General features: G+C 62.1%; 44 protein-coding genes and 1 riboswitch. Of the genes, 12 read left to right on the plus strand and 32 right to left on the minus strand.

Translation table 11 applies throughout. The features are described 5' to 3' along the window. Positions 1-239: 239 nt before the first annotated feature. Together B7O88_RS06980 and B7O88_RS06985 are read right to left on the minus strand one after the other, a co-directional pair. Entirely contained in the window at positions 240-1565 is a 1326-nt protein-coding gene (locus B7O88_RS06980) for an NAD(P)/FAD-dependent oxidoreductase (protein WP_088274606.1), read from the minus strand. Positions 1566-1670: 105 nt separating this feature from the next. Continuing rightward, positions 1671-1847 carry a DUF3094 family protein gene (locus B7O88_RS06985; RefSeq protein ID WP_088274608.1) on the minus strand — a complete coding sequence of 59 codons (177 nt, stop codon included), beginning with the start codon at positions 1845-1847 and terminating at the stop codon, positions 1671-1673. A 147-nt stretch (positions 1848-1994) separates the two neighbouring features. Here B7O88_RS06985 and B7O88_RS06990 point away from each other — a divergent pair, with 147 nt between their 5' ends. Together B7O88_RS06990 and B7O88_RS06995 are read left to right on the plus strand one after the other, a co-directional pair. Further along, positions 1995-2678 (plus strand): energy-coupling factor ABC transporter permease, encoded by a 684-nt coding sequence (locus B7O88_RS06990; protein WP_088274609.1) that lies wholly within the window; start codon positions 1995-1997, stop codon positions 2676-2678. Between the two features lie 62 nt (positions 2679-2740). Next, entirely contained in the window at positions 2741-2956 is a 216-nt protein-coding gene (locus B7O88_RS06995) for a hypothetical protein (protein WP_088274611.1), read from the plus strand. A gap of 31 nt (positions 2957-2987) precedes the next feature. Here B7O88_RS06995 and B7O88_RS07000 read toward each other — a convergent pair whose 3' ends face one another. Continuing rightward, the gene (locus tag B7O88_RS07000; protein WP_228245402.1) at positions 2988-3689 is read right to left on the minus strand and encodes an SIMPL domain-containing protein; all 702 of its coding nucleotides are present in this window, start codon (positions 3687-3689) and stop codon (positions 2988-2990) included. A 152-nt stretch (positions 3690-3841) separates the two neighbouring features. Between B7O88_RS07000 and B7O88_RS07005 the strand changes: the two genes are divergently transcribed. Further along, a complete protein-coding gene (locus tag B7O88_RS07005; RefSeq protein WP_088274615.1) occupies positions 3842-5110 on the plus strand; it encodes an ATP-binding protein in 1269 nt (422 codons plus the stop codon). Beyond that, positions 5110-5664, plus strand: a complete 555-nt coding sequence (locus B7O88_RS07010; protein WP_088274616.1) for a response regulator transcription factor — start codon at positions 5110-5112, stop codon at positions 5662-5664. The genes B7O88_RS07005 and B7O88_RS07010 overlap by 1 nt, the downstream gene beginning before the upstream one ends. 215 nt (positions 5665-5879) lie before the next feature. Here B7O88_RS07010 and B7O88_RS07015 read toward each other — a convergent pair whose 3' ends face one another. After that, positions 5880-6737, minus strand: a complete 858-nt coding sequence (locus B7O88_RS07015) for a Tim44 domain-containing protein (protein ID WP_088274618.1) — start codon at positions 6735-6737, stop codon at positions 5880-5882. Positions 6738-6848: 111 nt separating this feature from the next. Between B7O88_RS07015 and B7O88_RS07020 the strand changes: the two genes are divergently transcribed. Beyond that, complete coding sequence (locus tag B7O88_RS07020; RefSeq protein ID WP_088274620.1) at positions 6849-7880, plus strand: Leu/Phe/Val dehydrogenase; 1032 nt, start codon at positions 6849-6851, stop codon at positions 7878-7880. Here B7O88_RS07020 and B7O88_RS07025 read toward each other — a convergent pair whose 3' ends face one another. The 4 genes from B7O88_RS07025 to B7O88_RS07040 all read right to left on the minus strand — a co-directional run bounded on the left by B7O88_RS07025 (position 7881) and on the right by B7O88_RS07040 (position 11897). After that, the gene (locus B7O88_RS07025) at positions 7881-8699 is read right to left on the minus strand and encodes an SDR family oxidoreductase (RefSeq protein WP_088274622.1); all 819 of its coding nucleotides are present in this window, start codon (positions 8697-8699) and stop codon (positions 7881-7883) included. A 12-nt stretch (positions 8700-8711) separates the two neighbouring features. After that, a complete protein-coding gene (locus B7O88_RS07030; RefSeq protein ID WP_088274624.1) occupies positions 8712-9182 on the minus strand; it encodes a hypothetical protein in 471 nt (156 codons plus the stop codon). A 34-nt stretch (positions 9183-9216) separates the two neighbouring features. Next, positions 9217-10014, minus strand: coding sequence for a TatD family hydrolase (locus tag B7O88_RS07035; RefSeq protein ID WP_088274626.1), 798 nt, complete (start codon positions 10012-10014; stop codon positions 9217-9219). Between the two features lie 296 nt (positions 10015-10310). Continuing rightward, entirely contained in the window at positions 10311-11897 is a 1587-nt protein-coding gene (locus tag B7O88_RS07040; protein WP_088274628.1) for a peptide chain release factor 3, read from the minus strand. A gap of 186 nt (positions 11898-12083) precedes the next feature. Between B7O88_RS07040 and B7O88_RS07045 the strand changes: the two genes are divergently transcribed. Further along, positions 12084-12911: a helix-turn-helix transcriptional regulator gene (locus B7O88_RS07045; RefSeq protein WP_088274630.1), complete on the plus strand. Its 828-nt coding sequence runs from the start codon at positions 12084-12086 to the stop codon at positions 12909-12911. Here B7O88_RS07045 and B7O88_RS07050 read toward each other — a convergent pair. The 16 genes from B7O88_RS07050 to B7O88_RS07125 form a co-directional block, all read right to left on the minus strand. After that, positions 12908-13933: an asparaginase gene (locus tag B7O88_RS07050; RefSeq protein ID WP_088274632.1), complete on the minus strand. Its 1026-nt coding sequence runs from the start codon at positions 13931-13933 to the stop codon at positions 12908-12910. The two genes, B7O88_RS07045 and B7O88_RS07050, sit on opposite strands and share 4 nt — an antisense overlap. Then, positions 13930-15333, minus strand: coding sequence for an aspartate ammonia-lyase (locus B7O88_RS07055; protein WP_088274634.1), 1404 nt, complete (start codon positions 15331-15333; stop codon positions 13930-13932). Before B7O88_RS07055 ends, B7O88_RS07050 begins: the two co-directional genes overlap by 4 nt. A gap of 54 nt (positions 15334-15387) precedes the next feature. Further along, on the minus strand, positions 15388-16818 hold the full coding sequence (locus tag B7O88_RS07060) for an alanine/glycine:cation symporter family protein (protein ID WP_088274636.1): 1431 nt from the start codon (positions 16816-16818) through the stop codon (positions 15388-15390). A gap of 148 nt (positions 16819-16966) precedes the next feature. Further along, entirely contained in the window at positions 16967-20581 is a 3615-nt protein-coding gene (gene uca, locus B7O88_RS07065) for an urea carboxylase (protein WP_088274638.1), read from the minus strand. Between the two features lie 111 nt (positions 20582-20692). Next, positions 20693-21331: an urea amidolyase associated protein UAAP2 gene (locus B7O88_RS07070; RefSeq protein WP_088274640.1), complete on the minus strand. Its 639-nt coding sequence runs from the start codon at positions 21329-21331 to the stop codon at positions 20693-20695. A gap of 11 nt (positions 21332-21342) precedes the next feature. Beyond that, positions 21343-22059, minus strand: a complete 717-nt coding sequence (locus B7O88_RS07075; RefSeq protein WP_088274642.1) for an urea amidolyase associated protein UAAP1 — start codon at positions 22057-22059, stop codon at positions 21343-21345. A gap of 26 nt (positions 22060-22085) precedes the next feature. Further along, positions 22086-22868 (minus strand): ABC transporter ATP-binding protein, encoded by a 783-nt coding sequence (locus B7O88_RS07080; protein WP_088274644.1) that lies wholly within the window; start codon positions 22866-22868, stop codon positions 22086-22088. Beyond that, positions 22868-23686, minus strand: a complete 819-nt coding sequence (locus tag B7O88_RS07085; protein ID WP_088274645.1) for an ABC transporter permease — start codon at positions 23684-23686, stop codon at positions 22868-22870. Before B7O88_RS07085 ends, B7O88_RS07080 begins: the two co-directional genes overlap by 1 nt. A gap of 46 nt (positions 23687-23732) precedes the next feature. Then, a complete protein-coding gene (locus B7O88_RS07090) occupies positions 23733-24776 on the minus strand; it encodes a putative urea ABC transporter substrate-binding protein (RefSeq protein WP_088274647.1) in 1044 nt (347 codons plus the stop codon). Between the two features lie 53 nt (positions 24777-24829). Beyond that, positions 24830-24930, minus strand: a riboswitch (guanidine-I (ykkC/yxkD leader). A 235-nt stretch (positions 24931-25165) separates the two neighbouring features. Next, positions 25166-26281 carry an alpha-hydroxy acid oxidase gene (locus B7O88_RS07095; RefSeq protein ID WP_088274649.1) on the minus strand — a complete coding sequence of 372 codons (1116 nt, stop codon included), beginning with the start codon at positions 26279-26281 and terminating at the stop codon, positions 25166-25168. Between the two features lie 13 nt (positions 26282-26294). Further along, positions 26295-26978 (minus strand): Fe2+-dependent dioxygenase, encoded by a 684-nt coding sequence (locus B7O88_RS07100; RefSeq protein WP_088274651.1) that lies wholly within the window; start codon positions 26976-26978, stop codon positions 26295-26297. 72 nt (positions 26979-27050) lie between these two features. Beyond that, on the minus strand, positions 27051-29297 hold the full coding sequence (locus B7O88_RS07105) for a TonB-dependent receptor (RefSeq protein WP_088274653.1): 2247 nt from the start codon (positions 29295-29297) through the stop codon (positions 27051-27053). Between the two features lie 147 nt (positions 29298-29444). Further along, positions 29445-30194 (minus strand): energy transducer TonB, encoded by a 750-nt coding sequence (locus tag B7O88_RS07110; protein WP_088274655.1) that lies wholly within the window; start codon positions 30192-30194, stop codon positions 29445-29447. Then, positions 30191-30619 (minus strand): ExbD/TolR family protein, encoded by a 429-nt coding sequence (locus B7O88_RS07115; RefSeq protein ID WP_088274657.1) that lies wholly within the window; start codon positions 30617-30619, stop codon positions 30191-30193. Before B7O88_RS07115 ends, B7O88_RS07110 begins: the two co-directional genes overlap by 4 nt. After that, the gene (locus B7O88_RS07120; protein WP_088274659.1) at positions 30616-31011 is read right to left on the minus strand and encodes an ExbD/TolR family protein; all 396 of its coding nucleotides are present in this window, start codon (positions 31009-31011) and stop codon (positions 30616-30618) included. The genes B7O88_RS07115 and B7O88_RS07120 overlap by 4 nt, the downstream gene beginning before the upstream one ends. Further along, positions 31001-31837, minus strand: a complete 837-nt coding sequence (locus B7O88_RS07125; protein ID WP_200818432.1) for a MotA/TolQ/ExbB proton channel family protein — start codon at positions 31835-31837, stop codon at positions 31001-31003. Before B7O88_RS07125 ends, B7O88_RS07120 begins: the two co-directional genes overlap by 11 nt. A 489-nt stretch (positions 31838-32326) precedes the next feature. On the opposite strand from B7O88_RS07125, the gene B7O88_RS07130 reads away from it, so the two are divergent. Together B7O88_RS07130 and B7O88_RS07135 are read left to right on the plus strand one after the other, a co-directional pair. After that, positions 32327-33490 carry a type III PLP-dependent enzyme gene (locus B7O88_RS07130; RefSeq protein WP_088274661.1) on the plus strand — a complete coding sequence of 388 codons (1164 nt, stop codon included), beginning with the start codon at positions 32327-32329 and terminating at the stop codon, positions 33488-33490. Between the two features lie 208 nt (positions 33491-33698). Next, a complete protein-coding gene (locus B7O88_RS07135; RefSeq protein WP_088274663.1) occupies positions 33699-34448 on the plus strand; it encodes a hypothetical protein in 750 nt (249 codons plus the stop codon). Between the two features lie 12 nt (positions 34449-34460). Here B7O88_RS07135 and B7O88_RS07140 read toward each other — a convergent pair whose 3' ends face one another. From B7O88_RS07140 to B7O88_RS07175, 8 genes are all read right to left on the minus strand, one after another. Further along, positions 34461-35225, minus strand: coding sequence for an HNH endonuclease (locus tag B7O88_RS07140; RefSeq protein WP_088274665.1), 765 nt, complete (start codon positions 35223-35225; stop codon positions 34461-34463). Between the two features lie 153 nt (positions 35226-35378). Next, positions 35379-36284: an SDR family oxidoreductase gene (locus tag B7O88_RS07145; protein ID WP_088274667.1), complete on the minus strand. Its 906-nt coding sequence runs from the start codon at positions 36282-36284 to the stop codon at positions 35379-35381. Positions 36285-36614: 330 nt separating this feature from the next. Next, entirely contained in the window at positions 36615-37310 is a 696-nt protein-coding gene (urtE, locus tag B7O88_RS07150) for an urea ABC transporter ATP-binding subunit UrtE (RefSeq protein WP_088274669.1), read from the minus strand. 2 nt (positions 37311-37312) lie between these two features. Next, positions 37313-38149 (minus strand): urea ABC transporter ATP-binding protein UrtD, encoded by an 837-nt coding sequence (gene urtD / locus B7O88_RS07155; protein ID WP_088274671.1) that lies wholly within the window; start codon positions 38147-38149, stop codon positions 37313-37315. Beyond that, on the minus strand, positions 38146-39258 hold the full coding sequence (urtC, locus tag B7O88_RS07160; RefSeq protein WP_412779065.1) for an urea ABC transporter permease subunit UrtC: 1113 nt from the start codon (positions 39256-39258) through the stop codon (positions 38146-38148). The genes urtD and urtC overlap by 4 nt, the downstream gene beginning before the upstream one ends. A gap of 31 nt (positions 39259-39289) precedes the next feature. Then, positions 39290-40936 (minus strand): urea ABC transporter permease subunit UrtB, encoded by a 1647-nt coding sequence (gene urtB / locus B7O88_RS07165; protein ID WP_088274898.1) that lies wholly within the window; start codon positions 40934-40936, stop codon positions 39290-39292. A 102-nt stretch (positions 40937-41038) separates the two neighbouring features. Continuing rightward, entirely contained in the window at positions 41039-42337 is a 1299-nt protein-coding gene (gene urtA / locus B7O88_RS07170) for an urea ABC transporter substrate-binding protein (RefSeq protein ID WP_088274675.1), read from the minus strand. Positions 42338-42701: 364 nt separating this feature from the next. After that, positions 42702-43883 (minus strand): acetyl-CoA C-acyltransferase, encoded by a 1182-nt coding sequence (locus B7O88_RS07175; RefSeq protein WP_088274677.1) that lies wholly within the window; start codon positions 43881-43883, stop codon positions 42702-42704. 237 nt (positions 43884-44120) lie between these two features. Here B7O88_RS07175 and B7O88_RS07180 point away from each other — a divergent pair, with 237 nt between their 5' ends. From B7O88_RS07180 to B7O88_RS07195, 4 genes are all read left to right on the plus strand, one after another. Beyond that, positions 44121-45806 (plus strand): fatty acid--CoA ligase, encoded by a 1686-nt coding sequence (locus tag B7O88_RS07180; RefSeq protein WP_088274679.1) that lies wholly within the window; start codon positions 44121-44123, stop codon positions 45804-45806. 453 nt (positions 45807-46259) lie between these two features. Continuing rightward, complete coding sequence (locus tag B7O88_RS07185) at positions 46260-47621, plus strand: DUF1329 domain-containing protein (protein WP_088274899.1); 1362 nt, start codon at positions 46260-46262, stop codon at positions 47619-47621. Positions 47622-47796: 175 nt separating this feature from the next. After that, entirely contained in the window at positions 47797-48438 is a 642-nt protein-coding gene (locus B7O88_RS07190; RefSeq protein ID WP_088274681.1) for an MBL fold metallo-hydrolase, read from the plus strand. A gap of 68 nt (positions 48439-48506) precedes the next feature. Further along, the gene (locus tag B7O88_RS07195) at positions 48507-49160 is read left to right on the plus strand and encodes an OmpA family protein (RefSeq protein ID WP_088274683.1); all 654 of its coding nucleotides are present in this window, start codon (positions 48507-48509) and stop codon (positions 49158-49160) included. The last annotated feature ends 120 nt before the right edge of the window (positions 49161-49280 follow it).

Genomic DNA, 49280 nt, shown 5'->3' on the forward strand with positions numbered 1-49280 from the left:
GCCGACGGGGAGTCGCAGAACTCGGGGCTGCGCCCCTCAAACATGCTGCGACTCTTTTTCCCGCCGGCCCTGCGCTACTCGCCCGCGTAAACGGGACGAACCCCGGTGCCCACTCCATCATTCGGCTATTTGGTTAACGGCTTTGGTCTCTTGCCTGTCGCGCCACCCAGTCGATAGTTCGCGACGCACCAAAACAAAACCCCGCACGTGGCGGGGTTTGTTGGTGGCCTCAGAGGCGCTCAGTGCAGCTTCAGGCGCGGTTCGGTCGGTCGGCCGAACTGGTCGCTCAACATCAGCATCAACGTACGTGGAACGCCGTACAGGGCCATCTGGTGCATGCGATAGAGGGACACGTAGAACATCCTTGCCAGACGCCCCTCCAGCATCACGTTACCGGTCAGGTTGCCCATCAGGTTGCCGACGGCGCTGAAGCTCGACAGCGAGATCAGCGAGCCGTAGTCGCGGTAGGTGTATTCGCTCTGCGGCTTGCCTTCCAGCAGGCGGCAGAGGTTTTTTGCCAGCAGGCTGGCCTGCTGGTGGGCGGCCTGCGCGCGTGGTGGAACAAACTTGCCGGGCTCGTCAGTGGGGCAGGCGGCGCAGTCGCCGAAGGCATAGATGCGCTCTTCGCCGTTGACCTTGAGGGTGCGGTCCACTTCCAGCTGGTTGATCCGGTTGGTCGGCATGCCGAGGGTTGCCAGAAATGCCGGCGCACGAATGCCGGCAGCCCAGACCTTCAGGCTGGCGGGAATCTCTTCGCCGTTACCGAGTACCAGTCGGTCTGCCTTGACCTCCTTGACCGGTGATCCGGTGTGCAGGTGCACGCCGAGGTCGCGCAGGATTTCGGTCACCGGGCCGCTGATGCGTTCCGGCAGTGCCGGCAGCAGGCGCGGGCTGGCCTCGATGATGTTGATATTGAGGTCTTCCGGGCTGATCCGGTTGAAGCCGTAGGCCCGCAGCATCTGAGCTGCGTGGTGCAGTTCCGCAGACAGTTCAACCCCGGTGGCCCCGGCGCCAATGATGGCAACGTTGATGGGCTCTCGGGTGGTGCCACGTTCGCTTGCCTGCGCTTTCATGTACTGATTGAGCAGGCTGCGATGAAAGCGCTCGGCCTGGGCGCGGGTGTCGAGGAACAGGCAGTGCTCGGCTGCACCCGGGGTATTGAAGTCATTGGTGGTGCTGCCGACGGAGATCACCAGGTAGTCGTAGTCCAGCTCGCGTGGGGCGATCAGCTCGTCGCCGTTCTCGTCATGGATGGCGGCCAGCTGGATGGTCCGACGCTCGCGATCCAGACTCGTCATGGCGCCCAACTGAAAGTTGAAGTGGTTCCACTTGCCCTGGGCGACGTAATTCAGCTCATCTTCGGTCGAATTGAGCGAGCCGGCGGCGACTTCGTGCAGCAGCGGCTTCCAGATGTGGGTCATGTTGGCGTCGACCAGGGTAATTCTGGCCTTGCCCTTGCGGCCCAGTTTGCGCCCCAGTCGGGTGGCTAGCTCAAGCCCGCCGGCGCCGCCGCCGACAACGACAATGCGCGGTGGTACTGCGGGAGATGCGTTGGAGTCTGACATCTTGGTTTCTCACGGATAATGGAAACGGGCGTCAGTCAACGGCCGAAAGCGGGCACGCTGGGCGTCAGGGCTGGGGTGGCGGGCAGTGACCGGTTGGCCGAATGATCAGGCAACCGCAAACTGGGCCAGCAGGCGTGACAGCAGGCCCAGACCAATGACCGAGCCCGCCACCAGGGCGATCAGGATCCATACGCGAAAAGGGCGGCGCTCGACCCGGTGAACCGGGGAGGACAGGTATTCGTCAACGCGCTTCTGGTCTTCGGGGTGGAGTCGGCTGGGCATTGGGATGGCCTTCTTGTGTCGTTGCAGTACGTTGCTGCGGCTAAGGCTTGACTGACTTTGCGGTCATTCTAGACCCTTGCCGGGGCGATTGCATTACTCCTTTGGATCAGCCTGCTATCATCGCTGCCACCGGCTCTGGAGGTCGCCATGCTGTCCGATGCACTACTGACACCCCTGCAGTTGACGCTTTGTCTGCTGATTTACGGCGCGGCCACGCTGTGGGCGCTGGCGCGGGTCAGCTGGGTTGAGCTGATCGCCGACAGCCGTCGTCAGCATCTGTTTTACGGCAGCGCGTTTGCGTTGGCCGTACTCTGGCTGGTTCGCCGCGAGTTCGATAGCGGTCTGACCATGCATTTCATCGGTGTAACCGCAGTGACTCTGATTCTCGACTGGCCGCTGGCACTGGTGGCCGGTGCGCTGGCGCAATTGGCGCTGGTGCTGCTGGGTCAGGACGACGTTGCTGCTCTGGGAGCCAACGGTCTGCTGCGGTTGCTGGTGCCGGTGCTGATCACGGTGGCGATAGCCCGGGCGCTGGAGTCGAGGCAGCCCCGAAATCTGTTTCTGTATATCTTCATCAGTGGCTTCTTTGCCGCCGGTGTCAGCGCGGTGGGTACGGTGCTCAGTGGCATGGGGTTGCTGCATTGGTCCGGCCAGTTGCAGGCGCCGGACAGCCTGGTCGAGCTGTTTGGGTATCTGCTGCTGGTCATGTTTCCCGAGGCCTTTATCAATGGCACGGTAATCGCCGCGCTGATTGTCTTTCATCCGGACTGGGTTGAGACGTTCAATACCGATCGTTACCTGCAGGCGCCATTGGACGATGACAAATCCTGAGGCAGATCAATGTCGTGCGCCGTGCCGGGTGTTCAAATGAGCTACCACAGAGGAGAGAAGACATGTCTGCCTACACAATTGCCAAACAGGTCATGGCTGAGGCCATCGAAAAGGCCGCCGCTGCCGGCCATGACGAGCAGGCGCTGGCCCGCGCGCTGATGAGTGAAGTCATTGCGGTCTACAAAAAGGCGCGCACGCAGCAGGATATTGCCAGTGAACTGAACTTTCTCGCCAACAACCTGGATGACGATGAAGAGTACGCTTTCATGCGCCCCTGAGCAGGGCGCATGAACGGTTGTTGCTGACAGGTCAGTCGCGCACTTCGATCACGCCGTCGGCGCTTACAGTGACGTCGGATTGGCCGCCTTCCACCTCAGGCGCGCTGCCTGACATGTCGGCAGCCATCATGACCTTTTCGGCGCGGTAGCGCATTGGCTGCATGTACTGGGTATTGAGGTTCAGGTTGACAATCTTGTAGTCGCTGCCGCCAAGGCTGCGGGTAGCGATATCGGCGCGGGCCTTGAACGCCTCGATGGCCTTGGCGATAAGCTGGTCCTCGGTTTGTCTGCGGCTGTCGGCCGACAGGCTGAACTGCATGCTGCCGAGGCTGAGTTCGCCAAGCATTTGGCCGGTCAGCGCCGAGATGGCCGCGAAGTCACTGCCCTCGATGCTGATCTCACCGCGTTCACGCCAGCCCACGATATTCTCGCCCTTTTCGTCATAGACCGGGTGGCTGCTGCGGTTACCGCTGCTGACGCGGATGCCGCTGGCCTTGCGTGCGGTTTCCAGACCGGCATTGAGGCGGCGGGTAATGGTTTCGGCCAGCTTGGCCGGGTCGCGGTCCTGGGCTTCGGTGTAGAAGGTCACCTGCATGGTGTCATGATTGACCGCCTGCTCGACCTGGGTGCGCAGCGATATCTGGTTGTAGCGGATGTCATCCGCCTGGGCGCCGCCGGCAAGCAGCGATCCGGCGAGCAGCAGGCCAGTCATTGGCAGAAGTGGTTTACCCATGGTGTTCTCCTTGTTCAGTGCACAGTCAGACCCATGCAAACGCTGCTGGTTCCCGATTCCCGACTGCGCCTGATTGTGCGACCCTGTGTCACCTCGGCGCCATTCGTCGAGCTTCCTATACTGGAGTTTTTTGCGTGCCGCACCGAACCCTTATGAGCCTCAATACGCTGGCCCTCTCGCCGTCGAGTCAGAATCTCTGGCGGGTAGTACTGATTCGTCTGCTGGTCCTGCTGGCCCAAAGCATATCGGTAATGGCAGCCTATCTCAGCGGCTGGTTTCCATTACCCTGGACGCCGCTGCTGATCACCCTGAGTGTCTCGGCGGGAGTAAGCATTCTGACGCTGCTGCGGCTGCGCAGCAGCTGGCCGGTCACCAGTGTCGAGTACGCCCTGCAGCTGCTGTTCGATATGGCGATCCACAGCGTCCTGCTTTATTACTCGGGCGGCCCGACCAACCCTTTCGTGTCTTATTATCTTGTACCGCTGACCATTGCCGCCGCGACGCTCCCCTGGTTCTTCACCGCCATCCTGGCGATCGTTGCGGTGACGTCCTACAGTGCGCTGCTGGTCTGGTATATGCCGCTCAACGCCTTCGAGATTCCACTCGCCGGCGGCCTGATCAATCTGCACGTCATCGGCATGTGGCTCAACTTTGCCATGAGCGCCGGCCTGATCAGCCTGTTTGTCGTGCGGATGGCCGACGCGCTGCGTCTGCACGCCGATCGGCTGGCCGAGCGCCGCGAGCAGAGCGCGCGAGATGCTCAACTCCTGGGGATTGCGAGCGTGGCCGCCGGCGCCGCCCATGAGCTGTCTACGCCGCTGTCGACCATGAGTGTGCTGCTCAAGGAAATTAGCAAGGATTACAGTGATCCGCAGTTGCAGGAGGACCTTACCGTTCTGCAGGAGCAGGTTAAGCTATGCAAGGAGAGCCTGCAGCACATGGTGCGCAGTGCGGAAGACAGTCGCCGTCAACCGGAGAAGGTACAGGCGGGTGACGAGTGGCTGCGTGCGATGCTGGCGCGCTGGCAACTGATGCGCCCCGAGGCGTCTTGGCAACTGCAACCCCTGCCGCAGGAGCCTGCGCCTCTGTTGCGGGCGACGCCTGAGCTGGGTCAGGGTATTCTCAACTTGTTGAACAATGCCGCTGATGCCTGTCCGGACAACATTCAGATCAGTCTGCACTGGAACAGCGGCCAGATTATTCTGCGTATCCGGGATCATGGTCCGGGTGTGCCGTTGCATATTGCCGAACAGCTGGGTACCGCGTTTGTCACGACCAAGGGCAAGAAGGGGTTCGGGCTTGGGCTGTTCCTCAGTCAGGCCGCCGTTTCGCGATTGGGCGGCAGTGTAAAGCTGTTTAATCAGGATGGTGGTGGTACCCTCACCGAAGTACGGTTGCCGGTGGTGACAGGAGAAAATTGATGACTGAAGAGACGATTCAGGAAGATCAGCCGCTGCTGCTGATGGTGGATGACGATCCGACCTTTACCCGGGTCATGGCGCGGGCATTGAGTCGCCGTGGCTTGCAGGTAGAAACCGCAGGCGGAGCAGACGAAGCCATGCGCATCGCGCGTGAGCGTCGGCCCGATTACGCGGTGCTGGACCTGAAGATGGAAGGAGACTCCGGGCTGGTGCTGATGCCGAAGCTGCTGGAGCTGTACCCTGATCTGCGTATCGTGATCCTGACCGGTTACTCAAGCATTGCCACCGCCGTAGAGGCGATCAAGCGCGGCGCCTGCAACTACCTGTGCAAACCCGCCGATGCCGACGACGTTCTGACTGCCCTGCTGTCGGAACAGGCCGATCCCGAGTCGCTGGTGCCCGAACACCCGATGTCGGTCGACCGGCTGCAGTGGGAGCATATCCAGCGCGTACTGGCCGAACATGACGGCAATATCTCTGCCACCGCTCGGGCGCTGGGCATGCACCGCCGGACCCTGCAGCGCAAACTGCAGAAGAGGCCGGTGCGCCGCTAGCGCTTCGCGCCAGCTGCAAGCGGCAAGCTACAAGCTACAAGCTACAAGCTACAAGAAAAAACCGCGCTGATGCTAATCGCGCGGTTTTTTCTTGAGGCGGGCAATGGCGTCAAAGTCTTTCAGGAAGCAGTTGACGGCCCAGCAGGCGAGCACATTCTTTGCAGCTTGCAGCTTGCAGCTTGCAGCTTGCAGCTAAGTGCGCGCCTGCGGCGCGCTCAGCCGTTCTGCCGAATTCCCGTGATAATCCACGGCTGATTGTCGCCATCGGCGCGTTCCAGCGCCCAGCTTTCATCGAACCACTGGCCTGCGTCTTCGGCGCTGTCTCGGTCCAGGCCATTGAAGCTGACGGTTACCAGTGTGCGTCCGTTGGCCTGGCTGACGCCGTCCAGACGCGCGGTCAGCTCGTCGACGAAGCCATTGGCGGTTGGCGGCGATTCCTCGCGTGCGGCCAGCAGTTGCTGCAGCAGCTCGGGGCTCAGGTACTCGGCCATGCCGGCGCTGTCGCCGTCACGCCAGTGGCGTTGCAAGGTATAGAAATGCTCCTTGGCACCACGCAGGAATACCTCGGCGTCGAACCAGGCCGGGGCGTCAATCGGCGCAGCGGCAGCGGGCTGTGCGGTATGCGCTGGCTCCCAGTTCTGCACCGGCTCGCGCTGCATGGGCGCTCCGCCGGCCGGCTGCCATTGCGGCTGGCGCTGCTGCGCGGCCTGCGGGCGGCGGCTGAACAGCTTGAACAGAACAAAGGCGATCAGGCCGAACAGCAGAATGTCGAACAGCTGAATGCCCTCGAAGCCGTCACCGAACAGCATGGACGCCAGCAGGCCACCTGCGGCGATACCGGCCAGCGGGCCCAGCCAGCGGCTGGCGCCAGAGGTGGCTGCTCCCGCAGCGGTTTGCTGACGGTTGGGAGCCGCTTGCTGATCGCGCGGTGCAGCCTGACGCTGAACGGGTGCGCTCTGGTGGGTCGGCGCGCTGCCGAAACTCTTGCCACCGCCCATGCGGCGGGCTTCGGCATCAGGTGTGCTGACAACAACCATCAGCATCACGGTAAAAAACGGCAACAACCAACGCATGTAATAACCTCCGAATACAGGGGATCCCAAGTTTGCCAAAGAGGCGCAGGCAAGGAACGGGTTTAGTGTGTATGGTTGTTTCAGACAACCGAAGAAAGCGGGAGAGCGTACATGTTTACAGCGATGCGTGCCGAACGTATGGAAGGGTTGCACTTCTTTTCCGACCAGGCGACCGGACTCGAAGCCATTGTTGCGATCCACAATACGCGTCTGGGCCCGGCGCTTGGCGGGTGCCGGTATCTCGCCTACAACAGTGTCGACGACGCTATGGCTGACGCCATGCGTCTGGCCCGCGGTATGAGCTATAAGGCAGCGCTGGCGGGGCTGGACCAGGGCGGCGGCAAGGCGGTGATTCTGCGTCAGCCGCACATTGCCGATCGGGCCGCGCTGTTCGAGGCCTTTGGCCGTTGTATTGAATCGCTGCGTGGGGGTTACATCACGGCGATGGACAGCGGCACCAGCAGCGCCGATATGGACTGCATTGCCCAGCAAACCGCCCACGTGACCAGCACTACGCATGCCGGTGACCCCTCGCCGCACACGGCGCTCGGCGTATTGGCCGGGATACGTTCGGCGGTGCGGGCGCGGCTCGGTCAGGAATCGCTCGACGGGGTGCGCGTCACCCTGCAGGGGCTGGGCAATGTGGGATATGCGCTGGCGCAGCTGCTGCAGGCCGAGGGCGCCGAGCTGCTGGTGGCCGATCTGGATCAGGGCAGGGTGCGGCTGGCTGAAGAGGAACTCGGCGCCAAGCCACTGGCCCCGGATGCCGTCTACGAGGCGCCCTGTGATGTGTTTGCACCCTGCGGCCTGGGCGGCGTCATCAATCAGCGCAGCATCACCCGGCTGCGCTGCGCGGTGGTGGCCGGCGCCGCCAATAACCAGCTGGTCGAGCCAGCGTTGGGCGAACAGTTGCGGATGCGCGAGATTCTGTATGCGCCCGACTACGTCATCAATGCGGGTGGTCTGTTGCATGTCGCGCTGACTCACCGGGGCGTTGCGGCCGGCGACATTGCGGGGCGGATCAGGAATATCGGCAGCCGGCTCGATTCGATCTTTGAACAGAGCCTTGCGCAGGGGCGCTCGCCTGCCGAAGTGGCCGACCGGCAGGCGGAGCAGTTGCTCTATGACGAGGACGCGCTCTGATTACTCCAGCTTGAAGCGCTGGCGCATCCGCTTGTCGAGGATCGATGTCGGCAGCCAGCGCTTGAGGCGCACCATGCTGCGCGCGCCGGAGCCGATCAGCACGTTCTCCGGCCGCACCGGGTTGCCGATGTAGCCGAGCAGCTCGCGGGCAAAGTCTTTCGCGCTGGTTGAGCGGGCGTTTTGCGAGGCCTTGGCGCGGGCCTGTACCGCTTTTTCCCAGGGCTTGAACCAGGAACTGTCGGCCATGGTGATCGCCGCGGTGGCGTTATTGCCGAAGTCCGAGGCAATGGCCCCCGGCATGACCGTCATGACCTGGATGCCGAACGGATGCAGCTCCATGCGCAGCGCGTCGGAAATCGCATGCAGCGCCGCCTTGGAGGCACAGTACACGCCGGAGAACGGCGTGGTGGTGACGCCGGACACACTGCCGATATTGACGATCAGGCCCTTAGCGGTGCGCAGCAGCTCGGCGCTGTCGCGAACCAGTTGCAGCGGGGCAAAGACGTTGGTGTCGAACTGGCGCAGCAGGGTCTCGCGATCGGCATCCATGATTGGCCCCATGGCACCGTACCCGGCGTTGTTGACCAAAAGGTCCAGGCGCCCGGCCTGCTCGCGAATCTGCTCGACACACTGCCTGCGCTGGGTCGCGTCATTCACATCGAGTTCGATGGCGATGGCGCCCTTGTCAGTCAGCGGGGTCAGGGTGTCGACACGGCGCGCGGCGGCGAATACCTGATAGCCGGCGTCCAGGCAGGCCAGCGCCAAAGCCTGACCAATGCCGGACGAACAGCCGGTGATCAGGGCGACGGGTTGGGTCATGGGTGGGGCTCCTTATTGTTCTTCGATAAAGTCGGCTCGCACCGCATCAGCGCGGTATTGCAGCTCGGATTCACGGTAGCCACGGCGCAGCCGCGGCAGACTGTAGCAGACCAGGGTATCGGCGCCGGGTAGCAGATCGGGGCCGAGCGTAAAGCGTTGATCGCTGCTGGCAACGTCGACCAGGTTGGAGTTGTAGCCGGGCTGGTTAACCCACAGCAGCCAGCTGATATTGCGTGCGGTCAGCTCACCGCCGTTATGAATGCGGACCGCCAGCGGCTGGCCGAACGGGCAGCTGTCGGGCTGATAGCTGAGGTCGAAGGCGAGATGGTCGATGCGCTGGCTTTGCTGCCACTGCAGCACACCCATGATCGCACCAAGCAGCAGGGCAAGGCCTGCAACGACGGCACTGACCGGCAGCATCACCCGCGGGAAGCGCAACAGCAGTACCAGCCAGATCAGAAACAGGGCTATGCCGTAGGGCATGGGTTGGTCCTCCTTGGAACAGGCTATAACTCTATCAAGCCGGGAGGGCTGGCGGCGACCACTGAAACAGCTCGCAACTGTTCTGCCAGCACCGGGCGCTGAACTCGTCGAGTGATTCGCCACGCAGGGCGGCCAGCTCTTTGGCTATCTGTGGCAGCAGTGCGGGGCTGTTGCGCTGGTGGGCGTGGAAGGCCGGCGCCATGTCGGGCGAGTCGGTTTCCAGCACCAGTTGCTCACCGGGCAGCAGCGCGATGGTCTGACGCAACCGGGTTGCCTGCGGCCAGGTGGCGGCGCCGCCCAGGCCCAGCTTGAAGCCCAGCTTGTGGTACTCGCGGGCCTCTTCCGGGCTGCCGCTGAAAGCATGGATAATGCCGCCGCGCGCCGGGCGGTAGCGCTTGAGTGTGGCGATCACATCGGCGTGGGCGCGGCGCACGTGCAGCAAACTGGGCAGACGGCAATCGACCGCCAGCTGCAACTGCGCCTCGAACAACTGCTGCTGGGCGTTGCGGTCTGCGTTCTTGCCCCAGTAGTCCAACCCGTATTCGCCAACGGCGCAGCAGCGCGGATCGTCCAGCCGCTCTGCCAGTATTTGCTGCAATGCGCCAATGTGCCCGTCACGGTGCTCGTCCATAAACATCGGGTGTAATCCAAAGGCAGCGAACAGATTGTCGTGCTGCCGGCACAGCTGCCAGATTCGATCCCAGTTGCGCTGCGTGACACCCAGCAGCACCAGCCGCTCGACACCCAGGCGCGCGCAGTCGCTCAACACCTGATCGCGATCAGGGTCGAAGGCAGCGAAGTCGAGATGGGTGTGGGTGTCGATATAGGGCATGGGGGGAACGCTACGCTTACGCGTAGCGAGCTGCAAGCTGGAAGCCGCTGCGCGGCTCAGCTGCAAGCCTCAAGCTACAAGCTACAAGCTACAAGCTACAAGCTACAAGCTACAAGCTACAAGCGAAAAGCGAAAAGCGAAAAGCGAGGACAGACTGTGGGCCCTGCGGGAGTGCGGTGGGGGTTATCGCGGTCGTTTGCAGTTGCAGTGCCCTCAAACCACCCGCGCAGCTGGTGACCGCACGGGTGTTACTTGCAGCTTGAGGCTTGAGGCTTGCAGCTGAGCCACGTAGCGGCTCAGTGATGCTCTCGCGTCGCGCGGAATTCAATTTCCGGCCAGCGTTCTTCGGTCAGGCTGAGGTTGACTCGGGTCGGCGCCAGGTAGGTCAGGTGACCGCCGCCATCGACCGCGAGGTTCTCGGTGGCCTTCTTGCTGAATTCGTCGAGTTTCTTGCGATCACCTGATTCGACCCAGCGGGCGGACCAGACGTTGACCGGTTCGTACATGCACTCGACCTTGTATTCCTGCTTCAGGCGCTCGGCGACCACGTCGAACTGCAGTACACCGACTGCGCCGAGGATGATGTCGTTGTTGCGCTCGGGGAAGAACACCTGGGTGGCGCCTTCCTCGGCCAGTTCCTGCAGGCCCTGGCGCAGCTGCTTGGATTTCAGCGGGTCTTTCAGGCGCACGCGGCGGAACAGTTCCGGGGCAAAGTGCGGGATGCCGGTAAAGCCGATCTTCTCGCCTTCGGTAAAGGTGTCGCCGATCTGGATGGTGCCGTGGTTGTGCAGACCGATGATGTCGCCGGCCCAGGCTTCTTCCAGATGCTCACGCTCGGCGGCGAAGAAGGTCAGCGCATCGGCGATGCGCACTTCCTTGCCGGTGCGCACGTGGAACAGCTTCATGCCCTTTTCGTAGCGGCCGGAACAAATGCGCACGAAGGCGATACGGTCGCGGTGTTTCGGGTCCATGTTCGCCTGAATCTTGAACACGAAACCGGTGAACGGCGCTTCGGTCGGCTGTACCTCACGCTCGTGGCTGGCGCGCGGTTGCGGGCGCGGGGCCCAGTCGACGATGGCGTCCAGCACCTGATCAACACCGAAGTTGCCCAGCGCCGTACCGAAGAATACCGGAGTCAGTTCGCCCTTGAGGAAGGCGTCCTGATCGAACTCGTGGCAGGCACCCTGTACCAGTTCGAGTTGCTCGACGAAGTCGTCGTACAGATCGCCCAGATGGGCGCGGGCGGCATCGGAGTCCAGGCCATCGATGACCTGCTGCTCGGTGCGCTCGTGACCGTGGCCCGGGACGTAGACAATGATCTTGTCGTCGGCCAGGTGGTAGACGCCCTTGAAATCGCGGTAGCAGCCAATCGGCCAGGTGATCGGGGCGGCCTTGATGTTCAGGACCGCCTCGATTTCATCGAGCAGTTCGATCGGGTCGCGGATGTCGCGGTCGAGTTTGTTGACGAAGCTGACGATGGGCGTGTCGCGCAGGCGGCAGACGTCCATCAGCGCAATGGTGCGCGGCTCGACACCCTTACCGCCGTCGAGCACCATCAGCGCCGAGTCCACCGCGGTCAGGGTGCGGTAGGTATCTTCCGAGAAGTCTTCGTGGCCGGGGGTGTCGAGCAGGTTGACCATCGCGTCGCGATAGGGGAACTGCATCACCGACGTGGTCACCGAAATGCCCCGCTCCTTTTCCATCGCCATCCAGTCGGAGGTGGCGTGGCGGTCGGATTTACGCGATTTGACCGTGCCGGCCACGCTGATCGCCTGGCCCATGAGCAGCAGACGTTCGGTGATGGTGGTCTTACCCGCATCCGGGTGAGAGATGATGGCGAAGGTGCGCCGTTTGGCGACTTCTTTTTCGATGGCGTTGGACATGTCGGCTACTGAGTAGTGGCGGGACGCGGTCGCTGCACGGTGCAGGCCGGGTCCGGACGAGGCTTGAAAAATAGCTGCGTATTGTCGCTGATCGGGCGGGGGATGACAAAGGCTAAAACGTGTACAGCGCCCGGTGTCGCCTGCCGGCAGTTTGAACTACCATTGCGGTCACGAGTGAGGGCGACCATGCACGATGATTTTGGCGACAACCTGCGGCTGCTGTGCAGCTACTACAAGTCCACCGCCGAGGTGTGTCGACGGCTGGGTATCAACCGCCCTCAGTTCAATCGCTATTTGAACGGCATCAATCGACCGTCCGACAGCACCATGCGCCGACTGTGCGACTTTTTCGGTGTTGAAGTTCACGAGATGCTGTTGCCCCACGGCCAGTTCCAGCGGTTGATTCAGGTGCGCCCGCAGCAGGGCGAGCGAACGGCGTTGCTGCCGTTACAGCCCGACTCGCTGGAGCAGCAATACCTGCAGCGGCTGAACCGTGCCGGCCAGAACGGGCTCGACAAGTATCTGGGCTACTACTTCGAGTACTACCTGTCGATGGCCTATCCGGGCAGCATCCTGCGTACCCTGGTGTGTCTGGAAGAGCACGACGGCAAGACCTACTACCAGCGTACCGAGCGGATTCGTGAGCGGCCCGGCAGCAAACCGTTTCACGGGGTGTATCGCGGCATGGTGCAGTTCCTGTCGGACCGTATCTTTCTCTCCGACTACGAAACCCTGACCAACTTCGAGATGACCCAGACGGTACTCTATCCTTCGTTCCGCAATCGGGTGGACCGGCTGACCGGGTTGCGCATTGGCGTTTCTGGCAGCGGCGAGCGGGTGCCGTGCTGCACGCGGGTGCTGTACGAATATCTGGGGCGTGAAGTGGATCGTCAGCGCGTGCTGGCGCTGTGTGGGCTCTACAGTTGTGACGACCCGGCGCTGGATGCGGATATCCGCGCGGCGATCCGCAACGACATTGGCCCGGGCGAGTGGCACTTCCGGGCGCGGTTTTAGAGCGTACGTTCGTCGCTCAGGTTGAGTGACCAGTCGCGGATTACGGCTGCTGTATCGCGGCCACCCGCCAGCAACCAGTGCAGCTTGCAGAACGCCGCTTCCGGCGTCATGTCACCGCCGCTCAGTACCCCCTGATCTCCCAGACCTGCGCTCGCGGCGTAGGCGCCGGGGCTGATGCCGCCCTGCAGGCACTGTGTCACGTTGACCACCACCTTGTTGCGGGCGTTGGCGCGCTTGATAAAGGCATCAAACGCGGGGTCGCGACTGGGCACGTTGCCCGCGCCGAAGCTCTGCAACACCACCGCCTTGCAGTGACTGTCGGCCAGAATCGCGTCGTACAGGGCTGCCGGCATCGATGGATGCAGACAGAGCATGGCAACGGCCCCCGGCTGGAACTGAAGCGCCGCTGCTTCGCGCGGGTGACGGCTGGCGACGGCTTCGCCAAGCAATCGCTCGGTATACAGCTGCGGGCGGATATTCAGCTCGGCCAACGGCGCCGCGTTGGGGGTGTCGAAGGCCTGGAACTGCTGACTGCTGACCTTGCGCAGCCGACTGCCGTTGAGCAGCCGGTTGTTGAACACCAGGCCGATATTGCGCAGGCACGGCCCGGCTGCCAATTGCAGCGCCGCCTGCAGGTGCGCCACCGCGTCGCTGCGCGGCAGCCCGAGCGGGACTTGCGAGCCGGTGAACAGCACGTTGCGTTCGCTGGCGCCGAGCATGAACGATAGCGCCGCAGCGCTGTAGGCCATGGTGTCGGTGCCGTGCAGAATGATGAAGCCGCGATAGCGGTCCCAGTGTTCGGCCAGCAGCGCGGCGAGCTGCTGCCAGTGCGCCGGGGTGATATTGGCGCTGTCGATCAGCGGGTCGATCTCCAGCAGATCGAAGCTGGGCAGCTGTTGCAGGCTGCTGCCCAGCTGCTGCTCGATGCGCTGGCGCAGACCGGGGGCCGGTGCCAGCCCGTGCGGGCCGGGCACCATGCCGATGGTGCCGCCGGTGTGGAGGATCAGCACCTCGGCGGTCATGAGGCGACCTTTTGCGGTGCCAGCATGGACTGCGGGCTCAGCAGACGGTTGAGTTCCGATTCGCTCATCAGGTTCTCCTCGATGATCAGCGCCTTGACCGTGCTGCCGGTCATCAGCGCCGTATGGGCGATGCGCGAGGCGTTGCTGTAGCCGATGTGCGGCACCAGCGCGGTGATGATGCCGATGCTGTTGTCGACGTGGGCGGCGCAGGCCTGTTCGTTGGCGATAATGCCACGAATGCAGCGATGTTCGAGCATCTGGCAGGCTTCCTTGAGCATCTTCAGCGAGTTGAGCAGGTTGTAGATGATCATCGGCTCCATCGCGTTGAGCTGCAGCTGCCCGGCCTCGGCGGCCAAGGTCACCGCCAGATCCGCAGCGATGACCTGATACGCAGTCTGGTTCATGGCTTCGGGAATCACCGGGTTGACCTTGCCCGGCATGATCGAGGAGCCGGGCTGCATCGGCGGCAGCTGGATTTCACCTAGCCCTGTGCGCGGGCCGCTGGAGAGCAGGCGCAGGTCGTTGCTCATTTTGCTCAGCTTGATCGCCAGGCGCTTGAGGATACCGGAGAAGAACACGAAGGCGCCCATGTCGGACGTCGCCTCGACCAGGTTGCAGGCCGGGACCAGCGGCTTGCCGGACACCTCGGCCAGCCGTGCGACCACTTTGGCCGAGTAGCCGTCCGGGGTGTTGATGCCGGTACCGATGGCGGTGCCGCCCAGGTTGACCTCACACAGCAGCGCGCAGGCTTCGCGAATGCGGTCGATATCTTCGCCGAGGTTGACGGCAAAGGCGTCGAATTCCTGCCCCAGCGTCATCGGAACGGCGTCCTGCAGCTGGGTGCGGCCCATCTTCAGGATATGCGCGAACTCGCGGCCCTTGTCTTCCAGTGCGGCCTTCAGCGAGGCCAGCGCGGGGACGAAATTGTCGGCGGCAAACTGAATGCCGAGGCACGCGGCGGTCGGGTAGGCGTCGTTGGTTGACTGCGAGCGGTTGACGTCGTCATTCGGATGCAGATAGCGGTACTCGCCACGACCGTGCCCCAGCTTGGCCAGTGCGACGTTGGCGATCACCTCGTTGGCGTTCATGTTGGTCGAGGTGCCGGCGCCGCCCTGAATGACGTCGACGATGAACTGGTCGTGATACAGACCGCTGGCGATGTCTTCGCAGGCGGAGATGATGGCGTCGGTCTTTTCCTGACTGAGCAGGCCGAAGTCGCGGTTGGTCAGCGCCGAGGCCTGTTTCACCTGCGCCAGTGCCTGAATCAGCTCCGGGAAGTGGGAAATCGGCACCCCGGTAATGGCGAAGTTGGCCGCCGCACGCAGGGTCTGGATGCCGTACCAGGCATCTTCGGGTACATCGAGATCACCAAGCAGATCGTGTTCTGAGCGAGTATTCATGGGTGTGCTTCCAAAGGAAACGGAGCGCCGGGGGCCCGGCGCTCGGGGCAGGGGTCAGTGGTTGTCGTTGCGCTGGCTGGCCGGCCAGGACTCGTGGTCCAGATCCAGGTCGGCGTACTCTTCTGCGTGGAAGGTCGGCGTCTTGTTGCCGCTCTTGAGCTGACGGTCGTAGTCCGCGAGCACGCGTTTGCCGGTCTTGAACAGCAGGGTCAGGGCAATCAGGTTGACCAGTGCCAGCAGGCCCATGGTCAGGTCGGCGAAGCCGAATACGGTGCCCAGATCCATGATCGCGCCCAGACAGCACAGGCAGATCACCACCACCCGGAAGCCGTTCATCACAAACTCGTTGCTGCGGCCGGTGGTCAGGTAGCTGACGCTGTTCTCACCGAGGTAGTAGTTGTAGAGCACGGTGCTGAAGCCGAACAGCAGCATGGCAATACTGACGAACACGCGGCCCCATTCGCCGATATGGGTTGCCAGCGAGGCCTGGGTCAAGGCCACGCCCTGACTGGCGTCGCCCAGCGTCGGGTCATACGCGGTGCCCATCAGAATGATCAGCGCGGTGCAGGTGCACAGCACGATGGTGTCGATGAAGACCGAGAACGATTGCACCACACCCTGATTGGCCGGGTGCGGAACGAAGGCCACCGCCGCCACGTTGGGCGCGCTGCCAAGGCCTGCCTCGTTGGAGAACAGGCCGCGCTTGACGCCCATCAGGATCGCCGCGCCGATACCGCCGCCAACCACCGGGCCAATGCCGAAGGCACTTTCCACAATCAGCTTGAGAGTCGCGGGAATCTCGCTGAAGTTCAGGCCCAGTACCACCACGGCGATCAGCAGGTAGCCGCCAGCCATGATCGGCACCAGCACTTCGGCGACCTGGGCGATACGTTTGACGCCGCCGAAGATGATCAGGCCGACCACCAGTGCCAGGCCGATGCCGCTGTAGTACAGCGGAATGCTGAACGCATCCTGCAGGGAGGTGGCGACCGCATAGGACTGCAGGGCGATAAAGCCGATACCGAAGGTCACCAGCAGCAGGACCGAGTACACCATCGCCAGCCACTTCCAGTTGCGACCCAGACCGCGCTCGATATAGTGCGCCGGGCCACCACGGTAGGCGCCATCCGGCTCGGCGGTCTTGTACAGCTGGGCGAGGGTACATTCGATAAAGCTGGTCGCCATGCCCATCAGGCCGACAACCCACATCCAGAAGATCGCGCCGGGGCCGCCGAGGGTGATGGCGACTGCTACGCCGGCGATATTACCGCCGCCAACCCGGCCGGCAACCGACAGGATCAACGCTTGAAAGGAGCTGAGGTGGCGTCCATCCGCCTCGTGGTGCTTGGCGGTGAGGATGCCGAACATCTTGCCGAAGTAACGAAACTGAACGAAGCGGGTGGCGATGGTGAACCAGACTCCGATGCCGACCAGCATGGCAATCAGAATCTTGCTCCACAGCAGGTCGCTGAGGGCGGATAGCATGATCTACTCCTTTCGGTGAGCCGAATTTTATTGTCGGTTGGGGAGGCTCATTGAAACGCGCGAGTACGCGCTTGGGGAGTTTGTAAACTGATACGAAAAGACGCTATCTGATGCGTTTATAGCATCATATAGCGTCTGTTTTTCTGCGTCAGGCGATCTGTTCCAATGCCTCGTCGCGCAGCACCACCAGCGGCTGACCGGCCTGCACCCGCCCACCGGGCTGCTGCAGTACATGGGTTACCACACCGTCGCACGGCGCCTGCAGCGGGATCTCCATCTTCATTGATTCGAGAATCAGCAGCGTTTGCCCGGCCTTGACGGTATCACCGACCTTGACCTCGGCCTGCCACAGGCTGCCGGATACCGGGCTGTCGACGCCGACGCTGTCTTCCGGCCAGCTGACATTCTCGTCGCTGCTTTCCAGCTCCTCGCTTTCGAAGTTGAACTGGCCGTTGGCGTGCCACTGGCGCAGCTCTTCGGCGAACGCCGCGTTGCGCTGCTCCTTGAAGGCGTCGATGTCATCGGCGTTGTCGTTGATGAAGGCTTCGTGCTCGGCGAGGCTGAACTGGCTTTCCTCGATGCGCAGCGGATAGCGGCCCTGCGGGAAGTCGCGGCGAATCTGCTGCAGCTCCTCGTGGCTGACTTCATAAAAGCGGATCTGGTCAAAGAAACGCAGCAGCCAGGGCTTGCTGAACTCGCGGGTCTGGCGGTAGCGGTTCCACATCTGCAGGGTACGGCCGACGAACTGATAGCCGCCGGGGCCTTCCATGCCGTAGACGCAGAGGTAGGAGCCACCAATGCCGACCGAGTTCTCGGCGGTCCAGGTGCGCGCCGGGTTGTACTTGGTGGTCACCAGACGGTGGCGCGGATCGGTGGGCGTGGCCACCGGCGCGCCGAGGTAGACGTCGCCCAGGCCCATGACCAGATAGGACGCCTCGAACAGCACCTTCTTGACGTCGTCGATGCTGTCCAGCCCGTTGATGCGGCGAATGAATTCCAGGTTGCTCGGGCACCAGGGCGCGTTCTTGCGCACCGACTGGGTGTATTTCTCGATCGCCAGCTGGCAGGCCTCGTCATCCCACGACAGCGGGATATGCACGATGCGTGAGGGCACCGCCAGTTCGTTGAGGCGTTCCGACAACGCCTGCTCGGCCTTGAGCAGATGGTCGAGTAGGGCGTCATGGCTCAATTGCTGGCTGTCGAAATGCACCTGCAGTGAGCGGATGCCCGGTGTCAGCTCACGCAGACCCGCCACCGGGTTCTGCTGCAGCCACTGCATCAGCGCGTGGGCGCGGAAACGCAGGCGGATATCCAGCATCTGCTCGCCGTACTCGACCAGCAGAAAGTGGTCGCCGGCGGCGCGGTAGACGATCTCGTCACCGAACTGCTCGGCGGGCAGGCGTTTGAGAATCGGTGTGTCTACCGCGACCGGCTGCCATTCAACCGGTGCGGCGGCCAGTGCGTCGATCTGCTTGATCTGCGCCGCTTCCAGCGCAACTGCCTGCTCAATGCTGACTGGTACAAAGCGCACTTTGTCACCGGCGCGCAGCTGGCCGAGTTTCCACAGGTCGGCGGTGATGACGGTTGCCGGGCAAACGAAGCCGCCCAGTGACGGGCCGTCCGGGCCGAGGATCACCGGCATGTCGCCGGTGAAATCGACGGTGCCGAAGGCGTAGGCGTTGTCGTGGATGTTGGACGGGTGCAGGCCGGCTTCGCCGCCGTCCTTGCGCGCCCACTCCGGTTTCGGACCTATGAGACGCACGCCGGTGCGGCTGGAGTTGTAGTGAATTTCCCAGTGGGTGGTGAAGAAGCTGTCGATATCCTTGCCGGTAAAGAAGTCCGGCGCGCCGTGCGGGCCGTAGATTACCCGCAGCTCCCACTGGTTGCTGATTGCCGGGCGCAGCTCGCTCGGTACCTCTGCCGCCGCGACCGTGCTGGCCGACGCGCTCAGATGCAGCACGTCGCCGGTGCGCAGCGCGCGGCCGTTGTGGCCACCGAACTGGCCGAGGGTAAAGGTCGATTTGGAACCGAGGTAGTCCGGGCATTGCAGGCCACCGAGCACCGCCAGATAGGCGCGCGCACCGGCATCCTTGATGCGGCCGAGGGTCAGGGTCTGGCCAGCGGCGACGTCGATCACCTGCCAGGCGGCAAGCGGCTGATCATCCAGCTTGGCGTCGATTTCCGCACCGCTCAGCACGATCTGGCTGGCGCTGGCAAAGCGCAGGGTCGGGCCCTGCAGGGTGATTTCCAGCCCGGCGGCGTCTGCCGGGTTGTTCAGCAGGCGGTTGCCGAGGCGGAAAGCGTAGCTGTCGAACGGACCTGACGGCGGCACGCCGACATCCCAGCTGCCGGTGCGGCCCGGAAAGTCCTGAATGGTGGTCTGGGTGCCGCCGGCCAGCACGTCGATGCGCGCCGGCTGAAAGCGGAAGCTGTTGAGGTAGCGGGTGGTGACCTCGCCAGCCAGCAGCGCCGGGTCACGGGTCAGCGCGCGCAGGTAGTCGAGGTTGGTTTCGCTGCCGTACAGGCGGGTCGCGTCCAGGGTGTTCTGCAGTTTGGTCAGCGCCGCAGCGCGGTCCTCAGCGTGGACGATGACCTTGGCCAGCATCGGGTCGAAGTAGGGCGGCACTTCCAGCCCGGACTCGATCCAGTGGTCGATGCGGATGCCGTCACCGGACGGGAAGGCCACTTCGCTCAGCAGGCCCGCGCAGGGCTGGAAGTCGCGAAACGGGTCTTCGGCGTACAGGCGTACCTGAATGGAATGGCCCTTGGGCGCAAGGCTGGTGCGACGGGCGTTCAGGTCAAGCTCCTCGCCGGCGGCCAGGCGCACCATCCACTCGACCAGATCGACGCCGAACACCTCTTCGGTGACGCCGTGCTCGACCTGCAGGCGGGTGTTCACCTCAAGGAAGTAGAACTGATGGCTGTCGGCGTCGTAGATAAATTCGACGGTGCCGGCGTTGCGGTAGCTGACGCTGGACAGCAGCTTTTCAGCGGTGGCGTGCAGCTCGCTGCGCACCGCGTCACTCAGATTCGGTGCCGGGCACTCTTCCACTACCTTCTGGTTGCGGCGCTGGCTGGAGCAGTCGCGCTCACCGAGTGCCAGCGCGCTGCCCTTGCCATCGGCAAACACCTGCACCTCGATATGCCGGGCGCGGGCGATGAATTTTTCCAGGAACACGCCATCGTCGGCAAAGTTGCTGGCGCCAAGGCGCTTGACGCTGTCGAAGGCACCAGCCAGTTCGTCTTCGCTGTGGCACAGCTGCATGCCGATACCGCCGCCACCGGCGGTGCTCTTGAGCATGACCGGGTAGCCGATGCGCGCGGCTTCTGCCTTGGCAGCAGTCAGATCGGTCAGCAGGTCGGTGCCCGGCAGCAGCGGCACATTGGCCTGCTCGGCCAGTTCGCGGGCGCGGTGCTTGAGACCAAAGGCCAGCATCTGTTCGGGCGTCGGGCCGATGAAGGCGACACCGGCGGCTTCACAGCGGCGCACGAAGTTGGCGTTCTCGCTGAGGAAGCCGTAACCGGGGTGGATGGCCTGGGCGCCGGTGTCGGCGGCGATAGCCAGCAGCTTGTCGACCTGCAGGTAGGTGTCGGCAGCGGCGCCTTCGCCGAGACTGTAGGCCTCGTCAGCCAGCCGCACATGCAGACTGTCGGCGTCGCATTCGGCGTAGACGGCAACGGAGCCGACGCCGAGCTTGCGCAGGGTGCGGATGATACGGGTGGCGATGGCGCCACGGTTGGCGATCAGAACCTTGTTGAACATGTCGCTAGCCTTTGCCGGGCCGTCCCAGGCTGCTTCTTACGACAGTGGTCGTCCACTGAAGATGTTGTGTCACGTTTTACGGGGACCGCAGGTAGCTTCTCCGTGGTTCCCTCAGTTCCAGACCAGCAACTCAACCGGCGTCGGGTTATAGCCGTTGCACGGGTTGTTCAGCTGCGGACAGTTGGAGATCAGGATCACGACGTCCATCAGCGCGGTCAGCTCGACGTATTTGCCGGCGCCTGAGATGCCGTCCTCAAAGGTCAGGCCGCCCTCGGCGGTGACCGGCACGTTCATAAAGAAGTTGATGTTGTGGGTGATGTCGCGCTTGCCGATGCCGTACTGCGGGTTCTCGGCCACGGCCAGCATCCAGCTGTCACGGCACGAGTGCATGCAGCGCTTTTCCAGGTCGTAGCGGACGGTGTTGCTTTCGCTGGCGCAGGCGCCGCCGAGGGTGTCGTGACGGCCGCAGGTGTCGGCGACGATTTCCAGCATCGGGTTGTTTTCGTTCGAGCGAATCACCGAGCCGGCGGTCAGGTAGACGTTGCCCTGTTCGCGGATGGTGTCGGTGGCGCTGTAGCGCTCGACCGGATTGGCGGCGCTGAAGAACAGGGTGTCGGCGGCCTGATTGCCTTCCAGGTCTAGCAGGCGCAGGGTCTGACCGGCCTTGACGATGCCGATGTAGTAATCGCCGGCGCCGATGGTGGTGCGCGAGGCGGCGTTCTCGGGGAGCAGGGAGCTGTGCTTGATCATGTTGTCCTCGCTTACTTGCCCAGGTGGTACAGGGCGTTGTTCTGGAAGCCGCGCTGGTTTTCCGGGCGGAAGTTGCGGCAGAAATCGTCGTCACCAACCGGAGCGGCCTGGCTCAGCTCGATGCGCACCGGCGTGTAGGGGTAGCTTTCAGCGCTGCTGAGCGGGTGCGGGCAGGTATGCAGCAGCACCAGCGTGTCCATTTCGAAACGCAGGGCCACCTGATTGCCCGCCTTGCTGTGGCCTGAGACCAGTTGCATGCGGCCTTCGTCGTCGGTGGCGACCTTGCTGAACAGGTTCAGGTTGGCGGCCATGTCGGCGCGGCCCAGTCCGTACTTGGCCAGCTCGACGAGGAAGGCGTCGTAGCCGTTCTGGTGCCATTCGTTGCGGGCGTTCTGGTAGTCACGCGCGCCCCAGCGTTCGGCTACCTGCGCGGCGTTGCTGTTGCCGCAGACGCTTTCGTGCCAGCCCAGATCGTCTTCGACGATGGAGGCGAAGATGCGCCCCATGTCGGAGTACAGGCAGTTGCCACGGGTCAGTTTGAAGGTGTGCTGGCACTTGAGGGTGTCTGGTGCGTTGTAGCGCTCCAGCAGGTTTTCCGGGTTGTAGAACAGCATGCCGACGTTGGCGTCGCCGGCCAGGTCGGTCAGGCGCATCAGGGTGCCCTTGCGCACGCGCAGGGACCAGTGGCTGGCGCCGGGGATGTCGGTGGTATAGGTATTCAGCGTCATCTGCCTTGTCTCCGTGGTTCGGTGGCTCAGCTGGCGGCCTCGGCCAGCAGCGGGGCAATGGTTTGTTCGGTGGTTTGCGGCGCCGGCTGCCGGGCGCGGTGGTCGATCGGCAGGTCGTAGGTAATGGTGGCGCCGTAGGCTTGCGGTGCGTGCGGGTCGTGTCGCACCTTGTCGAACACCCACAACCGGGTGCCGAGGTGAAAGCCTTCCTTGATGTCGTGGGTGACCATAAAGATGGTCAGCTTGTGTTCCTGCCACAGGCGCAGCACCAGTTCGTGCATGTCGGCGCGGATGCCGGGGTCAAGCGCACCGAAGGGTTCGTCCAGCAGCAGAATGCGCGGCTTGCCGAGCAGCGCCTGGGCAATCGCCAGACGCTGTTTCATGCCTCCGGACAGTTCGTGCGGGTACTTCTTCAGCGCATGGCCAAGGCCGACCTCGGTGAGAATCGCTTCGGCCTCCTGGCGGGCCTGTTTGCGCTTGCTGCCGAACAGGTAGCCGGTCAGACCGCGTTGGGCAAAGCCGACCGCCGCCATGACGTTCTCCAGCACGGTCATGTGCGGGAACACCGAGTATTGCTGAAACACGATGCCGCGATCCGGGCCGGGTTCGGAGGCAATCGGCTTGCCGTCGAGCAGCAGCTCGCCGCTGGTCGGTGATTCGGTGCCCAGCAGCATTTTCAGGAAGGTGCTCTTGCCGCAGCCGGAGGCGCCGACCAGGGTGACGAATTCGCCTTCGGCGACGGTGACGTTCAGGCGCTCCAGCACCGGGTTGCCGTCGTAGCTCTTGCCGACGTTCTTGACTTCAATCATCAGTGGGCTCCTTGGGCGTTCCACGGGAACAGGCGGCGTGACAGGGTCGCCAGCAGCCAGTCGAACAGGAAGGCCAGCAGGGTGATCCAGGCCACGTAAGGCAGGATCACGTCCATCGACATGTAGCGACGCACCAGAAAGATGCGGTAGCCCAGACCGTCGGTGGCGGCGATGGCCTCGGCGGCGATCAGGAATAGCCAGCCCGCGCCCAGCGACAGACGCACGGCATCGATCAGTTTCGGCATCAGCTGCGGCAGCAGCACGCGGACCATGATCTGGCTGGTGTTGGCGCCGAGGGTCTGTGCCTTGACCAGTTGCTCGCTGGGGATTTCCTGGGTGCGGCGCTGCAGGTCGCGGGCGATGAACGGGGTGATGCCGATGGCGATCAGGATCACCTTGGAGGCTTCACCCAGCCCGAACAGAATGAACAGCACCGGCAGAATCGCCAGCGGCGGTATCAGTGACACCACCGTCAGCAGCGGGCTGACCCCGGCGTGTACCAGCGGCAGGGCGCCGGTAAACAGCCCCAGCGCCAGGCCGATGGCGGCGGCGATCAGCACGCCCAGACCGAGGCGCTTGAGGCTGCTGGCGGTGTCCTGCCAGAACAGGTATTCGCCGGTGCGCTTGCTCGGCTCAAGCGCCATGCGGTCAATGGCTTCACCCATCTGGCTGAACGCCGGCAGCAGCTTGTCGTTGGCGTTCTCGGCCAGCCGTGCGTCCGATGCAATCACATACAGCAGCAACAGCAGCGCGAACGGCAGCAGGCCAAGGAACAGCCGGCTGGCCGGTGGTGGTGTGAGATTGATCAGTCGCTTCATATGCATCCCGCTGGGGCGCGCAACTGCGCCCGGTGTGTTTCAGGGCTCAGAGCGCGCCGTCGGCAGCCATCTGCATGTAGGTCGGGTCAAAGCGCAGCTTCAGGTTGCTGCTGTCGCCGTAGTCACCAGCGGGCATCTGCACGCCAATGAAGCCGGCATCCGGTGCGCCGTCACCCAGCAGACCGTGGTCGAAGGAGAACTCGGCGACGTACTGCATGGTTTGCTTGAGCTGCGCACTGTTGGTCAGCTCCAGTGCGGCGGCCGGGGTATAGAACATCTTGGTCGCGGCGAGCTGGGCTTCGTAACCGGCCAGATCGGTGCCGGAGGCTTCAGCCATGTAGCTGCGGGCGGCAACACCCTGCTCGCTGTCGCTGCTCATGGTCGCCATGATTTCGTACCAGGCACCGGTCAGCGCCTTGCCCAGTTCCGGATGGGCATTCAGGGTCTCGGTATTGATCACCAGCAGGTCGATGATCTCGCCCGGAATCTGCGCCGAGTTGAACACCACGGTGCTGCTGGGTTGCTGGCTGATTTCGCTCAGCAGCGGGTTCCAGGTCGCGACCGAGGTGACATCATCGGTGCCGTAGATGGCGACCATGTCGGCGTCCGAGGTGTTGACCACCTGCACGTCGGCTTCGCGCAGACCCACCGAGTCCAGTGCGCGGGCCAGCAGGTAGTGGGACACGCTCAGCTCGACCAGATTGACGTTCTGGCCCTTGATGGCGGCCAGCTCGTCGGCACCCTTGAGCACGATGCCGTCGTTGCCGTTGGAGAAGTCGCCGACGATCAGTGCCGTGCTGTCGACGCCGCCGGCGGCCGGAATGGTCAGGGCATCCATGTTGGTCATGGTGCAGGCGTCGAACTCGCCCACGGTGTACTGGTTGATGGACTCGATGTAATCGTTGATCTGCACCACATCAATGTTGATTTCGTACTTGTCGGCCCACTTCTTGACGATGCCGCTTTCGGCGCCGTAGGCCCAGGGCATCCAGCCGGCATAGATCGACCAGCAGACCTTGAAGCTGTCCTGTGCCTGGGCTGTGGTCGACAGCAGCAGGGAGCTGAGTAGCAGGGCGGAGAATCTTTTCATCGGGAACCTCTCAGTCAATGTCACGTGGAGCACTCCTGGCAGTGGTGCCAATCGTCTCCCGGGCTTTTATCCCGCCGTGTAACCTTTGTCTGAAAGGTCGAGTGCTCTCGGACCAGGCACCGCTACAGCGGCCGGAACCCTAGCGCTCTATTTGCAAATTGTGTGTCGCGCGGTCGTGCGGAGTGCGAACGCTCAGTTCAAAGCAATATGCAGACCAGAATGGGCAAAGCCCCGGAATACGGGCACTTGGGGCTGGGCACCAGGACGGTGCATGAAGAGGGGTGCGCACTCCTGGTGCGCCGCTCTGTTTTGGTGCGCAACGGCAGTGCGTAATGCGGGTCGGCAGGAGAGGGTACAGCGATGGGGCATGCCCTGCTCTGGCTGGCGTCCTAGATCAGGGCGTCAGGAGTAATATCGGCAATAGTCGGTGTGCCTGCCAATGCCATGGTCACTTCCAGCTCCTCACGCAGCACCCGCAGCATGTGCGCTACGCCAAGCGGGCCGGCGACGGCCAGCGCGTAGAGTTGCGGACGACCGATCAGCACGGCGTTGGCGCCCAGCGCTATGGCCTTGAAGATATCGGTGCCGCGTTCGATGGCGCCGTCCAGCAGCAGGCAGAAGTCCGGACCGACCGCCTGACGGATTCGCGGCAGCATCTCGATGGCGCTGGGCACGCAGTCCAGCGTGCGGCCGCCGTGGTTGGAGATCACCGCACCGGCCAGTCCCATGTCCTGCGCGCGCCTCACATCAGCCGGATGCAGCAGGCCCTTGAGGGTGATCGGCAGACGCGTTTGCTGCTGCAGCCAGGCAATGTCGTCCCAGGTTGGCACCTCACTCATCATGCCCTGGAAGACAATGCTCTGGCTGGGATCGAAGCTGGCGCTTGGTAGCGGCGGGCGGCCTGCCAGGTTGACCGCTTCGATGTCTGCGGGCAGTTGGTAGCCGGCGCGCTGGGCGCGGTTGCGGATGCCGTGCAGCGGTGCGTCGACGGTAACCATCAGCTGGCTGTAACCAGCGGCTTCGGCGCGGCGGACCAGACTCAGGGTGAAGTCGCGGCTCTGCTGCATGTACAGCTGAAACCAGCGCGGGCTCTCAAGGCGCGCGGCGATGTCTTCCAGCGGCTGGCTGGCGAGCGTACTGACGACCATGCCGGTTTCCAGCACGCTGGCAGCGGTGGCGGTAGCCAGTTCGCCATCCGGGTGCACCAGTTGCTGGAAGGCAACCGGTGCCAGCAGCAGCGGGTGACGCAGGTGTTCACCCAGCACTGTGGTGTGCGTGCCGCCGCGGGTGCAGTCGACCAGCGGCCGCGGCAGGATCATCAGCTCATCCAGCTTCTGGCGGTTACGTTTGAGTGTGACTTCATCCGCGCCACCGCCGGCGATGTACTCAAGCACGGGCGGAGCGATGAACCCGGGCGCGTAGCGGGCGTAGTCGGCGACGCTGACCAGGTCACGCGGAATTGCTGTAAGGGGCGCGCGCAGCGGAGTGTGGTCTGGCAGGCTCATCAGGGCATCTCGCTCAGGTGTCCGCCCAGTGGCGAATCAGGTTGTGATAGACGCCGGACAGGCGCATGACCTCGCCGTGGCCGGCGCCCAGCTCGGCGGTCAGCGCCTGAACGCTTTGGTCCAGTTCGAACAGGGTTTCGCGCTGCTGATTGCTGCGCACCATGCTCTGCAGCCAGAACACCGCGCAGGTGCGCGCCCCGGAGCTTACCGGAGTCACTGCATGCAGGCTGGTGGACGGGTACAGCACCAGATCGCCGGCCTCCAGCTTGATGCGCTGGCTGCCGAAGTTGTCCTCGATGACCAGTTCGCCGCCTGCGTACTCCTGCGGGCTGCAGAGGAACAGGGTGGCCGACAGGTCGGTGCGGATCGGAGTCGGGCTGCCGGGTGCGTAGCGGATCGCGTTGTCCACATGCAGGCCGTAGGTTTCGCCGGTGCGGTAACGATTGAACATCGGCGGGAAAATCTTCAGCGGCAATGCCGCAGATATAAAGGTCGGGTGTTTGCCGAGCGTGGACAGGATGATCTCGCCCAGCTGGCGGGTCAGCTGGCTGTCGAGTGGCAGCTGCTGGTTTTGCTTGACCTGTTGCGCCTGAGCACCGGCTGTGGCGTTGCCATCCTGCCAGTCGGCGGCGTCCAGGTGGCCGCGTATGCGCTCCACTTCGGTCGGGCTGAAAACACCGGGAATGACGATGATCATAAAAGTCTCCCTCGGAAACGGAACAGCGGCGGGGGTAGCCCCGCCGCTGTCGTCGTGCTCAACGTTGCCGCATCAGAACTTGTAGCGGGCAGTCAGCTGAGCGTTGCGTGCGTCACCCTTGTACACGATGCTGCCACCACGGTACACCGCAGTGTAATAGTCTTCGTTGAACAGGTTCTGCAGGTTGGCGCGCAGGTCCAGATTTTCGTTGACCTTGTAGCTGGCAAACAGGTCGTAGACGGTATAGCCGTCCAGCACGATGTTGCCGTTGGCGCCGGTGTCCGGCTGGCCACCAAAGATTTCGCTGGAGTAGGTCATGGTGCCGCCGAAGGCGAAGGCCGGCGTCAGCTGATAGCGCAGCTGGGCGTTGGCACTCTTCTCGGCGAAGTTGGCCTTGGGCAGACCTTCGTTGGCCGGGTCAAACGACTCCAGGGTCTCGGAGTTCATCACGGCTGCACCGATCTGGCCGCTCAGGCGGTCGGTGATATTGCCGGCCAGACCCAGCTCGATACCGTGCACACGGTTTTTGCCGGTATTCAGGCTGCCGCCGCTCTGATAGGAGTCGTTGCCGCCTTCGATGACGTCTTCCTTGGTGGTCTGGAATACCGCTGCAGTCAGCAACAGACGGTGATCCAGCAGGTTCCACTTGGTGCCCAGTTCCCAGTTGGTGGACTGCTCCGGCTCGGCATTGGCGTAGTTGCCGGCGTCGTCGGTGCAGATGCCGCCGTAACCGCAGTTGGTGCCGGCATCGGCCTCACCGCCGTTGATGTTGGAGGAGGTGCTCCAGCTCAGGTAGACGTTACCGTGCTCCCATGGCGAGTACACCACGCCCATGTGGCCGTTCCAGAAGGCATCGTTGTACTTGTAGGTAGCAGCAGGAATGATCACGCCGCCGCGACCGGTGCTCTCGGCCTTGTCCATGAAGTAGTCGAAGCGGTCATAGCGCACGCCACCGAAGATTTCCCAATCCTCGTTCAGCGTGATGGTATCCATCACGTAGGCCGAGACGGTTTCCAGTTCCAGCTTGGTGACCGCATCTCCGCGACTGGTGGTGCCGCTCCAGGCGCTGTTATCCGGGTTGTAGGGGTTAACCGGTACGCTGCTCGGGGTGACGCTGTAGCCGCCTGCATCGGTCTGCTCGTTGGCAAACTCCATGCCGGTAACCAGCGTATGACGCACCTCGCCCCACATCTTGTCGATGGTGAGGTTGGTCTGGTTGCCGATGTAGTCGTTTTCCTGCCAGCCGGTAAAGGCGCGGGTGCCGCCGCTGCGCGAGCTGTAGGCGGAAATGATGTAGCTGTTCTCGGTCGAACCGATACGGCTCTTGTTCTCCAGCTTGAGGCCGTCACCCAGTTCCCACTCAAAACCGAGAGTGAAAATGTCCGCACCGGTGCGCTGGAAGTCCAGACCGCTCTGGCCGACATACTTGCCATCATCGTCCGGCTTGCCATTGGTCATGAAGGTACCCGGATCGGTACGGTCATCGCTGCGTGCGTAATAGTAGTCAGCCAGAACCTTGAACTCGTCGAGCGGCTGGTAGATACCGGAGATCAGCGCGCCGGTGCGACGCTTTTCAGCCGGGCCGCGGTCCGGCACTTCGGCTTCGGTGTACAGGCCGTTGAAACGGATGGCCAGGTCGTCGGTCAGGACGCGGTTGGTATCCAGGGTATAACGCTCGAAGTCGTCGGTACCCAGGCCACCTTCAACGGTGGTGAAGTCATCCCACAGGTTGGCCTTCTTGGTTACGCTGTTGACCGCGCCGCCGGTGGAGCCGCGACCAGCGAAGGTCGAGCTCGGGCCCTTGGCGATTTCGACCTGCTCCAGCGCGAAGGTTTCGCGGGTAATCAGGCCCGGGTCGCGCAGACCGTCGGTGTAGATGTCGCTGCGGGCTTCGTAGCCGCGGATGATGTAGCGGTCGCCGAAGGAGTTGCCGCCTTCACCGGTGCCCAGGGTGATACCCGGCTGGGCGCTGAGGATGTCCTTCAGCTCGGTCTTGCCTGAGTCTTCGATGGCGCTGCGGGTGATCACGGTCATGGTCTGCGGCGTGTCTGCGATGTCGCGGGTGCGACGGCTGTCAGACAGGGTGCGGGCCTTGTACGGTGCAGCTTCTTCAGCGTAGGGGTTGGCGTCGGCCTGAATGCCGGTGTCTTCAACGTGCAGCGTATCGAGGCTGACTTCCTGAGCGTACAGCGGGTTGGCGATGCCGCCGGAGATGGCCAGTGCCAGCGAGGTGGCGACCAGACTGTGTGGGGAAGCAATCTTGCGCATGCTGAGGTCGCTACCCGGCAGGGCAGCAGCGTTGGTGGTTTTGTTGCTCATGCTCTCTTTTTCCTGGTTCCAATGGTGTTTTCACGTTGGCGACGTCGCGTTCTTCTCTGGAATACGTCCGTTGACTGAAAACACCGGGTTTAACGCCGCGTTGCGGTTTTTCCTTTCAGGCACTGCTGTTGCTCTTTGGTCCGCGCTTCAGCGGCTGTTCACCACCTTGAAGTCGACCGGAATACGCAGGGTCATCTGCTCTTCGGTCATGTCCTCGCTGAATGGCGGGAACGGTGAGGCGTCTTCCAGCATCTTCAGTACCGCCTGATCCAGCCGCGCAAAGCCGGAGCTTTCGCGGATCTGGGCCCCTGTCACAGAACCATCGCGATGAATGGTGAAGCTCAGAATCGCGACGCCTTCCTCGCGGCGACGGCGCGACGCATGGGGGTAACGCTTGTTGCGGGCCAGACTCGCTGCCACCTTGGCCTTATAGTCGGTTGACGCGCCGCCCATGCCGCCGGCCGTGGCTGCGTTACCCACTCCCGTAGACTGCTTGAGCTGCGCTTGATTGGCGTCGCTCTGACCGGTCTCGACGGCAGGCGCAGCCGGTGCAGGCTCAGGGGTGGGCTGGGGCGCTTCGACCTGCTCGCGCGGCGGTTCCGGGCGCGGCTTGGGTTTGGCCTGCACGCGCGCCTGTGCCTGCTGGCGCGGCGGTTCCGGCGCTGGTTCCGGTGGCGGCGGCGGAGGTGTCGGCTTGGGGGGCGCGACTTCCTTCGGCTGCTCGGTTTCCTGGGCTTCGCCCAGATCACCCAGCATGCCCAGATCAATCTCGATACCCATTTCACCCTGCGCTGCGGCGGTGCCCTTGGGCGGGTTGAAGGCCAGCAGGGCGAATACGGCAATGTGCGCGAGAGCGGCGAGCAGAACGGCGCCAATCCAGTGATGTGCACGGATCATGGCAACGCCTCGCCGGGTTGGGTCAGCAGGGTGACGCGGCGGAAACCGGAAGCCTTGATACGCTGCAGCAGCGCCTGCAGGTTCTCGACCGGGACCTCGCCATCGGCCTTGACGGCCAGGGTGAAGCTTTCCCGGTCTTCCACTTGCTCAAAGGCGGTAATCAGCGGCGCTTCCAGCTCCTCCAGCGTGATCTGCTGGTCGTTGAGCCAGATGGTCAGCTCGGCGTCGATCAGAATCTGCAGTGCGTCGTCGTCAATCGGTGCTTCGGCAATGGATTCGGGTGGCGACACAAAGGTGGCGTCGGATTGGCTGATCTGGCCGGCAACCATAAAGAAAATCAGCATCAGGAACACGATGTTGATCAGCGGGATCAGCTGATCGTCGCCGTTATCCTTGCGGGTGCTGTTTTCGGCAACCAGCTTCATGGCAGCACTCCGGTCATGGAGACTTTCTGGGCACCGGCGCGGTGCAGTTGATCAAGCAGCGTTACCAGCGTCTGGGTCTTGACCTCGGGCGCGGCTTCAACGGCGAAGACGGCATCCGGGCTGGCGGCAACCAGCGCGCTCAGCGCGGCCAGATCCTGCAGCTGATAGCTTTTACCCGCATGGGTGACGCGGCCAGCGTCGGACTCTACGCGCACCACTTCAATCTTGTCCGGCGTCTGCTCGGACTGCTCCGCCGACGACAGGGTGATCTGCCGCCAGTGCATGAAGTTGGACGAGAGCATGAAGAACAGCAGCAGAATGAACACCACATCAATCAGCGGTGTCAGGCTGATGCCGCGACGCTTCTTGCCGGGGAAGGCCTCAAGCTGCATTGGCGACTTTTCCGCTGGCGACCGGGGGCTTGGGCTGGTGGGTGAACACCTGGGTAACGGCGTCGTTCAGGCTCGCGGCGATGCGCTCGACGCGGCGCTCCATCCAGCTGTGAACCGCTACCACCGGAATGGCGACCGCCAGACCGACCGCCGTCGTCAACAGCGCTTGCCAGATACCACCGGACAGCACCGACGGATCAACCCGGCTGCCAGCGGCTTCCATGTTTTGGAAGGCGACGATCATGCCCAGAACGGTACCCAGCAGACCCAGCAGCGGCGCCAGGTTGGCAATCACTTCGAGTGGGCGGAGCAGCAGTTTGAGCTGGTTCAGGCGGAAACTGGCAACCCGCTCCAGCTCCTCGCGCAGCAGCTGCTGGTCGGTGCCGCTGCGCTTGCCGCGCATGGCCAGCAGCAACACCGCCGGCACGGTCTGACGGGTATTGAGCTGGGCGATGGCCTCGTCGGCCTTGCCCTGGTGCCAGAGCGCCAGGCTGCGACGCACGGCGCGGGTGCCTTCCGGCGCGGGCATATAGAACTGCCACAGTTTGATCAGCAGGATGCTCAGGGCAACAACCGACATGCCCAGCAGAATCCAGACCACCGGACCGCCGACGATCAACCACTCGCGCAGGGTGTCCAGCAGGGTCGTTGCCGTCTCAACATTGTCAACAGCCGCGTTCAGACTGGCATCCAGGGGGGCGGAGGTCAGAGCGGGATCAGCAGCGACGGTAGCCGCTGATGCGTCAATGGCAGCATCAGGAACGGTGCTGCCGAGCGCGGAGGCTGCGGGTTCGATTGCGGGGGGCGAGGTGGCTTCTACTGTCACTGGAGGTCTCCGGAGAGAAAATTGAGGCGCAAATGATAGGTGTTCTCATTACTTCTTGCAACAAATTCAACGCAAGGGGGGATACGCCCGGGAGCATCCGGGCAATACCGTTGTCCCAGATAAATGGTTTCCTGCTATTGACCGCCGGGTCGCTTGGTTTTAAGGTTCGCTCCGAACGTTGAGGCTGGCACGATCCATACGGCTCAAGTACTGACGACGAGACAGCAAGACCGCAGAACAGAGCGGGCTTATTGCTTTCGGCGCACGCCTTGGGAAGTAGGCGAACCAAAGTGGGGATACTGATCAGACGTTCGCACCCCCGGGTTGTGTGTTGGCTGAAAGCGTTCAGAGTCGCTTCCGTCGGAAGGCGTACCTCAGGCTCCTGCTCATCGAGCGGGGCGTGCGTGTGCACCTCTGCCCTGCATATCTGATCCTCTTTTCGTCCCCACGCGGTCCGTCACCCGAACTTAATGCTTTGGAGCCGACGCCATGTCCATCAAACTTGACGACTACTTCGATCGTGACACCTTCAGCCGTCTGAAGGCCGCCGCTGACCAGCGTGAAACCCCCTTCCTGGTCGTTGATCTGAAAACCATTGACCGTGCCTACGACGAGCTGGTCGACGGCTTTCCGTTCGCCAAGGTCTACTACGCCGTAAAAGCCAACCCCGCCAACGAAGTGCTCTCGCTGCTGCGCGACAAGGGTTCGAACTTCGACATCGCCTCCATCTATGAGCTGGAGAAAGTGCTGGCGCTGGGCGTCAAGCCGGAGCAGATCAGCTTCGGCAACACCATCAAGAAAGCGCGTCACATCCGCGCCTTCTACGAAAAGGGCGTGCGCCTGTACGCCACCGACTCCGAAGCCGACCTGCGCAACATCGCCAAGGCCGCGCCGGGCTCGAAAATTTATGTACGCATCCTGACCGAAGGCTCCACCACCGCCGACTGGCCGCTGTCGCGCAAGTTCGGTTGCCAGACCGACATGGCGATGGACCTGCTGGTACTGGCCAAGGAGCTGGGCCTGGAGCCCTATGGCATCTCCTTCCACGTGGGTTCCCAGCAGCGCGACATCGGCGCCTGGGATGCCGCCATCGCCAAGGTCAAGGTGATCTTCGAGCGTCTGAAGGAAGAGGACAACATTGTCCTGAAGATGATCAACATGGGTGGTGGCTTCCCGGCCAACTACATCACCAAGACCAACACCCTGCAGACCTACGCGGAAGAAATCACCCGCTTCCTGCAGGAAGACTTTGGTGACGAGCTGCCGGAAATCATCCTCGAACCGGGCCGTTCGCTGATCGCCAACGCCGGTATTCTGGTCAGCGAAGTGGTGCTGGTGTCACGCAAGTCGCATACCGCGCTGGAGCGCTGGGTGTACACCGACGTGGGCAAGTTCTCCGGCCTGATCGAAACCATGGACGAATCCATCAAGTTCCCGCTGTGGACCGAAAAGCAGGGTGAGCTGGAAGAAGCCGTGATCGCCGGCCCGACCTGCGACAGTGCCGACATCATGTACGAGCACTACAAATACGGCCTGCCGCTGAACCTGGCCATTGGCGACCGCCTGTACTGGCTGTCTACCGGCGCCTACACCACCAGCTACAGCGCCATCGAATTCAACGGCTTCCCGCCGCTGGAAGCGATCTATGTCTGAAGCGCGCAGCGCTTCAGACAGCGGCAAGCTGTGAGCTTCAAGCTGCAAGTGAAAACCCCGCGTCGGCAACGGCGCGGGGTTTTTGTTTATGGGGTACAGGTCGCAGTTTCAATGTGCCATCAGCTGGAATGGTGGGCAGCGGGTCACTGGTTGCTCTCTGGTTTGTTACAGTCCGTGCAGGACACACAAACCGCATATAGGGAGCCGTATGCTTGAGATCGCGTTTTGGGGGCTGGTCGGACTGGTGCTGATTGGGCCGTTTTTTATGAACATCGTCGGACCTTTCATCGTCTGGCGCACCCAGAGAATACCCACCATCGTCCAGTTTGAATTGGTCAGCGACGACGACTTTTTCGAGCGTTGCACCGAAGGCGTTCCCTATTTTGACGAGCAGATGATAGATGCCGGATTCGTTGTGGTAGGTAACTCGTCGCTGCACGATAGCCACACCGATACCTGGTTTCGCGTCTACTGGCACGCGCAATTGAAGCTGGCCGGGACTGTGGTCGGCATCAGCGCAACCAATCAGCCGGATCTCACCTACTGCGAGTTCTCGCAGAAATTCTCCGACGGCCGCTGGCTGAACGTCTCCAACAGCAACCGCCCGGAAGCCTATCCGGCGCTACCGATCAAGCAGAGTTGTCAGTTCCCGGAGGTGCAGGTCGTTGAGCAATTGCTGTCGTTGCACGCGCAGCTGCGGCAGCGCCTCAAGGGTGGCCTGCAGCCAGTCGACTACCAGGCGGAGCAAGGCTTCGCCGAAATCACCGCCTTCCTGCGCGAAGAGTCTGATGCGCTGTTGGATAAGGGCCTGGTCAAACCCGAAATCGATGCCGACGGCAAGCGGTCACTCACCTTGTACGGGGCCTTTGTGATGACGTGGCGCTCGGTGTGGCCGGGGAGGGCGATTGTGGCAGCGTTGAAGCGGCGAGGTGCTAAGCGGGCTGTAGCGCGTGGCTAATGATGGCTGTTTTCAAAGTGGTTCACCTACGAAGCAATGTTCGCGATGCCACGCTAGGAGGGTCGCGTCGGGTGAGAACTTACTTGGAAGCTGCAAGACCGCCCCTTGGTGGGCGAAAAAGGTAGCGGCCATATACGCATTGCGTTGTTGGTCACGCAGTTCATTCGATAGCAGTAGTCGGTAGTCGTCGGAGAACGTGATAAGACCGCTGTCGAAAGCCTTGTCAAACATCAGGCTTAAGCACAGCCCGTTACTTGGGTTTAGCCGGTTTTGGATGTCGATGCGCCATGGGCGAATATGACTGGCGATCAGGAATCGGTCATCACTCAGTCCTGTGATACAGCAGCTATTGTTGTAGGCCGATAGAACTGCTGCACGAAATAGCTGTTGGCCCTTGCGGACTTTGGTTCTAGCGAAATGATCAGGCTCTTGATAAGAGGCTGGTTCTTCAGGCTCTTTGGTTGTCTCTGTACCAAGCGCAGAAGCCAGGGCTTGTTCTGCTAGTGGCATTAGCGTGGATGTGTCACTGGTAAAGGTTTGCCACATCTGACGATCAAGCTCTGACGCTCCAGGTAGGCCCTTTCGGCCAGTGCCGGTTATTTGGGGGTCGAGACTAGCAAGATTGCTCAGCTTCATTGCCAGCGAGTCCGGCGTGCGTTGCAACGACTTGGCGGCCTGAATAATCAGCGGCTGGCGACGGTGAAACTGGCCAAATGGCAGTTGGCAATACAAGCCGAGCGCGACGAGCAACTCGTCCTGAGTCCAGCGCTTTGCCATACAACCTCCTTGTGTGTGGGTAGTGAGCATCCTACCGCAATACAAACAAAAAGCCCGCCCCTGAACCCAGGGGCGGGCTTTTTAACATCGGGCAGCGCTGTTGCTTCTAGCTTGCAGCTTGAGGCTTAAAGCTTGCCGCTCCAGAAGTAGCCGTTAGGCAAACTTCTGGATGTTGGCCATCAGCTCACGCAGGGCTTCGATGTTGTCTTTCGGGTGAACGGCGCCTTCGAAGCTGCACAGCTGCTCGAAGTTGGCGGCGACGTCTTCCGGGGTGAAGCCCTTGTCGGGGTCGAAGCCGATACCCAGGGAGCGCTCCCAGCGTACCTTGCCCATCCAGCCGCCGCCGACTTCGAACAGGCTGCCGGTTTCCTTGCACTCTTCGGAGCACAGGTAGGCAACCAGCGGGCTGACCAGTTCAGGCTTCAGCTTTTCGAATGCGCCTTCCGGGAACAGACCTTCGGTCATGCGAGTGCCGCCAGTCGGGGCAATGGCGTTGACGAAGATGTTGTTCTTGCGGCCTTCGATAGCCAGGGTACGGGTGAAGCCGTACAGGCCCAGCTTGGCCATGCCGTAGTTGGCCTGACCGAAGTTGCCGTAGATGCCGGAGGTGGACGAGGTGAAGATGATGCGACCGAAGTTGTTGTTCTTCATGTGGTCCCAGGCGGCCTTGGTAGTCTTGTAGGCGCCTTCGACGTGGACTTTGTAGATCAGGTCCCAGTCGGCATCGGTCATCTTGGCGAAGCTCTTGTCGCGCAGGATACCGGCGTTGTTGACGACGATGTCGATGCGACCGAAGTTGTCCATCGCGCACTCGACGATGCGATCACCGTTGATGACGTTGTCCGGGTTGGCGATGGCGGTACCGCCAGCGGCTTTGATTTCTTCGACAACCTTGAGCGCGGCTTCGCTGTTGGCGCCTTCGCCGTTGGTGCTGCCACCGAGGTCGTTGACGACGACTTTGGCGCCGTGTTTCGCGAACAGCAGGGCGTGGGCGCGGCCAATACCGCCGCCAGCACCGGTTACGATGACGACTTTGTCGTCAAAACGGATATCGCTCATGGGTTGTCCCCTTGGTTTGTGCGGGTTGAAAAAGGCAGCCAGTGTCGAACAGTTGTTTGAACATGGCAAGGGGTGGGGCAGTGGTGAATAGTGGCTTATAAATGGGGCTGGCGGCGGTGTTGGGTGTATTGCAGGGGCAGCGGCCACGACATGTCGTGGCCCTACGGTGGAAGGTGGTGATGTTTGTCGTGGGCGCGGGCCAGGTGACGTATCACCGTATACGGTATGCCAGGAACCTATTTAGAGGGCTGCGTTAGCTGGTTGGGTGGGCCACCTGCCCCCGCCTGCACAGGGCCACGGCATGCCGTGGCCCTGCGCACGGTGGTGGAGTCAGACGGTCAGATAGCGCTGGATCAGATCGTCGTTCAGCTCAGTCATCGGGCCGTTGGCGACCATGCGCCCGCGTTCCATGATGAAGAAACTTTCCGCCGCCCGGCGGGCGAACGGCAGCTTCTGCTCGACCAGCAGCACGGTCAGCCCCAGCTCGGTGTTGAGCTTGCGGATCACGTCGCTGATGTCGCGCACGATGTTGGGCTGAATGCCCTCGGTCGGCTCATCGAGAATCAGCAGCTTGGGGTCGAGCACCAGCGCGCGGCCAATCGCCAGTTGCTGCTGCTGACCACCGGACAGGTCGCCGCCGCGACGGTGTTTCATTTCCTTGAGTACCGGGAACAGCTCGTAGATGTGCGCGGGAATCTGCCGGGCGCGGTCGGGGCGGGCGCCGAGAGAGATTTTCAGGTTCTCTTCCACCGTCAGCAGCGGAAAGATTTCGCGTCCCTGCGGCACGTAGCCGATCCCGGAGCGGGCGCGGTTTTCAGTCGAGAGCTTGGTGATGTCGCGGCCCATCAGGCTGATCTGCCCGCTTTTCACCGGCAGCAGGCCGGTGATGCATTTGAGCAGGGTGGTCTTGCCCACGCCGTTGCGGCCGAGCAGGCAGCTGCAGCTGCCTTCTTTCAGCTCCAGGTCGAGATCCCAGAGGATGTGGCTCTGGTTGTAGAACTGGTTGATGCCTTGAATGCTGAGCATGGTCATTCCCCCAAATAGACTTCGACCACACGCGGGTCATTCTGCACCTGATCCATGCTGCCTTCGGCCAGCACCGAGCCCTGGTGCAGCACGGTGACCTTGCGGGCGATGGAGCGCACGAACGCCATGTCGTGTTCGACCACGATGACCGAGTGACGGCCGGCCAGCGAGGTCAGCAGTTCGGCGGTGTGCTCGACCTCTTCGCCGGTCATGCCGGCGACCGGTTCGTCGACCAGCAGCACGCGAGGGTTCTGCATCAGCAACATGCCGATCTCCAGCCACTGTTTCTGGCCGTGGGAGAGGGCGCCGGCTTCCATGCGGAACTGTTCCTTCAGGCCGATCAGCTTGAGCACCTCGTCGATGCGGTCGAGCTGTTCGCCGGTCAGGCTTTTATTCAGCGTGTACCAGACGTGCTTGTTGGAGGCGGTGGCCAGCTCCAGGTTCTCGAACACCGAGAGCGCCTCGAAGATGGTCGGCTTCTGGAACTTGCGGCCGATGCCGCCGCGGGCGATCTCGTGCTCGGACAGTTTCAGCAGGTTCATGCGCTGGCCGAACCAGACGCTGCCGGTGTCGGGGCGGGTCTTGCCGGTGATGACGTCCATCATGGTGGTCTTGCCGGCGCCGTTGGGGCCGATGATGCAGCGCAGCTCGCCGTCATCGATGTACAGGTTCAGGTTGTTCAGCGCCTTGAAGCCGTCAAAGCTGACGCTGACGTCTTCCACGTAGAGGATCGGGCCGTGGGTGGTGTCGACCCTGGCGGAGAAGTCCGGCGCGGGCTGGACGAAGTCAAAGACTTGATCGCGGCGCCAGGTTTCGCGCAGTTGTTCAAGCGGGTTCATTGTTTGTCTCCCTTGCGGCTGAAGCGGTCGAACAGGCCCACGATGCCCTTGGGCAGCAGCAGGGTTACCAGTACGAACAGACCGCCGAGGATGAACAGCCAGGTTTCCGGTGAAAAGGTGGTGAAGAAGGTCTTGGCGTAGTTGACGCTGAACGCGCCGACGATGGCGCCGAACAGGGTGCCACGGCCGCCGGTTGCGACCCAGACCACCATTTCGATGGAGTTGAGCGGGGAGAATTCGCCCGGGTTGATGATGCCGACCTGCGGCACATAGAGCGCGCCGGCCACCGCCGCCAGCATGGCGGAGAAGACAAACAGCCAGAGTTTGTAGCTTTCGACCTGATAGCCGCTGAAGCGGGTGCGGCTTTCGGCATCACGGATGGCGATGATGACCCGGCCCATGCGTGAGGTAACGATGTAGCGGCAGGCCATGTAGCCGAGGATCAGGGCAATCGAGGAGGCGACGAACAGCCCGACGCGGGTGGTCTTGGCCGCCAGATCAAAGCCGAGGATTTCTTTGAAGTCGTTCAGGCCGTTGTTGCCGCCAAAGCCCATCTCGTTACGGAAGAAGGCGAGCATCAGCGCGTAGGTCAGCGCCTGGGTGATGATGGCGAAGTAGACGCCGGTCACCCGTGAGCGGAACGCCAGCCAGCCGAATACCAGAGCCAGCAGGCCCGGCACCAGCAGCACCATCAGCATGGCGAACCAGAACATGTCGAAGCCCTGCCAGTACCAAGGCAGCGATTCCCAGTTGAGCACCACCATGAAGTCCATCAGCTCCGGGTGGCCGTAGACGCCGCGGTCGCCGATCTGGCGCATCAGGTACATGCCCATGGCGTAACCGCCCAGGCTGAAGAAGGCGCCGTGGCCGAGCGACAGGATGCCGGCGTAGCCCCAGATCAGATCGACCGACAGAGCCAGCAGGGCAAAGCACAGGAACTTGCCGAGCAGGCCGACGGTAAAGTTGGAAACATACAGCGGTGAGTCGGTCGGCACCGCCAGATTGAGAATCGGCACGATGATGGTGGTGAGCAGCACCAGGCCCAGCACCAGCATTCCGCCCCGATCACTGAGCAACAGTCGTTGGGTAAGCATACTTCCCTCGTTCAATTCGGTTGTAAAAAGGAAACGGCGGCGGCGATCAGTCAGCCGCGGCGCGCCCTTTCTGCGGGAAGAGTCCCTTGGGTTTCTTCTGGATAAACAGGATCAGCATGATCAGCACCAGCACCTTGGCGAGCATGGCGCCGGCCCAGGGCTCGAGGAAGTTGTTGATCAGGCCGAGGCTCATTGCGCTGACCAGCGTGCCCCAGAGGTTACCCACGCCGCCGAATACCACCACCATGAACGAGTCGATGATGTAGGCCTGGCCGAGGTTGGGGCCGACGTTGGTGATCTGCGACAGCGCGACTCCGGCGACCCCGGCGATACCGGAACCCAGCCCGAAGGTCAGGGCGTCGATCCAGTTGGAACGCACACCCACTGCGCGGGCCATGGCGCGGTTCTGCGAGACGGCGCGGACCTTGAGACCGAGGGTGGTGCGTTTCATCACCAGCAGCAGGGCGAAGAACACCGCCAGCCCGAACAGCAGGATGTACAGACGGGTATAGGTGATCGACAGCACCGGGTTGATGCTCAGGGTACCGCTGATCCACTCGGGTGAGGTGACCGAACGGTTGAGCGGGCTGAACAGGGTGCGTACCGCCTGCTGCAGCACCAGGCTGAGGCCAAAGGTCGCCAGCAGGGTTTCCAGCGGGCGGCCGTAGAGGAAGCGGATCACGCCGCGTTCGATGGCGATGCCGACCAGCGCGGTGATCAGAAACGCTGCCGGAATGGCAATCAGCAGGCTCCATTCGATCAGATCGGGGAACAGCACCTGAATACCCCAGGTGGTGTAGGCGCCGATCATGATCAGCTCGCCGTGGGCCATGTTGATCACGCCCATCACGCCGAAGGTGATGGCCAGGCCGATGGCCGCCAGCAGCAGGATCGAGCCCAGGCTGAGGCCAAAGAATACGTTCTCGATGAAACGGTAGAACTCGATGCGGCCCTGAATGGATTCAATCGCCTTGGCGGCAGCGCTGCGCAACTCGGCGTCTTCGTCGTTCTCGGCGACGCTGCGCAGGGCGTTGCGGGCTTCCTGCTCAAGAGAACCGCTGAGGGTGTCAATGGCGGCCATGCGTTGATCGCGGTCGCCGGTTTGCAGGTCGAAGAGGGCCAGCGCGGCGTCGATCGCGTCGCTGACGCGGCCGGACCCTTCGGTCGGCTGGCGCTCGCGTAGCAGGGCGGCGGTCTCGCCGTCTACACCGTCACGGATAAAGCGCTGTACGGCGTCATAGCGCTTGTCGCTGTTGGGATGGGTCAGGTTGAGCTGAGCAACCATGCCGCGCAGCTGGGTGCGCAGGCTGTTGTTCACCGGGATGCGGCGCAGGCCGGCAGCGCCGGTCAGGTCTGAGCCATCCAGGGCGTTGGTCAGTTGGTCACCGCTGCGAATGGCGATGACCGGTGGCTTGTCCTTGCTGGCCAGCAGGTCGCCGGCAACAAGGGCGTTGAGAATATCGGCCAGACGTTCGTCTTGATGGGTGGCCAGTTGCTCGACGGTGGCTGCGCGCTGTCGCAGGTTGCCGGTCGCCAGTTGGCTGACCAGTTCGTCGAAGGTGGGTTGGGCAGGGGCTGGTTCAGCCTCCTGGGCGCTGGCGTGCAGGGGCAGACTGCACACACACAGCAGCAGCAAACGGGTAAGCCATTGCTGCACGGCATGCCGGGGTGTCAGACGGCAGATGGAGTTCATGGCATCGTCCTGATTGAGGTTCACGCTGAACATGCAACCGGGGCGTGATGGGCGCCCCGGTTACAGGGGCGGGCGCTGGGCCCGCCGTCAGATGGCGGCTGATTACTCGGCGGTGGCGCCGACGCAGCTCTTGGTCTGGGTGTTGTAGTTGCCGCAGCTGATCGGCGCGGTCCAGTCGGAGATCAGGTCCTTGCTGCCTTCCAGGTAGTCGGACCAGGCGTCGCCCGGGGCCAGCTCTTCGGTGCGGGAAACGGTCAGGAACTGGCCGTCGTCCTGGATTTCACCGATCAGGACCGGCTTGGTGATGTGGTGGTTCGGCAGCATTTTGCTGGTGCCGCCAGTCAGGTTCGGAACTTCAACGCCAACCATGGCATCGATGACCTTGTCGGTATCGGTGGTGCCGGCTGCTTCAACCGCTTTGACCCACATGTTGAAGCCGATGTAGTGGGCTTCCATCGGGTCATTGGTGACGCGCTTGGTGTCGCCGATATAGTCGTGCCAGGCCTTGATGAAGGCTTCGTTTTCCGGGGTCTCTTCGCTCATGAAGTAGTTCCAGGCAGCCATGTGGCCGACCAGCGGAGCGGTGTCGATACCGGACAGCTCTTCTTCACCAACGGAGAAGGCTACAACCGGGATGTCTTCGGCGGACACGCCCTGGTTACCCAGTTCGCGGTAGAAGGGCACGTTGGCGTCGCCGTTGATGGTGGAGACCACGGCAGTCTTCTTGCCAGCGCTGCCGAAGCGTTTGATTTCAGCAACGATGTTCTGCCAGTCAGCATGGCCGAACGGGGTGTAGTTGATCATGATGTCTTCTTCAGCCACACCGTTGGCCTTCAGATAGGCTTCCAGAATGCGGTTGGTGGTGCGCGGGTAGACGTAGTCGGTACCGGCCAGAACCCAGCGCTCAACGCCGACTTCATCCTTGAGGTAGTCAACCGCCGGAATGGCTTGCTGGTTCGGCGCAGCGCCGGTGTAGAACACGTTGCGGGAAGACTCTTCGCCTTCGTACTGAACCGGGTAGAACAGGATGCCGTTCAGTTCTTCAACGACGGGCAGAACCGATTTACGCGAAACGGAAGTCCAGCAGCCGAAGATGGCGTCCACGCCGTGCTGTTCCAGCAGTTCACGGGTACGTTCGGCGAACAGCGGCCAGTTGGAGGCCGGGTCAACGACAACGGGTTCGAGCTGTTTACCGAGCAGGCCGCCTTTCTTGTTCTGCTCTTCGATCAGCATCAGCATGGTGTCTTTCAGGGTGGTTTCCGAGATAGCCATGGTGCCGGACAGCGAATGCAGCACGCCGACCTTGATGGTTTCCTCGGCCTGTGCGCTGAGTGCGCCAAGGGCCATGCTGCAGGCGACGCCGAGTGCGCCGACCTGTTTGACGATCTTCTTCAGAGTCATGTTCCTTTCCTTTCTCTGTTGTTGTCTGAAATTCTGGCTGTTGCGTGATGCTGCTGGTCTGGCCGTGGGACGCTTGACCATGCAGGCCGTCGTTGGCGAGGCAGCCTGTGAACAGGACAGAGCAGAGAACGTGCCAGCTTTGCCATTGGCTGACATTGTTCAGGACAAAGGGCGCTGGAATGGGGGCTGTGGACAGCTCGGTCGAGAATGGGAACGGTTTGCGCGGTGGTGGTCTGCCGTGCCGTGCAGTGGTGCAGTGCACGAATTTGGTGCGAAAGGGTGGTGCGTGGTCAGGATTTTGTGCGGGAAGGGCTCAGGGCGTGCCGATAACCCGGGCCGCCTTGCGCGGCCCGGGTCTGTTGCGTCAGATCAGCTCGATGGCGACCGCGGTAGCTTCACCACCACCAATGCACAGCGAGGCAACACCCCGTTTGCCGCCGGTCTGCTGCAGGGCGTTGATCAGGGTGACGATCAGGCGTGAACCGGTAGAGCCTACCGGGTGCCCCTGGGCGCAGGCGCCGCCGTAGATGTTGACCTTGGCGTGGTCCAGGCCGTGCTCGCGCATCGCCAGCATGGTGACCATGGCAAAGGCTTCGTTGATTTCGAACAGATCGACATCCGCAGCTGTCCAGCCGGTCTTGTTGAACAGGTTGGTCATGGCGCCAATCGGGGCCAGGGTGAACTCGCTCGGATCCTGGCTCTGGGTAGCATGGCCAACGATACGGGCCAGCGGCTTCAGACCGCGGCGCTCGGCTTCCGCGGCGGTCATCAGCACCAGCGCGCTGGCGCCGTCGGAGATGGAGCTGGCGTTGGCTGCGGTGACGGTGCCGTCTTTCTTGAACGCGGGCTTGAGCGTCGGAATCTTGTCCAGATTGGCGTTCAGCGGTTGCTCGTCGTCTTTGACCACAACCTCGCCCTTGCGGGTCTTGACGGTGACCGGGATGATTTCGTTGGCCAGCACGCCGCTTTCGATGGCGGCCTGGGCGCGCTTGAGCGACTCAATCGCGTAGGCGTCCATGTCCTCACGGGTCAGACCGTTCTGGTCGGCGGTGTCCTGAGCGAAGGAGCCCATCAGGCGGCCGGTGCGAGCGTCTTCCAGACCGTCAAAGAACATGTGGTCCTTGATTTCGCCATGACCCATGCGCAGGCCGCTACGGGCTTTTTCGATGATATAGGGCGCGTTGGACATGCTTTCCATGCCACCGGCAACCATGATGCTGGCGCTGCCGGCCTTGAGGGCGTCGTGCGCCTGCATCACGGCCTTCATGCCGGAGCCGCACAGTTTGTTGATGGTGGTGCAGCCGGTAGCCGCGGGCAGGCCGGCGTTCAGACTGGCCTGGCGGGCCGGGCCCTGCTTGAGGCCGGCGGGCAGAACGCAGCCCATGATCACTTCTTCGACCGCTTCGGCAGGAATGCCGGCACGGCTGACGGCTTCGCGAATGCTGATGGCGCCCAGTTCAACTGCGCTGATGCTGGACAGGCTACCCTGAAAACCACCCATGGGGGTGCGAACGCCACTGACGATTACGATGCTTTGGTCCGACATTACCGGCTCCTGAATAAATGGATGAGACAACGACAAGAGGGTGATCTGGAACTATGAATCCAGGTTCAGTCACAAAACGACTTTGTTTACAATTATACGCATGATGGGTTTAAAGAAAATCCGTATGATGATTTTCGCTTTCTACGGCTTGGCCAATGCAGCTACTCTCGCAAGGCCACGCTGACGATTTTCAACTTATGCCATGCCCTGACAATCCTAAAAATAGTAGGTCATTCAATGCTCAATACTCGTATCCTCAAGCCGGCCGACGAGGCACGCTCCACTCCGCTGCTGATCAAAAACCTGCTACTGACCGGGCAGCGTTACGAGCGCACGCAGGAAATCATCTATCGCGATCTGGTTCGCTATGACTACCGCACCTTCAACGAGCGCATCTGTCGTCTGGCCAACGCCCTGACCAAGGCCGGCGTCAAGGCCGGGGATACCGTTGCGATGATGGACTGGGATAGCCATCGCTATCTGGAGTGCATGTTCGCAGTGCCGATGTTGGGTGCTGTCATGCATACCATCAACGTCCGTTTGTCACCGGATCAGATTCTCTACACCATGAACCACGCTGAAGACGTGGTGGTGCTGATCAACAGTGAGTTCGTGCCGATCTACAAGGCCATTGAAAATGACCTGACCACGGTCACTACGACTATTCTGCTGACCGACGAAGACGATAAAACCGCCGACCTCCCCGGCTTTGCAGGAGAGTATGAGCAACTGCTGGCCGCGGCTGAGCCAACCTACGAGTTTGCTGATTTCGATGAGAACTCGGTTGCAACGACCTTCTATACAACGGGCACCACCGGTAATCCCAAGGGTGTGTACTTCACCCATCGTCAGCTGGTTCTGCACACGTTGGGGCAAGCGGCTTCACTGTCGGCGCTCGACAGCATTCGCCAGCTAGGCAACCGTGATGTGTACATGCCGATCACGCCGATGTTCCACGTTCATGCCTGGGGCATCCCGTATACCGCCACCATGCTGGGTATCAAGCAGGTCTATCCGGGCCGCTACGAACCAGAGCGTCTGGTGCAGATGATCAAGGATCACAAGGTGACGTTCTCGCACTGTGTTCCGACCATCCTGCAGATGGTTCTGAACGCCGAAGGTGCGAAGGACTTCGACTTTGGCGGCATGCGCGTGATCATCGGTGGCAGCGCACTGAACCGGTCGCTGTATCTGGCGGCCAAGGCCAAGGGCATGCAGCTGGGCGCCGCATACGGCATGTCGGAAACCTGCCCGATGATTTCTGCCGGCTACCTGAACCTGGAGCTTGAGCAGGCATCGGAAGACGAGCAGATCGCTCATCGCATCAAGGCTGGTGTGCCCGGGCCGCTGGTCGAGGCGCAGATCATGGCGCCGGATGGCACTCTGCTGCCACAGGACGGTGAAACCCAGGGCGAGCTGGTGCTGCGCGCACCCTGGCTGACCCAGGGCTATTTCCGCGAGCCAGAGAAGAGTCAGGAACTGTGGGCCGGCGGCTGGATGCACACCGGTGACGTGGCAACCATCAGCCCGATGGGCTTTATCGAGATTCGCGACCGCATCAAGGATGTGATCAAGACCGGCGGTGAGTGGCTGTCGTCCCTCGAGCTTGAGGACCTGATCAGCCGCAGTCCGCTGGTTGCTGAAGTAGCGGTGGTGGGCGTGCCTGACCCGCGCTGGGACGAGCGCCCGTTTGCATTGATTGTCCCCGCCGCCGGCCAGACAGTCACCGCAGACGCGATGGCCGAGCACCTGATGCCCTTTGTTGAAGAAGGGCATATCAACAAGTGGGCGATTCCGCGTCAGATTGCGGTAGTGGCGGATATCCCCAAGACCAGCGTCGGCAAGCTCGACAAGAAGCGCATTCGCACTGAAATCGCCGGTTGGCTGGACGCCGGTGCGGAGTGCATTTCCTCGCTCGCCTGATTCGTCTGCCAGTGAATGACCGCATCGTTTTTACGATGCGGTTTTTTTGCCTGTTCGCTACCCATGGCAGGGTGAATCATAACGGGTGTTTTGTCTCGTTATTGTAGCGGCGTGACCGCTCGGTCTGTTTCTGTATGGCCCGTTCTAGATGGGTTTTATGGGTTTTGTGCGGGTTTTTTATATTTGCCCGATGGGACGAACGGGCTTGCTTAGCCCGTAGCCAATCAGTAGAGTCTCTGGCCTCTCAAGTCGTATAAGAATCCTAATAAAACCCGTCGCTGCGTTGCCCCTGTGTCTATCATTTCGGGTAATGCGGGCGATGTTGCGCGTCTGAAAGTCTGACGGCAGGCACCGTGTGTGCTCCTTGAGGGATTAACACCGGTCATGGTTGTGGCAATGCGCATGCTGATGGCCGGTTACCCCAAACAACTCCAAGCAAAACAGGGCGAACCCATGAAACCCATCACTATTGCTTCTTTGACTCTGGCCACTGCGCTTGCTGCGCCGACGGCGTTTGCGGCGGTCAGCGCGCAGGACGCCGCCAAGCTGGGCTCCAGCCTGACCCCGGTTGGCGCAGAGGTTGCCGGCAACGCAGCCGGCATCATTCCCGAGTGGACCGGCGGCCTGGCAACCGACGCTGCGCCGGTCGATGCCAACGGCTTCCTGGCCAATCCCTACGCCGGCGAGCAGCCGCTGTTTGTCATCACCGCAGCCAACTACGAACAGTATGCCGAGAACCTGGCGCCGGGCCAGATTGCCATGTTCAAGCGCTACCCCGACACCTTCAAGATGCGCGTCTTTGCCAGCCATCGCTCTGCTGCCTTCCCGCAGGCGGTATACGACGCTGCGGCTGCCAACGCGACCAGTACCAAGCTGGTTCAGGGTGGTAATGGTCTGACCGACTACACCCTGGCCTATGCCTTCCCGATTCCGGCCGATGGGCTGGAAGTCGTCTGGAACCACATTACCCGCTACCGCGGCAACGCGTTCCAGCGCACCGTAGTGCAGGCTACCCCGCAGACCAACGGCAACTTCAACGTGGTGCGTTTTGTCGAGGAGTACGCCGTACCGGCCGGTCTGGAGGATTACGACGCCAGCGCGCCGACCGACATGCTCTATTACTTCAAGCAGCAGGTAACCGATCCGGCGCGTCTGGCGGGTAACGTTCTGCTGGTTCACGAGACCATCAACCAGGTAGCGACGCCGCGTATGGCGTGGTTGTATAACGCAGGCCAGCGTCGCGTGCGCCGCGCTCCCCAGGTGTCCTACGATGGTCCGGGTACCGCGGCCGACGGCATGCGTACCTCCGACAACCTGGACATGTACAACGGCGCCCCCGATCGCTACGACTGGGAGCTGGTTGGCAAGCGCGAAATGTTCATCTCCTACAACAACTTCGAGCTGGGCTCGCCGCAACTCAAATATGACCAGATCTTCCAGGCCGGCCATATTAACCAGGACCTGACCCGTTATGAGCTGCACCGCGTCTGGGAAGTGGTTGCCAACGTCAAGCCGAGTGAGCGTCATATCTATGCCAAGCGTCATCTGTTCCTTGATGAGGACTCCTGGCAGGCTGCCCACATCGATCATTACGATGGTCGCGGCGAGCTGTGGCGTGTAGCCGAGGCGCACTCGGTTCAGCGTTATGCCGACAAGGTGCTGGGCTACACCATGGAAACCCTGTACGACCTGGTCGCCGGCCGTTACCTGGTGATGGGCGCAAACAACGAAGAGCGTGCCAACTACAACTACGGTTACAAGACCTCGAGTGTCGAGTTCACTCCGACTGCCCTGCGTCAGTCCGGCGTGCGCTAAGCGTTCGTTGCAGTAAACACAACGCCCGGCTCTGCCGGGCGTTGTGCATTTCACAGGGGGGCATTGGGCATCGGCGGCTGGCCGCCGGGCGTCAGGCTCCCTATACTCCGGAACAGGATAGTCTCCGTCGTGCCAGTTGCGCGGCGTATGCCCATTGCCATTTTCCGGACGCAAGATGACCCCAGTACCTGCCCTGATTCGTGAAACCTTTCCCGTTGGCCCGCTACAGTGCAACTGCACCCTGATTGGTGATCCGATCAGCAAGAAGGCGATTGTGGTTGATCCGGGCGGAGACCATGAATTTATCGTCAAGCGTCTGAACGAGCTGGGGCTCAAGCTGGTCAGCATCATTCACACCCATGCCCACCTCGACCACTTTCTGGCCTCCGGTGAGCTGAAAAAGCTGACCGGCGCGACCCTGCATCTGCACAAGGAAGACCAGTTTCTCTGGGACAGTCTGGAGATGCAGTGCAAGATGTTCGGCATTCCCTACAAACCGGCGCCGGCGCCGGACCAATGGCTGCAGGATGACGAGGAGCTGGCCTGTGGCTGCGGTGTTGCCCTGCATACGCCCGGGCATACCCCGGGCTCGATGAGTTTCTGGTTTCCGGAGGGCAAGTTGCTTATCGCCGGTGATACGCTGTTTCGCCGAGGCATCGGCCGTACCGATCTGTGGGGCGGAGACCATCGTCAAATTGAACGATCAATTCGCGAAAGACTCTATACGCTTGATGAAGATGCGGTTGTGGTGACCGGGCACGGGCCCGACACGCGCATTGGTGACGAGATTCGCGAGAATCCGTTTATTCGCGGCTGATGTCCGCGCGTTTTCCGTTCCAGTCTGTGCGGGCTGGACACAGAACCAACCAGAACAAGGGAATTACCATGAAAAGCCAAGGTTTGATTATTGCGGGTGCCTGCGCACTGATGATTGCCGGGTGCACCAACAACCCCTACACCGGTGAGCAGCAGGCAGGTAAATCGGCTGTTTACGGCGGGATTGGCGCGCTGACCGGTGCTGCCATCGGCGCGGCGACCTCCAGCAGCGATGATCGTGCCAAGGGCGCTCTGATCGGCGCGGCCGTGGGTGGCGCTGCTGGCGGTGGCTATGGCTACTACGTTGACAAGCAGGAACAGCGCCTGCGTCAGGAGCTGACCGGCACCGGCGTGCAGGTCATCCGTAACGGCGACACCCTGCAGCTGGTCATGCCCGGCAACATTACCTTCGCCTCGGGCTCCTCCGACATCTCCAGCAGCTTCTATCCGACGCTGAATTCGCTGGTCAAGGTGTTCCAGGAGTTCGATAAGAACGGCATCAATATCGTTGGTCACACCGACAGCACCGGCTCCATGGAGCTGAACATGCGCCTGTCGCGCGAGCGTGCCGCCAGTGTTGCATCCTATATCGCCGGCCAGGGCGTCAGCGGTGCGCGTATCAGCAGCGCCGGTGTTGGCCCGAGCCAGCCGATCGCCAGCAACGATACAGAAGCGGGTCGCGCGCAGAACCGTCGCGTCGAGATCACCCTGCGTCAGCTCTGATCACGGCATGCAAGCCAAAAGGCCAACCGGGAAACCGGTTGGCCTTTTTTGGATTCGTCGCGGGTTAATGGGGGAATTACTTCCTTATTGAGCTGGGGCTGATTCAGCCTTTCGCCTTTA

Source organism: Halopseudomonas aestusnigri, from assembly GCF_002197985.1.
Taxonomy (GTDB): domain Bacteria; phylum Pseudomonadota; class Gammaproteobacteria; order Pseudomonadales; family Pseudomonadaceae; genus Halopseudomonas; species Halopseudomonas aestusnigri.

What these genes read in the sequence shown, in the direction of transcription:
- B7O88_RS06980 (WP_088274606.1), bottom strand. Translation starts at nt 1,565, where the DNA reads ATGTCAGACTCCAACGCATCTCCCGCAGTACCACCGCGCATTGTCGTT.
- B7O88_RS06985 (WP_088274608.1), bottom strand. Translation starts at nt 1,847, where the DNA reads ATGCCCAGCCGACTCCACCCCGAAGACCAGAAGCGCGTTGACGAATAC.
- B7O88_RS06990 (WP_088274609.1), top strand. Translation starts at nt 1,995, where the DNA reads ATGCTGTCCGATGCACTACTGACACCCCTGCAGTTGACGCTTTGTCTG.
- B7O88_RS06995 (WP_088274611.1), top strand. Translation starts at nt 2,741, where the DNA reads ATGTCTGCCTACACAATTGCCAAACAGGTCATGGCTGAGGCCATCGAA.
- B7O88_RS07000 (WP_228245402.1), bottom strand. Translation starts at nt 3,689, where the DNA reads ATGGGTAAACCACTTCTGCCAATGACTGGCCTGCTGCTCGCCGGATCG.
- B7O88_RS07005 (WP_088274615.1), top strand. Translation starts at nt 3,842, where the DNA reads ATGAGCCTCAATACGCTGGCCCTCTCGCCGTCGAGTCAGAATCTCTGG.
- B7O88_RS07010 (WP_088274616.1), top strand. Translation starts at nt 5,110, where the DNA reads ATGACTGAAGAGACGATTCAGGAAGATCAGCCGCTGCTGCTGATGGTG.
- B7O88_RS07015 (WP_088274618.1), bottom strand. Translation starts at nt 6,737, where the DNA reads ATGCGTTGGTTGTTGCCGTTTTTTACCGTGATGCTGATGGTTGTTGTC.
- B7O88_RS07020 (WP_088274620.1), top strand. Translation starts at nt 6,849, where the DNA reads ATGTTTACAGCGATGCGTGCCGAACGTATGGAAGGGTTGCACTTCTTT.
- B7O88_RS07025 (WP_088274622.1), bottom strand. Translation starts at nt 8,699, where the DNA reads ATGACCCAACCCGTCGCCCTGATCACCGGCTGTTCGTCCGGCATTGGT.
- B7O88_RS07030 (WP_088274624.1), bottom strand. Translation starts at nt 9,182, where the DNA reads ATGCCCTACGGCATAGCCCTGTTTCTGATCTGGCTGGTACTGCTGTTG.
- B7O88_RS07035 (WP_088274626.1), bottom strand. Translation starts at nt 10,014, where the DNA reads ATGCCCTATATCGACACCCACACCCATCTCGACTTCGCTGCCTTCGAC.
- B7O88_RS07040 (WP_088274628.1), bottom strand. Translation starts at nt 11,897, where the DNA reads ATGTCCAACGCCATCGAAAAAGAAGTCGCCAAACGGCGCACCTTCGCC.
- B7O88_RS07045 (WP_088274630.1), top strand. Translation starts at nt 12,084, where the DNA reads ATGCACGATGATTTTGGCGACAACCTGCGGCTGCTGTGCAGCTACTAC.
- B7O88_RS07050 (WP_088274632.1), bottom strand. Translation starts at nt 13,933, where the DNA reads ATGACCGCCGAGGTGCTGATCCTCCACACCGGCGGCACCATCGGCATG.
- B7O88_RS07055 (WP_088274634.1), bottom strand. Translation starts at nt 15,333, where the DNA reads ATGAATACTCGCTCAGAACACGATCTGCTTGGTGATCTCGATGTACCC.
- B7O88_RS07060 (WP_088274636.1), bottom strand. Translation starts at nt 16,818, where the DNA reads ATGCTATCCGCCCTCAGCGACCTGCTGTGGAGCAAGATTCTGATTGCC.
- uca (WP_088274638.1), bottom strand. Translation starts at nt 20,581, where the DNA reads ATGTTCAACAAGGTTCTGATCGCCAACCGTGGCGCCATCGCCACCCGT.
- B7O88_RS07070 (WP_088274640.1), bottom strand. Translation starts at nt 21,331, where the DNA reads ATGATCAAGCACAGCTCCCTGCTCCCCGAGAACGCCGCCTCGCGCACC.
- B7O88_RS07075 (WP_088274642.1), bottom strand. Translation starts at nt 22,059, where the DNA reads ATGACGCTGAATACCTATACCACCGACATCCCCGGCGCCAGCCACTGG.
- B7O88_RS07080 (WP_088274644.1), bottom strand. Translation starts at nt 22,868, where the DNA reads ATGATTGAAGTCAAGAACGTCGGCAAGAGCTACGACGGCAACCCGGTG.
- B7O88_RS07085 (WP_088274645.1), bottom strand. Translation starts at nt 23,686, where the DNA reads ATGAAGCGACTGATCAATCTCACACCACCACCGGCCAGCCGGCTGTTC.
- B7O88_RS07090 (WP_088274647.1), bottom strand. Translation starts at nt 24,776, where the DNA reads ATGAAAAGATTCTCCGCCCTGCTACTCAGCTCCCTGCTGCTGTCGACC.
- B7O88_RS07095 (WP_088274649.1), bottom strand. Translation starts at nt 26,281, where the DNA reads ATGAGCCTGCCAGACCACACTCCGCTGCGCGCGCCCCTTACAGCAATT.
- B7O88_RS07100 (WP_088274651.1), bottom strand. Translation starts at nt 26,978, where the DNA reads ATGATCATCGTCATTCCCGGTGTTTTCAGCCCGACCGAAGTGGAGCGC.
- B7O88_RS07105 (WP_088274653.1), bottom strand. Translation starts at nt 29,297, where the DNA reads ATGAGCAACAAAACCACCAACGCTGCTGCCCTGCCGGGTAGCGACCTC.
- B7O88_RS07110 (WP_088274655.1), bottom strand. Translation starts at nt 30,194, where the DNA reads ATGATCCGTGCACATCACTGGATTGGCGCCGTTCTGCTCGCCGCTCTC.
- B7O88_RS07115 (WP_088274657.1), bottom strand. Translation starts at nt 30,619, where the DNA reads ATGAAGCTGGTTGCCGAAAACAGCACCCGCAAGGATAACGGCGACGAT.
- B7O88_RS07120 (WP_088274659.1), bottom strand. Translation starts at nt 31,011, where the DNA reads ATGCAGCTTGAGGCCTTCCCCGGCAAGAAGCGTCGCGGCATCAGCCTG.
- B7O88_RS07130 (WP_088274661.1), top strand. Translation starts at nt 32,327, where the DNA reads ATGTCCATCAAACTTGACGACTACTTCGATCGTGACACCTTCAGCCGT.
- B7O88_RS07135 (WP_088274663.1), top strand. Translation starts at nt 33,699, where the DNA reads ATGCTTGAGATCGCGTTTTGGGGGCTGGTCGGACTGGTGCTGATTGGG.
- B7O88_RS07140 (WP_088274665.1), bottom strand. Translation starts at nt 35,225, where the DNA reads ATGGCAAAGCGCTGGACTCAGGACGAGTTGCTCGTCGCGCTCGGCTTG.
- B7O88_RS07145 (WP_088274667.1), bottom strand. Translation starts at nt 36,284, where the DNA reads ATGAGCGATATCCGTTTTGACGACAAAGTCGTCATCGTAACCGGTGCT.
- urtE (WP_088274669.1), bottom strand. Translation starts at nt 37,310, where the DNA reads ATGCTCAGCATTCAAGGCATCAACCAGTTCTACAACCAGAGCCACATC.
- urtD (WP_088274671.1), bottom strand. Translation starts at nt 38,149, where the DNA reads ATGAACCCGCTTGAACAACTGCGCGAAACCTGGCGCCGCGATCAAGTC.
- urtB (WP_088274898.1), bottom strand. Translation starts at nt 40,936, where the DNA reads ATGAACTCCATCTGCCGTCTGACACCCCGGCATGCCGTGCAGCAATGG.
- urtA (WP_088274675.1), bottom strand. Translation starts at nt 42,337, where the DNA reads ATGACTCTGAAGAAGATCGTCAAACAGGTCGGCGCACTCGGCGTCGCC.
- B7O88_RS07175 (WP_088274677.1), bottom strand. Translation starts at nt 43,883, where the DNA reads ATGTCGGACCAAAGCATCGTAATCGTCAGTGGCGTTCGCACCCCCATG.
- B7O88_RS07180 (WP_088274679.1), top strand. Translation starts at nt 44,121, where the DNA reads ATGCTCAATACTCGTATCCTCAAGCCGGCCGACGAGGCACGCTCCACT.
- B7O88_RS07185 (WP_088274899.1), top strand. Translation starts at nt 46,260, where the DNA reads ATGAAACCCATCACTATTGCTTCTTTGACTCTGGCCACTGCGCTTGCT.
- B7O88_RS07190 (WP_088274681.1), top strand. Translation starts at nt 47,797, where the DNA reads ATGACCCCAGTACCTGCCCTGATTCGTGAAACCTTTCCCGTTGGCCCG.
- B7O88_RS07195 (WP_088274683.1), top strand. Translation starts at nt 48,507, where the DNA reads ATGAAAAGCCAAGGTTTGATTATTGCGGGTGCCTGCGCACTGATGATT.